General features: G+C 66.0%; 40 protein-coding genes and 2 pseudogenes. 27 read left to right on the top strand and 15 right to left on the bottom strand.

Annotation, left to right across the window (positions count from 1 at the left end):
• Window positions 1-191: pseudogene (locus VSO01S_RS26715) on the top strand (transketolase family protein); the annotation flags it as partial.
• Window positions 192-335: 144 nt separating this feature from the next.
• Here the strand turns inward: VSO01S_RS26715 and VSO01S_RS13000 are convergent.
• Both VSO01S_RS13000 and VSO01S_RS12995 read right to left on the bottom strand, forming a co-directional pair.
• The gene (locus VSO01S_RS13000) at window positions 336-956 is read right to left on the bottom strand and encodes a tyrosine-type recombinase/integrase (RefSeq protein WP_068643008.1); all 621 of its coding nucleotides are present in this window, start codon (window positions 954-956) and stop codon (window positions 336-338) included.
• A gap of 255 nt (window positions 957-1,211) precedes the next feature.
• On the bottom strand, window positions 1,212-2,498 hold the full coding sequence (locus tag VSO01S_RS12995; protein ID WP_068643006.1) for a LysR family transcriptional regulator: 1,287 nt from the start codon (window positions 2,496-2,498) through the stop codon (window positions 1,212-1,214).
• 153 nt (window positions 2,499-2,651) lie between these two features.
• Between VSO01S_RS12995 and VSO01S_RS12990 the strand changes: the two genes are divergently transcribed.
• Genes VSO01S_RS12990 through VSO01S_RS12950 form a run of 9 tightly spaced genes read left to right on the top strand, consistent with a single transcriptional unit; the run spans window position 2,652 to window position 11,204 of the window.
• A complete protein-coding gene (locus VSO01S_RS12990; RefSeq protein ID WP_068643004.1) occupies window positions 2,652-3,680 on the top strand; it encodes an amidohydrolase family protein in 1,029 nt (342 codons plus the stop codon).
• Window position 3,681: 1 nt separating this feature from the next.
• Complete coding sequence (ligK, locus tag VSO01S_RS12985) at window positions 3,682-4,377, top strand: 4-carboxy-4-hydroxy-2-oxoadipate aldolase/oxaloacetate decarboxylase (RefSeq protein ID WP_068643002.1); 696 nt, start codon at window positions 3,682-3,684, stop codon at window positions 4,375-4,377.
• 36 nt (window positions 4,378-4,413) lie between these two features.
• Window positions 4,414-5,394 (top strand): Bug family tripartite tricarboxylate transporter substrate binding protein, encoded by a 981-nt coding sequence (locus tag VSO01S_RS12980; RefSeq protein WP_068643000.1) that lies wholly within the window; start codon window positions 4,414-4,416, stop codon window positions 5,392-5,394.
• A gap of 15 nt (window positions 5,395-5,409) precedes the next feature.
• Window positions 5,410-6,711, top strand: a complete 1,302-nt coding sequence (locus VSO01S_RS12975; protein ID WP_068642997.1) for a gallate dioxygenase — start codon at window positions 5,410-5,412, stop codon at window positions 6,709-6,711.
• A gap of 32 nt (window positions 6,712-6,743) precedes the next feature.
• A complete protein-coding gene (locus tag VSO01S_RS12970; protein ID WP_068642995.1) occupies window positions 6,744-7,724 on the top strand; it encodes a tripartite tricarboxylate transporter substrate binding protein in 981 nt (326 codons plus the stop codon).
• A gap of 11 nt (window positions 7,725-7,735) precedes the next feature.
• Complete coding sequence (locus VSO01S_RS12965) at window positions 7,736-8,734, top strand: Bug family tripartite tricarboxylate transporter substrate binding protein (protein WP_068642993.1); 999 nt, start codon at window positions 7,736-7,738, stop codon at window positions 8,732-8,734.
• Between the two features lie 37 nt (window positions 8,735-8,771).
• The gene (locus VSO01S_RS12960; protein ID WP_068642992.1) at window positions 8,772-9,620 is read left to right on the top strand and encodes a metal-dependent hydrolase; all 849 of its coding nucleotides are present in this window, start codon (window positions 8,772-8,774) and stop codon (window positions 9,618-9,620) included.
• Window positions 9,621-9,630: 10 nt separating this feature from the next.
• On the top strand, window positions 9,631-10,518 hold the full coding sequence (locus tag VSO01S_RS12955; protein WP_068642990.1) for a DUF1932 domain-containing protein: 888 nt from the start codon (window positions 9,631-9,633) through the stop codon (window positions 10,516-10,518).
• Window positions 10,515-11,204 (top strand): substrate-binding domain-containing protein, encoded by a 690-nt coding sequence (locus VSO01S_RS12950; protein WP_174544729.1) that lies wholly within the window; start codon window positions 10,515-10,517, stop codon window positions 11,202-11,204. The genes VSO01S_RS12955 and VSO01S_RS12950 overlap by 4 nt, the downstream gene beginning before the upstream one ends.
• Before the next feature lie 251 nt (window positions 11,205-11,455).
• On the opposite strand, the gene VSO01S_RS12945 is transcribed toward VSO01S_RS12950, so the two are convergent.
• Window positions 11,456-12,421 carry a hypothetical protein gene (locus VSO01S_RS12945; RefSeq protein ID WP_153305255.1) on the bottom strand — a complete coding sequence of 322 codons (966 nt, stop codon included), beginning with the start codon at window positions 12,419-12,421 and terminating at the stop codon, window positions 11,456-11,458.
• A complete protein-coding gene (locus VSO01S_RS12940) occupies window positions 12,418-13,110 on the bottom strand; it encodes a response regulator (RefSeq protein WP_068642988.1) in 693 nt (230 codons plus the stop codon). The genes VSO01S_RS12945 and VSO01S_RS12940 overlap by 4 nt, the downstream gene beginning before the upstream one ends.
• 107 nt (window positions 13,111-13,217) lie before the next feature.
• Between VSO01S_RS12940 and VSO01S_RS12935 the strand changes: the two genes are divergently transcribed.
• Window positions 13,218-14,879 carry a histidine kinase gene (locus VSO01S_RS12935; protein ID WP_153305254.1) on the top strand — a complete coding sequence of 554 codons (1,662 nt, stop codon included), beginning with the start codon at window positions 13,218-13,220 and terminating at the stop codon, window positions 14,877-14,879.
• Between the two features lie 34 nt (window positions 14,880-14,913).
• On the opposite strand, the gene VSO01S_RS28235 is transcribed toward VSO01S_RS12935, so the two are convergent.
• Window positions 14,914-17,325 (bottom strand): DUF1254 domain-containing protein, encoded by a 2,412-nt coding sequence (locus VSO01S_RS28235; RefSeq protein WP_068642984.1) that lies wholly within the window; start codon window positions 17,323-17,325, stop codon window positions 14,914-14,916.
• Between the two features lie 56 nt (window positions 17,326-17,381).
• Window positions 17,382-18,086: a hypothetical protein gene (locus VSO01S_RS12925; RefSeq protein WP_218002348.1), complete on the bottom strand. Its 705-nt coding sequence runs from the start codon at window positions 18,084-18,086 to the stop codon at window positions 17,382-17,384.
• A 260-nt stretch (window positions 18,087-18,346) separates the two neighbouring features.
• Here VSO01S_RS12925 and VSO01S_RS12920 point away from each other — a divergent pair, with 260 nt between their 5' ends.
• The 6 genes and pseudogenes from VSO01S_RS12920 (at window position 18,347) to VSO01S_RS28265 (ending at window position 26,928) form a co-directional block, all read left to right on the top strand.
• Complete coding sequence (locus tag VSO01S_RS12920) at window positions 18,347-19,294, top strand: SphA family protein (protein WP_218002347.1); 948 nt, start codon at window positions 18,347-18,349, stop codon at window positions 19,292-19,294.
• Window positions 19,295-19,866: 572 nt separating this feature from the next.
• The gene (locus VSO01S_RS12915; RefSeq protein ID WP_153305253.1) at window positions 19,867-21,081 is read left to right on the top strand and encodes an ABC-three component system protein; all 1,215 of its coding nucleotides are present in this window, start codon (window positions 19,867-19,869) and stop codon (window positions 21,079-21,081) included.
• Window positions 21,078-21,593 carry a three component ABC system middle component gene (locus VSO01S_RS12910; protein ID WP_068642975.1) on the top strand — a complete coding sequence of 172 codons (516 nt, stop codon included), beginning with the start codon at window positions 21,078-21,080 and terminating at the stop codon, window positions 21,591-21,593. Before VSO01S_RS12915 ends, VSO01S_RS12910 begins: the two co-directional genes overlap by 4 nt.
• Window positions 21,590-23,536: a DUF3732 domain-containing protein gene (locus VSO01S_RS12905; RefSeq protein WP_068642973.1), complete on the top strand. Its 1,947-nt coding sequence runs from the start codon at window positions 21,590-21,592 to the stop codon at window positions 23,534-23,536. The genes VSO01S_RS12910 and VSO01S_RS12905 overlap by 4 nt, the downstream gene beginning before the upstream one ends.
• 291 nt (window positions 23,537-23,827) lie before the next feature.
• Entirely contained in the window at window positions 23,828-26,068 is a 2,241-nt protein-coding gene (locus VSO01S_RS12900) for a tetratricopeptide repeat protein (protein ID WP_153305252.1), read from the top strand.
• Between the two features lie 430 nt (window positions 26,069-26,498).
• A pseudogene (locus VSO01S_RS28265) lies at window positions 26,499-26,928 on the top strand (helix-turn-helix domain-containing protein).
• Between the two features lie 626 nt (window positions 26,929-27,554).
• On the opposite strand, the gene glmS reads toward VSO01S_RS28265, so the two are convergent.
• Window positions 27,555-29,447: a glutamine--fructose-6-phosphate transaminase (isomerizing) gene (gene glmS / locus VSO01S_RS12890; RefSeq protein ID WP_068642968.1), complete on the bottom strand. Its 1,893-nt coding sequence runs from the start codon at window positions 29,445-29,447 to the stop codon at window positions 27,555-27,557.
• 145 nt (window positions 29,448-29,592) lie between these two features.
• Here glmS and VSO01S_RS12885 point away from each other — a divergent pair, with 145 nt between their 5' ends.
• Complete coding sequence (locus tag VSO01S_RS12885; RefSeq protein WP_068642966.1) at window positions 29,593-30,090, top strand: Lrp/AsnC family transcriptional regulator; 498 nt, start codon at window positions 29,593-29,595, stop codon at window positions 30,088-30,090.
• 11 nt (window positions 30,091-30,101) lie between these two features.
• On the opposite strand, the gene VSO01S_RS12880 is transcribed toward VSO01S_RS12885, so the two are convergent.
• Window positions 30,102-30,608: a nucleoside deaminase gene (locus VSO01S_RS12880; RefSeq protein ID WP_068642964.1), complete on the bottom strand. Its 507-nt coding sequence runs from the start codon at window positions 30,606-30,608 to the stop codon at window positions 30,102-30,104.
• A 38-nt stretch (window positions 30,609-30,646) separates the two neighbouring features.
• A complete protein-coding gene (locus tag VSO01S_RS12875; protein ID WP_068642963.1) occupies window positions 30,647-31,990 on the bottom strand; it encodes a nucleobase:cation symporter-2 family protein in 1,344 nt (447 codons plus the stop codon).
• A 128-nt stretch (window positions 31,991-32,118) separates the two neighbouring features.
• Between VSO01S_RS12875 and VSO01S_RS12870 the strand changes: the two genes are divergently transcribed.
• Complete coding sequence (locus VSO01S_RS12870) at window positions 32,119-33,033, top strand: LysR family transcriptional regulator (protein ID WP_068642961.1); 915 nt, start codon at window positions 32,119-32,121, stop codon at window positions 33,031-33,033.
• A 4-nt stretch (window positions 33,034-33,037) separates the two neighbouring features.
• Here VSO01S_RS12870 and glmU read toward each other — a convergent pair whose 3' ends face one another.
• Window positions 33,038-34,456, bottom strand: coding sequence for a bifunctional UDP-N-acetylglucosamine diphosphorylase/glucosamine-1-phosphate N-acetyltransferase GlmU (gene glmU, locus VSO01S_RS12865; protein ID WP_068642959.1), 1,419 nt, complete (start codon window positions 34,454-34,456; stop codon window positions 33,038-33,040).
• On the opposite strand from glmU, the gene VSO01S_RS12860 reads away from it, so the two are divergent.
• Window positions 34,455-35,375 carry a DUF6279 family lipoprotein gene (locus VSO01S_RS12860; RefSeq protein WP_245684196.1) on the top strand — a complete coding sequence of 307 codons (921 nt, stop codon included), beginning with the start codon at window positions 34,455-34,457 and terminating at the stop codon, window positions 35,373-35,375. The two genes, glmU and VSO01S_RS12860, sit on opposite strands and share 2 nt — an antisense overlap.
• 119 nt (window positions 35,376-35,494) lie before the next feature.
• A complete protein-coding gene (locus tag VSO01S_RS12855) occupies window positions 35,495-36,427 on the top strand; it encodes a hypothetical protein (RefSeq protein WP_068642957.1) in 933 nt (310 codons plus the stop codon).
• A 16-nt stretch (window positions 36,428-36,443) separates the two neighbouring features.
• Here the strand turns inward: VSO01S_RS12855 and VSO01S_RS12850 are convergent, their stop codons facing one another.
• The 3 genes from VSO01S_RS12850 to VSO01S_RS12840 form a co-directional block, all read right to left on the bottom strand.
• A complete protein-coding gene (locus VSO01S_RS12850) occupies window positions 36,444-37,535 on the bottom strand; it encodes a hypothetical protein (RefSeq protein ID WP_068642954.1) in 1,092 nt (363 codons plus the stop codon).
• A 65-nt stretch (window positions 37,536-37,600) separates the two neighbouring features.
• Window positions 37,601-38,875: a hypothetical protein gene (locus tag VSO01S_RS12845; RefSeq protein WP_068642952.1), complete on the bottom strand. Its 1,275-nt coding sequence runs from the start codon at window positions 38,873-38,875 to the stop codon at window positions 37,601-37,603.
• Window positions 38,876-39,053: 178 nt separating this feature from the next.
• Window positions 39,054-39,362 (bottom strand): DUF2917 domain-containing protein, encoded by a 309-nt coding sequence (locus VSO01S_RS12840; RefSeq protein ID WP_068642950.1) that lies wholly within the window; start codon window positions 39,360-39,362, stop codon window positions 39,054-39,056.
• A 160-nt stretch (window positions 39,363-39,522) separates the two neighbouring features.
• On the opposite strand from VSO01S_RS12840, the gene VSO01S_RS12835 reads away from it, so the two are divergent.
• Window positions 39,523-40,503: a LysR substrate-binding domain-containing protein gene (locus VSO01S_RS12835; protein ID WP_068642948.1), complete on the top strand. Its 981-nt coding sequence runs from the start codon at window positions 39,523-39,525 to the stop codon at window positions 40,501-40,503.
• Here VSO01S_RS12835 and VSO01S_RS12830 read toward each other — a convergent pair whose 3' ends face one another.
• Window positions 40,504-41,121 (bottom strand): 5-formyltetrahydrofolate cyclo-ligase, encoded by a 618-nt coding sequence (locus tag VSO01S_RS12830; RefSeq protein ID WP_068642947.1) that lies wholly within the window; start codon window positions 41,119-41,121, stop codon window positions 40,504-40,506.
• 9 nt (window positions 41,122-41,130) lie between these two features.
• Here VSO01S_RS12830 and VSO01S_RS12825 point away from each other — a divergent pair, with 9 nt between their 5' ends.
• From VSO01S_RS12825 to VSO01S_RS12805, 5 genes are all read left to right on the top strand, one after another.
• Window positions 41,131-43,122 (top strand): lytic transglycosylase domain-containing protein, encoded by a 1,992-nt coding sequence (locus VSO01S_RS12825; RefSeq protein ID WP_068642945.1) that lies wholly within the window; start codon window positions 41,131-41,133, stop codon window positions 43,120-43,122.
• A 27-nt stretch (window positions 43,123-43,149) separates the two neighbouring features.
• A complete protein-coding gene (locus VSO01S_RS12820; protein ID WP_068642943.1) occupies window positions 43,150-43,692 on the top strand; it encodes an MgtC/SapB family protein in 543 nt (180 codons plus the stop codon).
• A gap of 129 nt (window positions 43,693-43,821) precedes the next feature.
• Window positions 43,822-44,526, top strand: coding sequence for a glutathione S-transferase family protein (locus VSO01S_RS12815; protein WP_068642941.1), 705 nt, complete (start codon window positions 43,822-43,824; stop codon window positions 44,524-44,526).
• Between the two features lie 117 nt (window positions 44,527-44,643).
• Window positions 44,644-45,114 carry a carboxymuconolactone decarboxylase family protein gene (locus VSO01S_RS12810; RefSeq protein WP_068642939.1) on the top strand — a complete coding sequence of 157 codons (471 nt, stop codon included), beginning with the start codon at window positions 44,644-44,646 and terminating at the stop codon, window positions 45,112-45,114.
• A complete protein-coding gene (locus VSO01S_RS12805; protein ID WP_068643010.1) occupies window positions 45,114-45,974 on the top strand; it encodes a sigma-70 family RNA polymerase sigma factor in 861 nt (286 codons plus the stop codon). Before VSO01S_RS12810 ends, VSO01S_RS12805 begins: the two co-directional genes overlap by 1 nt.
• Window positions 45,975-46,014: 40 nt before the next feature.
• Here the strand turns inward: VSO01S_RS12805 and VSO01S_RS12800 are convergent.
• The coding region (locus tag VSO01S_RS12800) for an amidohydrolase family protein (RefSeq protein WP_153305251.1) at window positions 46,015-46,375 on the bottom strand (361 nt) is incomplete at its 5' end.

Here is a 46,375-nt window from a genome sequence, read left to right as displayed (position 1 = left end):
ACTCAGTGGTCGGAGGACTGGGAGAAGCGGTGGCCAGCGCGCTGCTGCGCCACAAGGTACAGCCTGCAGGCTTCCAGCTTGCCGGCCTGCCGGATGCGTTCCTCGACGCTGGTGCGCTGCCCACATTGCACGATCGGTACGGCATCAGTCGCGAGGCGCTGGGCTCGCGCATCAAGGGCTGGCTCGACTGAGCGGGCCGGCGGCGACGCACCGGCCGCGCTTCCAACAGCGCGGCCCACCCGGTCCGACTCGCAGCCAAAGTCGTTCTGCAAGTTTGAGCGGCCGGTAAGCACCCGCAAGCGGCGCTTCGTACGCCGCCTGCCCGTCAGAATGCCTCAGACGTCGATCTGCTCTGCAATTTCCAGGGCGTCATCTACCTCAATACCCAGGTACCTGACGGTGCTTTCCAACTTGCTGTGGCCCAGCAGGATCTGGACCGCCCGCAGGTTCTTCGTCTTCTTGTAGATGAGCGACGCCTTGGAACGCCGCATAGAGTGAGTCCCGTACTCGACTGTGTCCAGTCCAATGTCCTCCACCCACCCATGAACGATCCTGGCGTACTGACGTGTGCCGAGATGGGCCGCCCCCGTGACCCGGCTTGGGAAGAGGAAATCGTCGGAGCGCAGATGCCTGCGCTGAATCCAGGCTTCGACGCTTTCACGAGTCGTCTGCGTGATCTCGAACTGCACCGGACGCTGCGTCTTGCTCTGCGTGACCATGGCACGACTTGAGACCCGGTCGCCATGGCAGATGTCCCGGACTCGCAGACCGACCAGGTCGCATCCTCGCAGCTTGCTGTCGAAGCCCAGATTGAACAGCGCCAGGTCTCGAACACGCTTGCTCATTTGCAGGTGAGTCCGAATGGCCCAGATCTCCTTGGCTTTCAATGGCGCCTTCTGTCCAACCAGCTTTCCCTTGTTCCACGGGCAATGGTTTGAAGTGACATGCGCTTCCATGATGCGCTCCTTCCTTGACGGACGGCGTTGGCCATCCCTCCGTCATGGCCGCGGCCACCCACGGCTGCACGCTGGAGCCTTCAACCACTTCAATCGTAAATGCCGGGAGCGAACGTCTGTGCGGCCTGGCAGCGAAAGCCGTCTCTAGCCACAGTAGGTATGAATGCCTGCAACCTACCGCAAAGCAGCCACTTGGAGGAACGGCCGACGAGACAGGCATGAACCGAATGCCACATCGGCAACAAACACGCCGTCTCAACCGTTGCGCGGGTCGAGCGCCTGGAAGTCCGGCGATACCTGCACCACCTGCCCGATCTGCGCCATCAGTGCTCGCGCCCCAGGTGAGGCGAACGCGCCCTGCCGCAGAGTGAGGCCGATCCGCCGGCGCGTGGCATCGAGCGGAAAGTCCAGCACCACCAGGCTGCCGTCCCGGATCTCGTAGCGCAGCTGGTGCGGCGAGATGGCGGTAAGCATGTCGCTCTCCAGCAGCAGGCCGCGCAGCACGGCCAGGTCGCCGGTCTCCACGGCCGGCACCAGCGGCGCCTGTCGGGCCTGTGCGAAGAAGCGCTCCAGCAGTTCGCGCGCCGGCGCGCCCTTGCGCGACAGGGCCCACGCCGACTGGCGCAGCGCATCCAAGTCGATGCGGCGGCCCGCCCGCGCGAGCGGATGGCCGGCGCGGGCGATGACGGCGATGCGATCCTCGAACAGGGGCTGCTGCTGCAGGTCAGGGACATCCTGCGGAACGCGCAGGGCGCCGAGGATGAAGTCGATGTCGCCACTGCGCAACATTGCGGCCAGCGCCTCGTACGGGCTTTCCACCGTCGCCACGTGCAGGCCGGGATGCTGCGCCAGCAGCCGGGCGATGGCCATGGGCAGGATCTGCGTGCGGCCCAGCGGCAGCGCGCCCACCATCACGCTGCCCTGCAGGCGCCCCTCGCTGGCGGCGATGTCGGGGCCGATGTGGCGCAGCTCCGCCAGCACGCGCTTGAAGTGGAACGCCACGATCTCGCCGGTCGGCGTGGGCGAGAGCCCGCGGGCCTTGCGCTCGAACAGCGGCACGCCCAGGCCCTGCTCCAGGTCCTTCAACGCGCCGCTGATCGCCGGCTGGCTGATGCCGAACTCCTGCGCCACCGCGGGCATGCTGCGCTTGTCGGCGAGGCTGGCGATGACGGCGAGCCGCCGGCCGTTGAGGATGGCGCCGAAGAGCGAGCGCACGTCGGCCGAGGCGCCCACACCACGCGCGGCGAGTTGCGCGCGCGCGTCCTCGAACTCCCGCTCGATGCGCTGCGCGCGCACCAGCACCAGCTCGCCGTAGGCATTGAGCGCCATGCCGCGCGCGCGCCGCTCGAACAGCGGTCGGCACAGTGCCGTCTCCAGTTCCGAGATGGCGCGGGTCACGCCCGAGGCCACGCGGTACAGCGCCTCGGCGGCACCGGCCACGCTGCCTGCCGCGGCCACCGCGCTGAAGGCGCGCAGGTGCCGCAGGTTGATGCCCAGGGCACCGGCTTCGATAACTTTGTCTTGGCGCTGATGGGCATTCATGGCCGGCGTGTTCTCTCTTGTCCGCCCCACGGCGGCGACGGGTCCATGACCGTATCAGATCAGAAAGTTTGAGGTCAGAACAAGTCGAATTCACCCCAGGTCGGACCGACCCCGGTCAGACTCGCCGAGGAGACAACTCCCCAGGGACCGACCTTGATCATCGACTGCCACGGTCACTACACCACCGCGCCCAAGGCGCTCGAAACTTGGCGCGACCGCCAGATCGCGAGCCTGGGCAATCCCGCCGAGACCCCCTCCCCTTCTTCGCTCAGGATCAGCGACGACGAGCTGCGCGAATCCATCGAGACCAACCAGCTGGCCAAGATGCGCGAGCGCGGCAGCGACCTCACCATCTTCTCGCCGCGCGCCAGCTTCATGGCGCACCACATCGGCCACTTCGAGACCAGCAGCGCCTGGGCGGCCATCTGCAACGAGCTGTGCCACCGCGTGGCGCAACTGTTCCCGGACAACTTCGCGGGCGCGGCCATGCTGCCGCAGTCGCCCGGCGTCGATCCGCGCACCTGCATCCCGGAGCTGGAGCGCTGCGTGAACGAATACGGCTTCGTCGGCATCAACCTCAACCCCGATCCTTCCGGCGGCCACTGGACCTCGCCGCCGCTGTCGGACCGGCACTGGTACCCCATCTACGAAAAGATGGTGGAGCTGGACATCCCGGCCATGGTCCACGTGAGCACGAGCTGCAACGCCTGCTTCCACACCACGGGCGCGCACTACCTGAACGCGGACACCACGGCCTTCATGCAGTGCCTCACGTCCGACATGTTCAAGGACTTCCCGACGCTGCGCTTCGTGATCCCGCACGGCGGCGGCGCGGTGCCCTTCCACTGGGGGCGCTTCCGCGGCCTGGCGCAGGAGATGAAGAAGCCGCTGCTCAAGGACCACCTGCTGAACAACATCTTCTTCGACACCTGCGTCTACCACCAGCCAGGCATCGACCTGCTGACCGGCGTGATCCCGGTAGACAACATCCTGTTCGCCAGCGAAATGATCGGCGCCGTGCGCGGCATCGACCCGGAGACGGGCTTTCACTACGACGACACGCGCCGCTACATCGACGCCACGCCCCGGCTCACCGACGCCCACCGCAAGAAGGTGTACGAGGACAACGCGCGGCGCGTCTACCCGCGCCTGGACCAGCAACTCAAGGCAAAGGGACTCTGACATGGCCAACGCATTCCAGGAACTGGGCGTGGTGTATCGCAACGTCGCGCGCGCCGACGCGGGGGCGGTCGAGAAGCTCGCGCGATTTAGCGTATCCACGGTGCACGAGGCCATGGGGCGACTGGGCCTCATGCAGCCGTACATCCGCCCCATCTACCCGCAGGCGCGATTCGCGGGCACGGCGGTCACGGTGCTGCTGCAGCCGGGCGACAACTGGATGATGCACGTGGCCGCCGAGCAGATCCAACCCGGCGACGTGGTGGTGGCCGCCTGCACCACCGAGAACGCCGACGGCTTCTTCGGCGACTTGCTGGCCACGTCGTTCAAGGCGCGTGGCTGTGCAGGCCTGGTGATCGATGGCGGCGTGCGCGACGTGCGCGACCTCACGGAGATGGACTTTCCGGTGTTCAGCCGCGCCATCCATGCCAAGGGCACGATCAAGGCGACGCTGGGCTCGGTGAACGTGCCGGTGGTCTGCGCCGGCGCCCTGGTGAACCCTGGCGACGTGATCTTGGCCGACATCGACGGCGTGGTGGTGGTGCCCGCCGCACGCGCACAGCAGGTGGCTGACGCGGCCCAGGCGCGCGAGGCCAACGAAGGTGCCAAGCGCCAGCGCTTCGCAGCAGGCGAGTTGGGCCTGGACATGTACGGCATGCGCGAGCCGCTGGCAAAGGCAGGCTTGCGCTACATCGACTGAAGCCCCCGCACGAGACATCACACGAGACAAGACACCATGAACAAGCGAAGCCTTCTCGCCGCCGCAGTGGCGGCCACCTTCCTCGCAGCCGCAGCCGCACCCGCCGCCGCGCAGGACTTCCCCACCAAGCCGGTGCGCATCGTCACGCCCTTCCCCGTGGGCAGCGGCCCCGATGGCGTGGTGCGCCTGCTGGCCGACAAGCTCAGCCGCGCCTGGAGCCAGCCGGTGACGGTGGAGAACCGCCCGGGCGGCAACGGCTTCATCGCCATCGACGCCTTCAAGCGCGGCGCCAAGGACGGCTACGACCTGATCCAGCTCGACAACGTGCACCTGGTGGCCTACCCCTACCTGTTCAAGAAGCTGCCCTACGACCCGGTGAAGGACTTCGAGCAGATCGATCCGCTGTTCCGCAATTACTTCTTCGTATCGGTCTCCAACGAGAGCAAGTACAAGACCGTGGGCCAGATCATTGCCGACGCCAAGGCCAACCCGGGCAAGCTGAACTACGGCTCGTGGTCCATCGGCAACCCGGTGCACCTGGGCTCGGCCCTGCTGGAGAGCATGACCGGCACGAAGATGGAGCACATCGTCTACAAGGAGACGACACAGCTGTACTCCGGCGTGGCGACCAACGAGCTCTCCTTCGCGCTGGGCTCCATCGGCAGCACCCAGGCCATGCAGCGCTCGGGCAAGCTGCGCTACATCGCGGTGGCGGGCCCGAGGCGCAACGCTGCCTTCCCCGACGTGCCCACCGTGGCCGAGTCCGGCGGCCCGGCCGGCTACGAGGTGATCGGCTGGACCACGCTCGCCGCGCCGCCCGGCCTGCCCAAGGCCGTGACCGACAAGATCCGCCGCGACGTGGAGAAGGCCCTGGCCGACAACGACTTCAAGGCCAAGTTCGAAGCCTTCGGCTACGAGCCCTTCCCCACCACGCCGGAGAAGTTCGACCAGTTCATGCAGTCCGAAGCCAGGCGCATGTCGGACGTGATCAAGTCCGCCAAGGTCTCGCTGGATTGAGCGGGGAGAAGAATCATGGCTCTCATCATCGGCGCCATCGCCTGCTCGCACACGCCCACCATCGGCTTCGCCTTCGACAAGAAGAAGCAGGAAGACCCGGTGTGGAAGCCCATCTTCGAATCCTTCGCGCCGGTGCGCGGCTGGCTTCAGGAGAAGAAGCCGGACGTGCTCTTCGTGATCTACAACGACCACGTCAGCGCGTTCTTCTTCGACCACTACAGCGCCTTCGCACTGGGCGTGGGTGACAGGCATCCGGTGGCGGACGAAGGCGGCGGCGTACGCGACTTGCCCGCCCTGGCCGGCCATCCGCAGCTGGCGCAGCACATCGGCCGCTCGCTGGTGGCCGACGAGTTCGACATGTCCTTCTTCCAGGACAAGGCACTGGACCACGGGGTGTACTCGCCCATGTCCATGCTCTGCCCGCACGAGCCCGCGTGGCCGGTGCCCGTCATCCCGCTGCAGGTGGGCGTGCTGCAGTCGCCGGTGCCGTCGGCGCGCCGCTGCTATCGCCTGGGGCAGGCGCTGCGCCGTGCGATCGAGAGCTATCCGGAAGACCTGAAAGTGGCCATCGTCGCCACCGGCGGGTTGTCGCACCAGGTGCACGGCGAGCGTGCGGGCTTCAACAACACGGCGTGGGACGCGCAGTTCCTGCAGCTCATCGAGAACGACCCGGTGCGCATCACGGAGATGACGCAGGCCGAGCTGGCCACGCTGGGCGGCTTCGAAGGCGCCGAGGTGATCATGTGGCTGGTGATGCGCGGCGCGCTGTCGTCCAACATCCGCAAGACCCACGAGAGCTACTACCTGCCCTCGATGACCGGCATCGCCACCGCCATCTATGAGAACCTGGCCAGCGAGCCCATTGCCGGCGAGGTCGAGCGGCACCGCCGCCACATGGACGAGCAGGTGGCCGGCGTCGAGCAGCTGGCCGGCACCTACCCCTTCACGCTGGAGACCAGCGTGCGCGCCTACCGCCTGAACAAGTTCCTGCACGACATGGTGCTGCCCGCGCATCGCGAGCGCTTCCTGGCGGACGCGGAGGCGCTGTTCGTGGAAGCGGGGCTGAGCCAGGCCGAGCGCGACATGGTGCGCAACCGCGACTGGCGCGCGCTCATCCAGTACGGCGTGATCTTCTTCATGCTGGAGAAGCTCGGCGCCGTGGTGGGCGTGTCGAACCTGCACATCTACGCCGCCATGCGGGGGCAGACGCTGGAGGAATTCCAGAAGACCCGCAACGCGCCGGGCGCGCTGTACTCGGTGGCCGGCAAGGACGCCGCGCCCCAGGCCTGGGATGCGAAGGCACCCGCGGCCCGCTGAAAACGCTGTTCGAGAACACAAGGAGACACGACATGACATCGCTTGCGCGCAAGCTGGCCGCCGCCTGCCTCGGCGCGGGACTGCTGGCTGCCACCCTCGCCGCCTCGGCCGCCGATGCCTGGCCTTCCAAGCCCATCCGCCTCGTCGTGGGCTACAGCGCCGGCGGCGCGGTCGACCTGATCGCCCGCTCGGTGGGCCAGCAACTCGCCACGCAGCTGGGCCAGCCCGTGATCGTCGACAACAAGCCGGGCGCCGGCACCAACATCGCGGTGAAGTCGGTCATCGCCAGCCCGCCCGACGGCTACACGCTGATGCTGTCGGCCAATGCGCTGGCGGTGAACCCCTCGCTCTTCAAGCCCGCGCCCTTCGACCTGGCCAAGGACATCACGCCGGTGGCGCTGGTGGGCCGCGTGCCGGTGGTGTTCGCCACGCGCGAGGACGGCGAGCTCAAGTCGCTGGCCCAGCTGGTCAGTGCTGCGAAGGCCAAGCCCAACAGCATCAGCCTGGGCACGCCGGGCAACGGCTCGACGCCGCACCTGGCGATGGAGCTGTTCGCGCACACGGCCGGCATCCAGCTGCGGCACGTGCCCTACAAGGGCGGCTCGCAGGCGCTCACCGACACCATCGGCGGCCACACCGAGATCGTGGCGGTCAATGCGCTGGAAGCCGCGCCGCTCGCCAAGGCCGGCAAGCTGCGCGTGCTGGCGGTGATGAGCCCCGAGCGCAGCAGCGTGCTGCCCAACGTGCCCACCGTGGCCGAGTCGGGCTACCCCGGCTTCGAAGCCAGCGTCTGGTACGGCTTCATCGGCCCCGCGGGCCTGCCGCAGCCCATCGTCGCGAAGCTGCACGACGCGGTGCAGAAGGCCATCGGGGCGCGCGAGGTGCGGGAGCAGCTGGCCGCCGCAGGCGGCATCCCGCTGCCTGGACCCACCGCGCAGTTCGATCGGCTGATCCAGAGCGAGGCGGCGCGCTATGGCCAGCTGATCCGCGAAGCCGGCATCCAGCCCGACTGAGACCCCATCGCATGACATCGCATTTCGTGAACCGCCGCCAGGCACTTATCGCAACGGCCGCAGGCGTACTCGCGCTGGGCGGCCGCAGTGCTTTTGCGCAGAACTATCCCGCCAGGGCGGTGCACCTGGTGGTTCCCTTCACGCCCGGCGGTTCGAGCGACGTGCTGGGCCGCGCGATCGCGCTGGAGCTGGGCCGGGCCTTCAACCAACCGGTGGTGGTCGACAACGTCCCCGGCGCCGGCGGCTCGGTCGGCGCCGAGAAGGTCGCGCGCTCGCCGGCCGATGGCTACACGCTGCTGATGGGCCACACCGGCACGCTGGCGGTGAACCCTGCGCTCTATCCCAAGCTGGGCTACAAGCCCACGACCAGCTTCACGCCGGTGGCCTGGGTGGCGCGCGTGCCCAACGTGCTGGTGGTGCACGAGTCGGTGCCGGCGAAGAACCTGGCCGAGTTGCTGGCGCTCGCCAAGGCCAAGCCTGGGCAACTGGCCTACGGCTCGGGCGGCAACGGCAGCGCGGCGCACGTGACCATGGAGTACCTCAAGCTGCAGACGGGCACATCGTTCCTGCACGTGCCCTATCGCGGCACCGCGCCCTCGGTGACCGACCTGCTCGCGGGCCAGGTACAGGTGCTCTTCACCGGCGCACCGGCGCTGCTGCCGCACATCCAGGCCGGCAAGATCCGCGCGCTGGCCGTCTCCAGTCCGAAGCGCATCGCGCTGCTGCCCGACGTGCCCACGGTGGCGGAAAGCGGCCTGCCGGGCACGAAGGACTTCGAGGCCGACCAGTGGTACGGCATCGTCGCCCCCGCCGGCACGCCGGCGGAGATCGTCAACGCGCTCAACCAGCAGATCAACAAGTCGCTGAACTCGCAGGAGGTGAAGTCGCGCCTGGCCGCCGAAGGTGCCGAAGCCACGCCAGCCACGCCGCAGGCCTTCGGGCAGCTCATCGCCAAGGAAATTCCGCGCTGGGAGCGCGTGGTGAAGGCCGCGCGCATCAGCGTCGACTGATTCCATTCCAACCACCCCAACGAAGGAAAGAAGAAGAATGAAGAGACAAGCCGTTCGACTGCTGGGCGCCCTCACCTGTGTCGTGGCGCTGCTCCAGGGCTGCGCGCAGCCGACGCCGCCCGCTGCGGCCACGCCGCAAGCGAAGACCGAGGTGCTGTGGCTGGGCCAGTCGGCCTTCCGCATCACGACGCCGGGCGGCAAGGTCATCGTGACCGACCCGTGGCTGCGCCAGAACCCGCTCACGCCGGCGCAGTACAAGAACCTGGAAGCGCTGGGCAAGGTCGACCTGCTGCTGGTCACGCACGGCCATGCCGACCACTTCGCCGACGCGCCCGACCTGGCCCGCATCAACAACGTGCCCATGTACGCGCCCGGCGACATGAACCAGACCGTGGGCCTGCTGGGCATCCTGCCGGCCAACCTCGTTCCCCGCTTCAACAAGAGCGGCACCATCACCCCGGTGCCGGGCATCAAGGTGACGGCGGTGCGCGCCGAGCACTCCTCGGTCATCGCGTGGAAGAACCCCGCGAGCGGCAAGGACGAGGCGCACCCCGGCGGCGAGCCGGTGGGCTACATCATCGAGCTGGAGAACGGCTTCAGGATCTACCACATGGGCGACACGGGCCTGTTCCCGGACATGAAGTTCATCGCCGACTACTACAAGCCCGACCTGGTGTTGATGCCCATTGGCGGCCACTTCACCATGGACCCGAAGGATGCGGCGTATGCAACGCGCGAGTGGATGCGCCCACGCTTCGTGATTCCGATGCACTATGGCGCCAACCCGCTGGGCAAGGGCACGCCGGCCGAGTTCGTACAGGCGCTGGGCAGCGCTGGCGGCACGCAGGTGCTGGCCCTCAAGCCGGGCGAGAAGGCGAGCTTCTGAAGGAGACACCATGGGCATCACCCTGGGCCTGATCGGGTATGGCGAGGTCGGCGGCATCTTCGGCCGGGGCCTCCTGGGCAAGGAAGGCATCGATGCCGTCTGGGCCTGGGACCTGCGCTTCGCCGACCACGCGGCCGCACGCACCGCGGCCGAGGCCGATGGAATCCGCGTGGCTAGCGGCATGGCGGCCTTGTGCGCAAAGGTCGATCTCGTCATCTCGGCAGTGACCGCCGCCAACACGCTCGAAGTGGCACAGGAGTCGGCGCCGCATGTGCGCACTGGCACCCGCTTCCTCGACCTGAACTCCGCCTCTCCGGGAACCAAGCAGGCCGCAGCCGCCGCGCTGGAGGCCGCCGGCGCCCAGTACGTCGAGGCAGGCGTGATGACCTCCGTGCCACCCTACGGCATCCGCGTGCCGATGCTGTTGGGAGGAGCGCAGGCCTCGTCGCTGGCCAAGACCCTGGGCGCCTGGGGCATGGATGCGCGCGCGGTGAGCGACAGGCTGGGCGTGGCCTCGGCCATCAAGATGAGCCGCAGCATCATGATCAAGGGGCTCGAAGCGCTGGTGATCGAGGCCTACACCAACGCCCGCCGCTACGGCGTGGAGGCGCATGTGCTGCCCACGCTCAAGGAGACCTTCCCGCAGATCGACTGGGAGCGCCAGGGCGCCTACTTCTTCAGCCGCGTGGTGCAGCACGGCAAGCGCCGCGCCGAGGAAATGCGCGAGGCCGCGCGCACCGTGCAGGAAGGCGGCTTCGAGCCGACCCTGACCGATGCGATCGCCCGCAAGCAGGACTGGGTCGCGCGGCAGGCGCGCGCCGGCCTGTTCGACGGCCTCGACGGCAGCAGCCCGTGGGAGGCCTACGCCGACCGCCTGATCGGAGGGCAAGACCCATGACCAACGGGATCCACGGCATCTGTTCCATGGCCACGCGCGGCCTGCTGGCCGAACTCGGGGCCGAGTACGCGCAGCGCACCGGCGTTCCAGTGCGCATCGAGGCAGTGGGCGGCGTCGACGCGCTGCGCCGCGTGATGGCGGACGAGGCCTTCGACCTGGTCTTCCTGGCCGCAGATGCGCTCGACAAGCTGGCGGAAGCCGGCAAGGTGGATGCGGCACGCCAGGTGGCGCTGGTGAACTCGGGCGTGGCCGCAGCAGTGCCCGCCGGTGCGCCGCGACCCGACATCTCCAGCGAAGCCGCGCTGCGCGAGGCCGTGCTGGCCGCGCGGCGCATCGCCTACTCCACCGGGCCCAGCGGTGTCGCGCTGCTTGAGATGTTCCGCGCATGGGGCATCGGCGAACAACTGCGCAACCGCCTGCTGCAGGCCCCGCCCGGCGTGCCGGTGGGCAGCCTGCTGGCGCGCGGCGAAGCGACGCTGGGCTTCCAGCAGCTAAGCGAGCTGATCGCGCTGCCGGGCATCGAGCTGCTGGGGACGCTGCCCGAGCCAGTTGGGATCAACACGGTCTTCAGCGGCGCGCCCTGCACTGCCGGCACGCAACCCGATGCCGCCCGAGCCCTGCTGCACTACCTCGTCTCGCCCAGCTGCGACGAGGCCAAGCGGCGGCACGGTATGGCGCGTTCCTAAGCCGCGTAGGGCGGGCGCCGCTCGTCGGCCCGCCCCGATGCGCGCGTTCACGTCCGCGTTAAAGGTCGCGGATGCACGGCGACCCGCCTTGGGAGGGATACGCGCCTACCGGAAGCGTTGCCACGCAGGTTCGCAGCGAGAGCCGACATAGTGCATCTCCGTCCGCGAATGCCGCTTCACACCCAGGAGCCGACATTGCCAATGCACCAGCCAGCGGCGCTCGAGGAGCCGCGCTTCGCTTCTCTCGAGGCCTAAAAACTCGCCGCAAGCCCCAACGACACGCCCGACACGTTGTTCCCGAACATGTAGCGCAACACTGCGCGTAGCCGCGTCACGTAGAGTGGGCTGCTCTTGCTCGTGTCCAACTCCAGCCCCGTACCGAGGGAGCTCAAGTAGTCAAAGCCGAGGATGCCCGATTGACTCCCCAGATAGCGGGAGTGCGAAAACTCCAGCACGTAGCGCAAGGGCCGGTCGAGCATGTAGGCTCCGGTGGGCGCCCTGTAGCGCGCCCAGATGTTCGCCGTGCGTGCCGATGCGTTGCCGCTCACAGCCTCAAACGTGTTGCCGAAGGTCTGAAGGCGGATGTCGGTGTAGCGCAGCTCGACATCGATCGAGTAGCTCTCCCGCACGTGCTCCCAGTCCAGCATCACCGCGCCCCCGAGCCCGTAGGCGTTCATCGACCCGCCGTCGAGAAATTCAATGTTCCGGTCCAGTGCGCGCCCGAGCAAATACTGGGCGACTTTCAGGTCACTCGCCACCTTCCCGAGCGAGACGTCAACGATCGGACGGAAGACCAGCTCCGAGGTGATCGGAAAGTCCCAGCCCACACCAATCGTGCCTGTGACGGTGTTCCACCGAGCCGGCAACTGGCGAGACTCGCCCCCTTCGCTGGCAACAAAGGTCGGATCATAGCGGCTATAAGCCACCGCGCCCTCCAGGTACAGCGGCACGCTCTTGCTGAGCGTGAAGCCGCCGCCCAGCTGGGCCATCTGCACTGAGGGATTTTCAGTAGACGCGTCCTTGATCGACAGGTTGCTGGACGCCAGGTCAGGAACAACAGAGTAGGCCATCAACGACATGACGGCATCTGCGCGCTGCTTTAGCCGTGTCCTCCCGAGGTCGAGAAGGACCTGCGCGACGGCACTTGTGCAAGTCAATCCGCTTGCGAACATCAAAGCCAGACCAAGCAATCGATTCTTCAGCCTCCTTCTTCTCATGGTTCAATCATCTTGTTTCGAATGGCATAGCGAACCAGCGCTGCAGTTGAGTTGATGCCGAGCTTGGCCATCGCGGAGGCGCGATGCGCGTCCACGGTCTTGGTGCTGATGTGCAGGAGTTCCCCGACAGCACGGTTGGTATTGCCTTCAGCGATCAGCTGAACGATCTCCTTTTCGCGTGGGCTCAAGGGATCCGCGGGCTCGCTTGCCGCGTTCGACGGGGCAAGGTAGTGGGACAGCAACGCCTCGTTGACCTGGCCGGTGAAGAAGGGCTTGCCCTGGGCCAGCGCGTCCAGCGCCGCGAAAAGCAGCTTTTCGCTGTCTGCCTTGACCAGAAAACCGCGGGCGCCCGCGGCCAGCACCTCGCGAATCACCGATTCGCTCTCATGCATGGTGAAGACCAGCACTTGTGCCTTGGGCGCCTGCGCGCGAATCCTGCGCGTGAGCTGGGCCCCGTTCATCAGCGGAATGCTGTAGTCCACGATGGCGATGTCCGGCTGCTCGACATGGGCCTGGCGCAGCGCTTCCAGGCCGTCGGCGGCTTCCGCTACCACCTGCCAACCGGGCCGACTTTCGATAAACCCACGAAGACCGCGCCGCACGACGTCGTGATCGTCCGCAATCAGAACGCGCCGAACATCGGGGCCGTGGCTGTCATGGACTTTGGTTGCACTTGATGGGACAGCCATGCCGATCCTCACTCCTCGAAATGGCATTTCAGTATAGTTTTGGGGTCATGCGGGACCGTGCGCGGCGCCGCGCTTCCAATCCAGCTCCTGCATAACCGAGCGCCAAGTTGCAGACAACTTCCAGCGATCTTCCCAATGGGCGGCAGCGCCCCGCCGAAGGACTCAAGCCCCGACTGCGACGTCGTCTGGCCCTCTTGATTGCCTGCTCGCTCGCCTTTGTCTTCGCACTCTCCGCGGCATATGTCATCGCGAACGTGCTTCGAGCCCGCAGCGATGAGATCGAACGACTGCGCGCGGCATCCAGCTTGCTGTCGCAGGCGCTGGACCGCGAAGTGGCGCGCTCGCATGCCTTGCTCATCGGCCTGGAGCATTCGCCTGCCTTGCAAGCGCACGACATCCGCGCATTCCAGCAGCAGATGGCCTCGACAAAGGTTCCCGACGGCGCTTGGCTGACCCTCAGCGATCGGGAGAAGCTCGTCGCGCACTCGCTGCGACCGTTTGGCTCGCCTCTGCCCACGCTGGCAGATTTCAAGCCGCAGCCTGCCTTTTTCGAACGGATCGACCAGTTGGATGTCAGCCTGACCGGCCGCGTTCTCGGCGTGACGCTTGATAAGACGGCCGTCGCTGTCAACATGAAAGTGCGCGATGCGGATGGCAGTTGGACCTACTTCCTGACGACCGTGCTCTCGGACCAGCGATTTGCCAGCATCCTCAAGGATCAGCGCATGCCGGCCAAGGTTACGGCCGGAATCTACGATCACAACCTCCATGGCGTGGTTGCCATGCGCGGCAAGGAGGTCTTCATTGCGCCGGTCATGGCGCCGGCCGCGTTGTCTGCTTTGCGTGCCGAGTCTGCAGCAGCCGGGCTGATCAGTGCCGCCGATGCCGAAGGGCATCGCAGCCTGCTTGCCTATGCGCGCTCCGATGCCACCCAGTGGGTGTCGATGGTTGCAACCAGGCAAGACGACCTCGATGCCCCTGTGCACCGTGCCCTGAAGATGCTGGCGCTGGCCGGGGTACTGGTGGGCCTTGCAGGTTTCGCCGCGTGGCGCTATCTGCGGCGGGAGATCGAACCACCCATCGATCAGCTCGAAAGGAACATCGCTACCGCCGACGCCGCCGTCAAACATCTCACGGGACGCCTGCTGCAGGCGCAGGAGGACGAGCACCAGCGAATTGCACGGGAGTTGCATGACTCCACGGCGCAGCACCTGGTGGGCGCGATGCTGGGCGTCGTACATCTCGAACGCACCCTGCGCACCGACGACTCGACCCGATCCGTGCTCAAGGACGTCAAGACGACTGTCGAGTCGGCGCTGAACGAACTTCGCACCTTCACCCTCCTCCTGCACCCGCGCGACCTCGGCGAAAGCGGCCTCGCGCATGCGCTGACGGATTTCGTGCAAGGCTTCCTGCGACGCGCCGGGTTGCGCGGCACGGTGTCGGTGGACGAAGCGGCGGATTCGCTGCCCTTCGAGTTGCAGCGTTCGCTGCTTCGCATCGCGCAGGCGGCCTTGGCCAATGTGTACCGGCACGCCAAGGCGACGCAGGTGCGAGTCAGCCTTGAAATCAATGCCCAACACATTGTGCTGAGCGTTGACGACGATGGCCCCGGCGGTGGTCGCCAGTCCGGCAGCGATCAAGGGCACGGCGTGGGCATCCCGAGCATGCAGGGTCGGCTGATCCCCTTTGGCGGCGAACTCAAGCTCGAAATCACGGCCAGCGGCACTTCGGTTCGGGCCATCGTGCCGCGGCCAGTCGCTGGCTGACTCGTCTTTGCCGGCCATCGTGTAGTCCGGCTCTCTATTGAAGGGGTTGGGCCGCAGGAAACTTCCATTGCCCATTCAGGATTTGGCCCTTGGGCCTGTAGAGGCGGACCATGTAGTTCCAACCCGGCACGGTGGGCAGGCAATTGGCGACCTTGCCGTCGCAGCCGCCGAACTGAACGGTGACGGAACCATCCTCTGCCTTTTTCGCGGTGATGTTGTTCAAGGTGTAGGCGTTGAGCCGATTCTTCTCGTAGTAGCCGTCGGCGTTGTAGACACTGATCGACCAGAATCCGTCGACCGGCACTTCGCGAGCAGCAAGCCTGTAGATCGTCTTGCCGTCGTTGCGCGCCGGCACGATGTTGAGGTAGACGGCATCCTTGTCCGGGTTGCCGCCCCAGCCGGAGGCGGCACCCAGCAAGAAGCGAACCGGGTCAACCTCCTCCTTGGTGCCGAACATGCGGTTCTTGTCGGGCAGCGTATCGGACAGCAGTACCAGTGAATCGCGGACCTTCTTCTGGCTGACGGCGTCCCAGTTCGGAATGTCAAACTGCCCGGCGGACTTCTGCTCGACCTTGATAGCGTCCTGCATAGCATGCACCTTGGCCAGGTCTTGCGCATCGCCCGGGTCAGCCAGGAGCCGGATCGCTGCCAGGAAGTAGCGTGTGCCCATGCTGGCGCGATCGAAGGTGTACGCACCAGCCTTGTATTGAACGCCGTGCGTGTATTGGTCCTGGTCGATGACCTGCATGGACATGAAGCGCTGGCCGGCTTCAGGCAGCGTGATGGTCACGGGCCCGGCATCAAGGTCGAACACGCCCGCCGAATAGAGCGTGTCGCGGTTCAACCGAACGACATTCTGCTTATCCACCGGCGCGACATTGCGATTGTGGTCGAACTTGCCGAAGCCGCCGTTCTTCACGATGCCGCCGAAGTACATGTCCGTCTCGGCGCGGGCAAAGTTCTCCACGGTCACCGGCACCTTGCTGCCCGCCGGCAGCACGACGGCGTCCTGAGCCACCACGCGCTCCAGCGCGGGCTGCTTCCAGCGCCCGTCCAGTGCCTGCGGCTTGGGCCAGTACAGGCGCATGGCTGTCCAGAAAGGGCCCTTGGGCGCGGGCAGCCAGTTGGCCTCCTTTTCCTTGCCGGGGGACTCGTGCTGCAAATACAGCGTGATGCCACCGTCGGTGTCGCGCTTCAGGCCGGGCAACATCGCAGAGTTGATCAGGTAGCGATTGAGCGGGTTTTCGACCAGCAGGCTCTCGGGCAGGCCGTACATCGTCAACGACCAGAAGGAATGGACAGGCGGCAGCGCATTCGGCGCAAATCGCAGCACATAGCGATTGCGGGCGCCGTCGAGTTGCTGCCCATTCGAATCGACGAAGTAGGCCGGATACAAGGCCTCCTCCTTCGAATTGCCGTAGATGCCGAATGCCGCCGAGCTCATGCGCGCCAGGTAGTCGTTTTTCAAGAACTTGCGCGTGCCGAAGCCATCAGCCGAAGATCGCCGGCCGGTATCGACCTGGTCCTTCTTGAAGGTCGCCAGCGCCTGCCATGCATCGGTCATGCCCTGTTGCACGGCCTCGTGTTGCTGTGGCGTCAGACTGTCGGGCTCGAAGGGCTTGCCCGGCACGATGCCCAGGCGCGCAAACTTCGCGCGCAGCGCCGTCTCGCTCGGATGGGCCGGTGCGAATTGCAGGAGGAAGTTCAGCTCGTCAAAGAAACGCAGCGAACTGCGCTGTTCCTGTGCGGATAGTGGCTTGAAGTAATCCACCACGGGCACCGCTGCGGGTGCGGGCTTGCCCAGGAAGGCGGACAGAGGCTGCACGCTGTAGCCGGCTTGGATCTTCTTGACGTTGTCGATGTCCGCAGGGCCCTTGAGCTGGGTACGGTACAGCACGAAGGCCAGGTCTGTCTCCGAGCGGATGACTTGCTTGATGCCAGCGGGCGCCTTGCCCTTCCAGCCGGGGCCAGCCAGCAGGTACCTGCCTGCCTCCGTTCCCGTGGCACGGCTGCCGACATAGGCAAAGTTGAAGGTATAGAGGTCGATGAACTGCAGCGAGTAGTAGCGGTCTTTCGGCACCGCCGGCACCGAGATGACCAGTGGCTCGGCTCTCAGGTCTGCCCCGAGTTGCGAATACGGTGTATCGGAGTTGGGCGTCTGGATGGCTTTGTCCTGCGGCGTGTAGACCCGCTCGACGTTGTGCAGCGTGTTCCATGGCGCCTTGAACTCAGGGCCGGTGCGGTCCACGAAATATGAGTGCATGACACGGTAGTTGTCCACCAGCGGGAAGCCATAGATCGTCGCTTCCTTGGCGATGGCGCGTGCCTCGGCCGGCGTGACCTGCTGCCGAACGTCGGCAGCGCCGACAGTGCCCGTCCAAAGGGTCTGCAGCGCCGTCAAGCTGGCAACCAGGAAGATTCGGAGAAAGCCCAAAGGAAGGGTCATGTTGAGAAGACTTTCGGGTTCAAAGGTTTGCAAGGGCGATCGGGGGCCGGCGACTTTCAGATCGGGAACTGCATGTTCAGTCCCATGAAGACCTGGAACTTGGGTTGCCCGTCGCCCTGGTGCGATGCCGTCCACTGCGGCTCGGCAAACAGGTTGTAGGTGGTGCTGCCTGCCTTCCACACCTTTCCGAGGCCTGCACCGACGGGAATCGAGTAGTCGCCGCTTCTGAGGTTGAAGTTCCAGGTGGCCGAACTGCGGAAGTACCAGCCCTGCGGGAAGTTGTAGATGAAGAACGGTTGCAGCGAGGCCGTGTCGACCTGCGGCCGGTCGTCATCTCCGGCGAAGGACTTCTGCCACGTGAGCAAGCCGCCCACCAACCCCCACTTCTGGGGTGCCATGGCGACCGCGGCCAAGCCACCCTGCCACTTGCCGGCGCCGGTCTGGTCGCGGCTGGCGGTTGGCATGGTCAGTTGCGGACCCACGCCCAGCTGAAAACCGTTGGCATTGAACAGAAAAATGTCGAACAGGTTCAGGTCCCCTGCGCCAGTAAAGCGCTCGCTGAAGTGCGGCGCATCGGGCGTGGTGACCACCGGCATGGTCACGCGCAGGATCTGGGGCATGCCGAAGAGCTTGTGCGGCAGAGTGCCGCGCAGCAGCAGCGCATTGCCATCTGCGTCCCCCAGGCCGTAATAGCGACCCGTGTACTGGTCCTGGATGTTGGCGCCGATGGTGGGAGTGAGAGGGTTGTTGGCCGCATTCATGTCTTCGCTCGATTGCGCAAATGCGGCACCGCCGACGCCACAAAGGAGCGCCGCTGCGAAGACTGAAACGCTTGCTGGAACTGTCAAGGGATGGCTTCCATGTTGTTGCACCGCACGATAGTGAATGCAGCCCCACACGACGTATTGGGAGAAGGACCTAATTTGCGCGGGAAATGCACCTATTTGCCGCACCGCGCGTTGACGCTGGAAGGGCCAGAACGCAAGACTTCATCGGTCATGTGGAAAGAAGGAAGACGATGATGAATCCGAGGCTGCGCCGCGTACTCTGGGCGGTGCCTGCGCTAGTGCCGATGTGGTCCTATGCAACAGAGGGAGGCGTCGGCCGGCCGATCACCGGCCAGCAGATCTTTTCCAACGCCGGAATCGTTCCACCAACGCCGGGGCTTGCACTGACTTTGACCAGCATCTACTTCGACGGCGGCATGGGAGCCGCTCGCCAGATTCCCGTCGGCCGAACCATCGGTGCCAGCCTGGACCAAAGGGTGAGCTACAACCTGGCAAATCTGACCTATATCTGGAACACGGGGCCCGGGCGGTGGAACTTCGCATCGGCCATCGGCATTCCGGTTCAGTACACCAGCGTCACGGTACGACTCTCGAGCAACCAGCGCCCGGGCCTGTCAAACGCCGATCACGGCACGCAGTTTGCCGACATGCTCATCAACCCAGTCGTGGCGAGCTATCACGTCAGTGAGGCTGATCACTTCGCACTGTCGATGCCCTTCTATGCGCCGACCGGAGCCTACAACCCAGATCGTCTCGCAAATGCTGGGCAGAACACCTGGACGTTCTCGCCGACGGTTGCCTACACGAAGCTCCTGAAATCCGGCGGTGAGTTCAGCGCACTGGCTGCAATCGATTTCTATACGCGCAACAGCGACATCGACTACAAGAATGGCGCAGTCTTCCGCCTTGACGCGATGTGGACGGCCGCCATCGCGCCGCAGTGGCGCCTTGGAGTGGTCGGTGGCTGGATCGAACAGTTGCAGGACGACACGGGGCCGCTTGCGGACCGACTCAATGGATTCAAAGGTCATTCAGTCGGTTTTGGTCCCATCGTCACCTGGGGAGGAAAGATTGGAAACCTTCCGGCAGCCCTTACTGCGCGATGGGTGCATGACATTGACACCAAAAACAGGCCGAAAGGCAATGGCGTCTCGTTTAGCCTGACGTTGCCCATCATGTAGCCCCAAAACACCGAGGTAGCGCCAGATGCGAGCTTCGCTGAATGCGCTGCCCCAGTTGCGTCGCGGACGCATTCATGAACCGCATCGCGAGCAGGCCTCTGCACCTCCGAATCTTGGCCTTAAAGCTAACTCGTGTCTGGCTCGAGCCGGCAACGCAGCGAAAGCGGTCTTCCGTGCGGAGGTCAAGGGCTGACGGCAACTGACCAGTCTGCCGTCACTCATCCCCTCACTTCCCCGTGAGTAAAAAACCAGGTTGGTTCCGCGCTTCAAAACCCGAGGAATGCGGAAAAAGTCGCAGACGCGTCGCGGGCTCCCCAAACTTGGGGAGCTGAGGCCCGCAGGTTCTCGACTAAATTCCGACCCGAATCTAGCAGCAGCCCGGTACGGGGGTCACCGAGCACGCCGAAGGTGTCGTTGTCACCGCAATTCCGTGCTTTAGCTTCGGTCCTGGTGCGTTAAGCACGGGTGATCTTCCATGGGTTGCCCGGGCGCGGCCGACACACTGCTCTGCGCTCTTTGCGTCCGTCGGCGTGCAAACACTTTCGGTCGCTTAACCTTCGAAGTCGATGCTCATGAGTCCTTCCAGTCTCTCCGCCTTCGGCGCGGCCGGCCCAATGGTGGGTTATCTATACCAAGTCCGGACCGCACTGCTATGGGCCATCCGCCGCAGTCGCGTGGGCGATTTCACCGTTAGCATCGAGACGCTAGACGATGTGACCTTCGAGGTGTCCGGCCAGCCCGATGCCGTGCTGCAGACCAAGCACTCGCTCAACGTCATGGCCAATCTGACCGACCTGAGCCCCGAGGTGTGGAAGACCTTGCGAATCTGGCTCGTTGGGCTGGCAAGCGGCGAGATTCCGCCAGAGACGGCACGGTTTCTAATCGCCACAGCCGGCGCGCCCGCTGGCAGCGCCTGCGCCTGCCTAGGGATCGAAGGGCGGGGCCGCAATGTGCCCGACGCAGCCAAGCGGCTCAAGCATGCTGCCACTACTTCAACCAACGATGAGCTCAAGGACGCCTTCGCAGCCTACCTGGCGCTAGACGAGGCAGAGCGGGAGTCCATGCTGGCGCGCGTCTACGTCATTCCGTCACAGCCCGATGCGGCCGCCATAGAGGCGCAGCTCCAGTCCGAGCTCTACCATGTCTCGTTGCACCACCAAGCGCTCTCGGTGCAGATGCTGGAAGGTTGGTGGTTCAAGCGCGTGCTCCACGAGTTAGTCCACCCCGACGGTGGCATCCCGCGCGCGGAGATCGATGCCCAGATCACGGAGATCCAGGAATCGCTGAAGCCCCATTCGCTGCCGATCGACGGCGATTTGGACGAGTTGATGGTGGCGCTGGAGCAGTTGCCGGAATTCGCCAATCGGCCCTTTTATAAGCAAGTGGAGTTGGTCGGCGGCAGCCAACTGCGCATCCGCAATGCGATCACAAGCTACCTGCAGGCATTCCGTCAACGCTCGGCCTGGACCCGTGACGATCTGCTATTCGACGCCGACCTGCAGAAGTACGACCAACGCCTTCGTACGGAATGGGAGTTGCAGTTTGCTCAGGCCTGCGACGAGCTCGGTGCCGGTCCGTCGGAGGAGGCTATGGCCCAGGCGGGACGCGCCATCCTGAAATGGGCCGAGGACGCGCACGTGCCAATCCGCTCAGGTGTCAGCGTTCCCTGGGTCTGCCGCGGTTCGCTGCACATGCTGGCCGAAGACCTGCGCCTTGGCTGGCACCCAGACTTCCAGACTCGGCTGCAGGCAATCTTTGGCGCGCCTGGGCAGAGTAGCGCGGCATGAGCTCCTGGCAGGAACGCACCATAGAGCAGCGCAACCTGCTCAACCCAGCCTTCTGTGCGCTAGCCATATGGCATCTCGCGCACGGCTATCGCAACGAGGCTACGGCGCTCGGCAGCGACGCGGACGGCTTGCCGCTCGCGCTGGCGTTCGTAGGCGCTAGCCTAGTGTTGCGCGGGCAGACGCGTGATCAACTGCCGCGCACTATCGCCTCGTCGCTCGCAACCTGGGTTAACGACCACCCGCTCGAGCGTTCGGCCGTCGCGAAGGGCGTCGTCGTGCTGCGCGAGACGGTGCGCGAGGCACTCCTGTTCGGCGCCCAGCACGGGTTGTTGTCGCTGGACGGCCACCGGCTCCAGGCTGGAAAAGCCGCCGCGAGAAAGATCAATGCCTATCTCCGCACGTCGAGCGACGAGGTGCGAGACTGCATGCGCCAGGCGACGTTCGTCGGCCGTTGGCTGTGTAAAGCGGGTGCGCCCCCGACCGTGTTGGCGCTGTTGGGAGTGCAAGCGTGATCCAGATTCGCGCCATCGTGATCTACAGCTACGATGGTAGACACCGCGTGGTGTCCTTCGAGCCAGGCCGCGTCAATATCATCTCGGGCGACTCGCGCACCGGCAAGTCGGCAATCCTAGGCATCATCGACTATTGCCTGGGCAGCAAGGAGATCGACGTGCCGGAAGGCAAGGTGCGACGCAACGTCTCTTGGTTCGGCCTTTTGCTGGCAACGGCCCGTGGCCAAGCTTTTGTGGCGCGCCAGTTGCCTGCGGGCGAAGGCAAGTCCAGCGAGGCTATCTACGTGCAGACAGACAGCGTGGTGCCTATTCCCGCTGCCGCGGTTCTGCGCACGACCACCAACCGCGACGGCCTGCGCGCGCTCTTGGCGTCCTGGGTCGGCATGTCCGACTACCTGTACGAGCCACCGCCGGGCCAGACGCGAGACCCGCTGGCAGCCTCGATCAGCCATGCCCTGACCTTCTGCTTCCAGTCGCAGACAGAGATAGCGCAACGCAAGCACTTGTTCCACGGCTCGAGCGATCGTTTCGTGGCCCAGGCCATCAAAGACACCTTGCCCTACTTCCTAGGCGCCGTAACCGATGACTACGTGGCGCAGCAGCAGGAGCTCAAGCGTGTGCGAGCCGAGATTCGCCAGATCGAGCGCAAGCTCGCCGAAGCCGCGAACATCCGCGGCGACGGCGTGGGCCGCGCCGACACGCTGCTGGCCGAGGCGAAAGCGATCGGGTTAACTACGCTCGACGAGAGCACCCCCTGGCAGGAAAAGATAGACGCACTCCGCACGATTCAGAACACGCCGGTGCCGTCGGCCGCTTCGGAAGCCGGCGAAGACGTCGAGTTTCACCGCCTTTCCGATGTGCGCAGCGAACTCGTACGCGAGCAGCGCACTCCTCAGTCGACGCTGGAACGTGCCCGTAGTTTCGAGGGCAATTCCAGGGGCTATGCTGCCGAGGCCCGTGAACATGCAGCCCGGCTCCGAGCGGTGACAGTCTTCGAGCACGATACGCCCGGACACGCTTGCCCGCTGTGCCTGCAGAATCTGCCCGAAGCCTCGCAGGTGCCCTCGATCGGCGATCTGCGCGCCGCACAAGACTACATTGGAGATCGGAGTGGCGCGATGGACTCCGCCACGCCGCGCATCGCTACGGCAATACAGGACGTCGAAGCCAAGCTTGCAGAAGTACGGCGTCGCCTCGACGACAACCGCACACTGCTTACGGCTATCAAGCGCGGTAACCAGCGTCTACAGTTGGCCACAGACACCGAAGCGCGTCGTGCCATGGTTCTGGGGCGCATCAGTCTGTACATGGAAAACATTCCGCAGATGCCGGACGTCAGCGAGCAGCAGGCGCGGCTGGCAATCTTGCGGGAGCAGGAAACCCAACTCGACGAGGCGGTTAGCACTGACGCCATCCAAGCGAGGATGGAGTCCTGTCTCTCCAACGTCAACAAGAACCTGTCCAACTACGCCCGGCAGATCGACCTGGAGTATTCCGATTCGCCGCTCCGCCTTGATCCACGCAACCTGACCATCGTGGCCGACACGCTCGAGCGGCCGGTGTCCATGCGCGAGATTGGCAGCGGCGAGAACCACGTGGGCTACCACATAGTTGCGCACTTGGCCCTGCACACATGGTTCGCCGGCCGCGGCCGGCCAGTGCCCTCGTTCCTGCTGCTAGATCAGCTGTCCCAGGCGCATTTCTCGCCCGACACCGCGCCGGGCAATGGCGTGACTCAGGAGAAGATCGACGCGGACCGCCGGGCCGTCAAGCGCCTGTTTAGCTTGATCTTCGATGTGGCTGAGCGATTGGAGGGCAAGCTCCAGGTGATCATTACCGACCACCCGGACTTCAGCGACGACGCTCGGTTCCAGGCTGCGCTGCGCGAGCGCTGGCGCGATGGACTAAAACTCGTCCCCGAGGACTGGCCGCGCGCGGTCTGAGTACGCCGCTGGTTGTTCCCCTGCCGAGCGGTGATCGCCGAAGTCGTTATCCGACGCACGACTTATAGTGAGGACGGGACTTGGTCGAAATTTATAGAGAGGCGCATGCAAGGAATACTAGAAACGCGAGTTCGCGGTGCTGAACAGCTAAAAACCGCTGAGAACGTTCGGGCCGCAGTGCTGGGGCTCATGAGAATCACCTTGCAGCATGCATGCGTCGTTCTAGGCGAGTGGATCGCGAACACCCTCCGAGCGGATCCATCGAAGCTTCAACAGTTCACTGGGGTTGACTTGAAGGACTTCGTCGCTCCTGCGGACGGCGAACTCATTGGGTTGCTCTCCGAACTTCTTGTGGCCGCCGAGAACATAGGATGGAAGTCTGCCGGCCGCCAGTATTGGGAGGCGGCTGCCTTGTCCGAGCCTCTCAAGCGCATCGTTGGAAAGTCGAAGGCGAACATAGAGACGGTCCTGTTGGCGTTTGTGCGTGAGCGCAATGATGGTGTCGAAGGGCACGGCCTGCCCGGCGGGTACGATCCCGAGGCTGACGTGGCCGTCATTCGCAGCCTCGTCGCGAGAGCTTCGGCGTTCCTCCCAACGGTTGCCGATGATGGCGAAACGCTTCTGATTCCTTCGCTGGGAGGCCGCGAAGGCACGCCACTCAAGACTTTGAAACTCTATGGTGGTGACCCTGTTTGCTATCGACGCTTGATCGCAACTTCCGCCGGCAAGATCAGGGTCGAGGCCCAGATCTCGCGCGCGCTGCTCAAACGAGAGCCTGTTACTTTCGAGGTTCCGAACTTGCTTCTGGAACTGCCAGCGAGATCGTCGCCCGAGTACTCCATTTCCGAGCCTAGCTGGGCGCCCGATTGGCGGCCGTTCGTGCTCATCCCTGACCGATTGGCAAGTATTCAAGAATTCACCGGTCGCTTGACGGAGTTGGCGTCGCTCGAAGAGTGGGCAGACGACATGGACTCACGTCGGTGCATGGTTTACGGTGACGGGGGCATGGGAAAGACGACCTTAGTCATTGAGTTTTTGCACCGCCTTCTAGAGGGTGAGACACAGGTAAAGTGGCGGCCCGAACTGATCACGTTCTACACCGCGAAGAAGACGCGGTGGGGGCTTCAAGGCTTAGAGCACATCTCAGCACAGGACGTGGGTGTCGCGGACGTTGCCGTCGAGATCGCACGTCTTCATTCCACAAAACCCCTGGATCGATCTTGGTACGACAAGAGTCCGAAGGAGGTCGTTCAAAAGCTCGCGGGCCTGCAGGCACAGATGCGCGTAAGGAGGGACGACCATCTGGTCATCCTCGACAACACCGAGACAATGGCCAAGAGCGATGCTGACATTCGCGCGCTCGGCTCGCAAATCAACGAACTGAGCAAGCATGTCGGCCGCGTTATCCTGACCTCTCGACGTCGCGAGCAGATCGAGGCGTTTCCCATCCAGACAGAGAGCTGGTCGCCAGAGGAGGGGCTTGAGTTTCTGAGAAAGCGCGGACGAACGCTCAAGTGTCAGTCGATCACCATGGCCGGCCCGTCAACCTTGAAGGGCTACTCCAAGGCGCTAAACAACAAGCCGATCGCGTTGGAAGTTTTTGCCCAGGCCGCTTCCGCTCCAGGGGAGAGTCTGGAGCGCTCCTTCGAACGCGTCCAGCGGATGCAGCGTCAGGACCTTGGGCAATTCTTGTACGACGATGCATGGAATCGGCTGGCACCCGAGATGCGGCATGTGATGTTGCTGATGAGTCGCATCGGGGATGTGATCGATCAATACATCATTCAGCTCTGTTGCCGCGTGGCGAATGTTAATGTGGCAGCCGCGAGCGAGGCTATCGAGGAGAGCAAGGGCATTGGGACGGTGACGAAGATCCAGGGCATCCTGCAAGTTGCCTTTAACCCTGAGTTCTCGAACTACTGCGCCGAACGCACTGAGCTGCTGGAAGGCAAGACCGTTCCTTTGCCGGAGGACGTAAGCTGGGTTCAGAAGCGGTACCGAGAGTTCGTCGCTGACGCGTCTGCGCAGGTGCGGGACCGAAACACTCGTGCATTCGTGGTTCCGTCCGCGCGTGCGGCCTGGAAGAGCTTCCATGACGGCAACGTCGATCAAGCGTTTGAGCACTACGAAGCGGCTTGCTCTGAAGACCCGGACAATGGTTACCTTTACGACAGGTTCGCCTATGCACTGTTCAGTCAGCGTCGGTACGCGGCTGCCCTCGAGAAAGCAAAGCGAGCGACAGTGCTGCTCCCGGACGAGCCAGAGCCATGGTTCACAAAGGGTATGGTTGAAGCGCGCCTGGGGCACGCCGGCAATGCTGTCAAAGATCTGGATCGCGCGGAATCACTTGGGAAACCGAAGCACCTCTGTGAGTTGCAGCAAGCCTACGCGCACGTCTACTCCGATCCGAAGAACATTGAACGTGCCCGCCAGTGCGTCGACCGCGCTCTCAGACTTGCGCCGAAAGACAGGTTCCTCGACAGGTTCGCCTCAGAGGCAACGGCCTTCAAGAACCGCTGGTTTCGCGATTGAGAATCCGGACTCCATCTTGCGCGCAAACCACCATCTCGGGCTACTCCACGATCGCTAACTCTGCGCTGCCGGTCTTTATTCCAATCGAATCCCTTTCGGGCTGATCGAGGTCGGCGACGCATGGCGTTGGCGTTGATGCGGTGAGTTACCACCACCCTGGGCACCGACGCGGCAGGGTCTTTGCCTCCGGCCAGCACTGGCGCTCGCTCACACTGCACCCGTGCTTGCTCGCTGGCCACTCGCCTTCCATCGTGCCTACGGTAGTTGAACCTACGACCCTCTTCGGCAAGTAGGGGTGTTCCTGTGCCGCCCGACTCATATCTGGCCAAAAGCCGCCATAGAAACTGGCCATGCCGAAGTACTGCAACCAGTCTGAGGGGGACATTCTCCGGAAAGCCGTCCACCACGAACTGCGTGGAGAATGCGCCGCATGACCGACATCGCATCCGTCCTCAAGTCTGAGATCGCACGCATCGCCCGCAAAGAGGTGCGCGCGGAGATCGAAAGCCTAAAGGAAGGCAAGCGCTCAGTACCGGAGCGCTATCGCCGAGTTGCGGCGCCAAGTGTCCGAGTTGCAGAAGCAACTGAAGCAGACGGATCGCCGAACAAAGGTGGCGTCTAAGGTGATGGCTACAGACAACGCTGGCACGCCTCGTCGCTTCAGCGCAAGTCGTCTGGCAGCACATCGTGCCAAGCTCGGTTTGTCTGCAGCTGCGTACGGGAAGCTTGCCGGCATGAGCGGGTCGACCATCTACGTCTGGGAACAGGGAAAGGCACGCCCCAATGAAGAACAGCTACGGCGCCTGGCTGCGATTCGAGCGCTCAGTAAACGCGCGGCACTCGAGAAGGCAAGCGAGTAGTCCAAGGGTCTGCGCGGCACGGCCGCGCAGACTCTGATTGAGTTCAAGCCACGTAGCGTGGCCTAATCCCTCCTCGATGCATCGAAGGGGAACGGTATGCCCATCTGGCGCACTCCCCCGGTGACGGAGCAAGCCGGGCTGACCCTGCGGAACTGGCGAGTTATTCAGCTCGCTGATGGCACCCAACACCTCGCCGGCTACTGCATTGAGAATCGCGAAGGCCGGGTGAGTTCGGTCGTGCGGGAGATCGACTACGAGAAGTTGATCGCAAAACTGAGACTGGTCGGGTGTACGTCCTGCAGGGGAGGCCCGGTGCCGATTCAGATGCAAAGTACGTCTGGGGGCGGTGGGCTGCTCTGAACACAGTTGGGTTCTGGGAAGACGTTTCTCGCTCAGTTTGGTCAAGGCATAAAGGAGGGGCGTAGAAGTGCACTGCCACGAGGCGAAGTGCTCTGCGCCATCTGCAAGGACCTTTCAGGAAACGTGGGAGGCATCGAGGGGAATGCGCGAGAAATATTGCAATGAATTCCCGCAACCCCGAGATGAATGCAAATCGCCTCGCTTCCCTAGGGAGAATTGCCGCAACCAATGCAAATTCAGGCTGCTGCCTTGAAGCCGGCCGCCCCTCACTCCACCGTCACACTCTTCGCCAGATTCCGAGGCTTGTCCACATCCGTCCCCCGCGCGCACGCCGTGTGATAGGCCAGCAGCTGCAGCGGCACCACGTGCAGCAGCGGGCTCAGCGCGCCGTAGTGCTCGGGCATGCGGATCACGTGGATGCCGTCGCTGCTCTCGATGTGGGTGTCCGCGTCGGCCAGCACGTACAGCACGCCGCCGCGGGCGCGCACTTCCTGCATATTGCTCTTGAGCTTTTCCACCAGGGCATCGTTGGGCGCGACGGTGACCACCGGCATCTCGCTGGTCACAAGCGCCAGCGGGCCGTGCTTGAGTTCGCCGGCGGCATAGGCCTCGGCGTGGATGTAGGTCACTTCCTTGAGCTTGAGCGCGCCTTCCAGCGCGATCGGGTAGTGCAGGCCGCGGCCCAGGAACAAGGCGTTTTCCTTGCGCGCGAAGTCCTCGGCCCAGCTGATGATCTGCGGCTCCAGCGCCAGCACCGATTGCAGCGCCACCGGCAGGTGGCGCATCTGCTTCAGGTACGCCGCTTCTTCTTCCGCCGAGAGGCGCCCCTTGGCCTGGGCGAGCGCCAGCGTCAGCAGGAACAGGCCCGCCAGCTGCGTGGTGAAGGCCTTGGTCGAGGCCACGCCGATCTCCACGCCGGCGCGCGTGATGTAGGCCAGCTTGCATTCGCGCACCATGGCGCTGGTGGCCACGTTGCAGATGGTGAGCGTCTCCTCCATGCCCAGGCTGCGCGCATGCTTCAGCGCGGCCAGCGTGTCGGCCGTCTCGCCCGACTGCGAGATGGTCACCACCAGCGTCTTCGGATCGGGCACCGATTCGCGGTAGCGGTATTCGCTGGCGATCTCCACCTGCGTGGGAATCCTGGCGATGCCTTCGAGCCAGTACTTGGCGGTGCAGCCGCTGTAGTAGCTGGTGCCGCAGGCCAGGATGAGCACCTTGTCGATCTGCTGGAACACGCGGTGCGCGCTGGCGCCGCTGCTCTTCTGGCCGTCCTGCGGCAGGCCGTCGAACAGCTCGGGCACCACGCCCTGCACGCCTTCCAGCGTGTCGGCAATGGCGCGCGGCTGCTCGAAGATTTCCTTTTGCATGTAGTGGCGATAGGGCCCCAGCTCGGCCGCGCCGCTGTGCGCCACCACCTGGCGCACCGGGCGCGTCACGCTCTTGTGCGCGCGGTCGACGATCCAGTACTTGCCGGGCTGCAGGTCGACCACGTCGCCTTCTTCCAGATAAATGATCTGGTCGGTCACGCCGGCCAGCGCCATGGCGTCGCTGGCCAGGAAGTTTTCGCCTTCCCCACCCTGGCCCACGCCCAGGATGAGCGGCGAGCCCGCGCGCGCGCCCACCACGCGGTGCGGCTCGTCGCGGCAGATGGCGGCAATGGCGTAGGCGCCCTGCAGTTGCTTGACGGTGGCCTTCACGGCTTCGAAGAGGTCGCCGTCGTAGTGGCTGTCGATGAGGTGCGCGATGACCTCGGTGTCGGTCTGGCTGGCGAAGACATAGCCGCGGGCCTCGAGCGATTCGCGCAGCGCCTCGTGGTTCTCGATGATGCCGTTGTGCACCAGCGCCACGCGCGCGGGCCGCGTGCTGTCCGGCCCTTCGTTCGGGCCGCGGCTGAAATGCGGATGGGCGTTGTGCACGGCCGGCGCGCCGTGCGTGGCCCAGCGCGTGTGGGCAATGCCGGTCAGGCCCTCGACCTTGTCCTCCTGCACCTGCGCCAGCAGGTCGGCCACGCGCGAGGTGGTGCGGGTGCGGCTGAGGCTGCCGCCCGCATGCACCGCCACGCCGCAGGAGTCATAGCCCCGGTATTCCAGGCGCTGCAGGCCCTGGACCAGGACCGGAACGATGTTGCGATGGGAAGCCGCTCCGACGATGCCGCACATGGGTGTCTCTTTCTGGTGGGTGGTGGTAGGAAGGCGCTGATCCTAGGACGATGAGAATGAAGATTGGTTTCTTATTTCGTTTTTCGATGGAATAATCTTCCACTAGCATTTCGACTATTTCTTTTCTTCCATTTTTTATCTCTTAATGGAATCTTTGGTCATCGATTCTGTAGACCTTCGACTGCTGCAGGCCCTGCAGGACGATGCCTCGCGCACCAACCAGCAACTCGCGGCGCTGGTCCACGTCTCGCCCCCCACCTGCCTGCGCCGCGTACAGCGCCTGCGGCAGGCCGGCGTGATCGAGCGCGAGGTGGCGCTGCTGTCGCCCGACAAGCTCGCGCCCTTGCTGGGGCACGGCCTGCAGGCGGTGGTGGAGGTGTCGCTGGACCGGCAGAGCGCCGAGGCGCTCGATGAATTCGAGGCCCGCGTCACCCCGGACGAGGCCGTGCAGCAGTGCTGGCGCGTCTCGCCCGGGCCCGACTTCGTCCTCATCGTCGGCGCGCGCGACATGCCCGGCTACCTGGCGCTGGCGCAGCGCCTGTTCACCGCCGATGCCAACGTGCGCAACGTCAAGGCCTTCTTCAGCGTGAAGCGCGCCAAGTTCGAGCCGCGGCTGGCGCTGCCTGCGCAGCTCGAGAGCTAGAAAGAAAACGCTTAGCGCTGCCAGAAGCCGCGATGCGGCTCGGCCGCCTCGGCCTCGATCAGCGGCCCCACCACCTGCACCTTGCGCTGGCCGCGCGCGAACACCTCGCGGCAGGGCAGCGAGAAGGTGGGGTTCTCCGGATGGTCGCCCGTCAGGCCCAGCAGCGTGTGCTCCGACAGCGCATAGACCACGCGGCCGATGCCCGTCCAGTACACCGCGCCGGAGCACATGCAGCAGGGCTCGGCGCTGGTGTAGAGCGTGCAGCGCGCCAGTTGCTCGGGGCTGAGCTTGCGCGCCGCCAGCGCGGCCGCCACCAGCTCGGCATGCTGCGTGGGGTCGCCCTCTGGCGGCATGGAGTTGTTGCCGGCCTGCGAGACGATGTGGCCGTGCTCGTCGGCCACCAGCGCGGCAAAGGGGTGGCGCCCGCGCGCCTTCGATTCTTCGGACAGGGCAATGGTCTGGCGCAGCAGCGCGAGTTCGTGCGGGGCCAGGTCGGGGATGGTGTCGTTGTTGCTCATGGTTCGTTTTTATGTAATGTGTGAAGAGGGAGGGATGTTCAATGCGTCGCAGTCGCGCCTTCGGGCACGGCCTGCTCGCGCTCGCTGCGGTTGAGGATGAGATTGAGCAGCACCGCGGTGATGGCGCCCAGGAAGATGCCGCTTTCCAGCACCAGCTTGAGCGGGCCGCTGGCATGCGCGAACAGCGCCGGAAAGGACATGGGCAGCACGCCCACGCTCACCGACACGGCCACCACCAGCGCATTGCGCGTGCCCTCGAACTTCACGCGCGCCAGCTCCTGGATGCCGGCCACCGTGGTCATGCCGAACATCACCACCGCGCAGCCGCCCAGCACCGGCCGCGGCACCGAGGCGATCAGCGCACCCAGCTTGGGGAAGAGGCCCATCAGGATCATGATCACGCCCGCACTGGCCACCACGTAGCGGCTCTTGATGCCCGACAGGGCGATCAGCCCCGTGTTCTGCGTGAAGGCGTTGTACGGAAAGCTGTTGAACACGCCGCCGATCATGGTGGACAGGCCGTCGGCGCGGAAGGCGTTGCCCAGGGTCGCCTGCGTGGCGGGCCGCCCGACGATCTGGCCGATGGCCAGGCAGTTGCCCGTGGTCTCGGCCATGATGACCAGCATGGCCAGCGCCATGATCAGCGCAGGCGCCAGGCCGAACTGCGGCGCTCCGAAGGCGAAGGGCGCGCTCAGCTCGAACCATGCGGCCGCGCCCACCTGCGAGAAGTCGGTCAGGCCGAAGGCAGTGGCCACCGCCGTGCCCGCCGCCAGGCCCACCAACACCGCCAGGTTGCCCAAGAAGCCCGAGAAGCGCGCGTACACCACCAGCGTCACCGCAATGGTGAAAAGGCCCAGCGCCAGGTTCGGCCATGCGCCGAAGTCCTTGGCGTCCGGGTTGCCGCCGCCCAGCCAGATGGCGGCGGCGGGCATCAGCGTGATGCCGATGATGGTGATCAGGCTGCCGATCACCACCGGCGGAAAAAAGCGCAGCAGCCGGCTGGTGACCGGCGCCAGCGCGACGGTGATGGCGCCGCCGGCGATCACCGCGCCGAACACGTGCTGCACGCCGTATTCCTTGCCGATCATGATCATGGGCGCCAGCGCGATAAAGGAACAGGCCTGCACCAGCGGCAGCCGCGCGCCGAACTTCCAGAAGCCCAGCGTCTGGATCAGCGTGGCCACGCCCGAAGTCAGCAGGTTGGCATTGATGAGCAGCACCACCTGCGCGGCCGAGAGGCCCAGCGCGCCGCCCAAAATCAGCGGCACCGCCACCGCCCCGGCGTAGAGCACCAGCACATGCTGCAGGCCATAGGTGGCCATCTGCTGCGGCGGCAGGATCTGGTCGACCGGATGCGGTGCCGGTGCGGATGTGTCGTGCATGGGAATCAGTCTCCGATCGTTGTGTTGAACCCCGCCGCTAGTCGGGGGCTGGGGTGGCGCGATGTTCCATCTGCCGCAACGCCGCACAAAGTTGGTTTCCATCGCAAAAATCGATGGAAGATCGGCGGATGCGCTACTCACTCGACCAACTGGAAATCTTCTCGGCCGTTGTCGAGGCCGGCTCCTTCTCGGCCGCGGCACGCCGCCAGCAGCGCACGCAGTCGTCGGTGAGCGCCGCCATCGCCAACCTGGAGGCAGACCTGGGCGTGCTGCTGTTCGACCGCGCCACCAAGACGCCCAGCCTGACCGAGCCGGGCCGGCGCCTGCTGCGCGAGGTGTCCGAGGTGCTGGACCGCTGCCTGGAGCTGGAGCGCCATGCGCAGAGCCTGGCCGAGGCGATCGAGCCGGGCATGACGCTGGCCATCGAAGTGCCCTACCGCACGCTCACGCCGACGCTGGCCGCCTTCGCGCGGCAGTTTCCCTTTGTCGACCTGCACATCCGCAACGCGCTGGAAGGCGACGTCAGCGCGCTGGTGCAGGAAGGCGCGGCCCAGCTGGGCGTGGCCTTCTCGCAGCCCAACTACGCGCGCGAGCTGGGCTTCGTGCAGATGGGCAAGCTGGTGATGTCGCACGTGGTGGCGCGCGGCCACCCGCTGGCGCAGGCCGGGCAGGTCGACTTCGCCGAACTGCACCGGCACCGCCGCCTGGCCTTCAGCGCCCACAGCGAGCGCCTGCCCAGCAGCGAATACCTCGGCGCCACCCGGCTATGGCGCGCCGAGAGCCATGCCGCGCTGGTGGAACTGACGCGCGCCGGCCTGGGCTGGGCCACGCTGCCGCGGCAACTGGTGCTGGCCGAACTCGCCTCGGGCGAGCTGGTGGAGCTGCGGCTGGCGGCCTACCCGCACACCGACTGGCTGGTGGGCGTGGACCTGCTGTGGAACAAGTCGCGCCCGCTGGGCCCCGCTGCCGAATGGCTGCGCGGGCAACTGGCGCGCTTCAAGATCAGCGAGCAGGACAGCGCGGGCCATCCCACCACGTTCTGAGTTTCTAAGCCTTCTTCTTCACCGGCCGCTGCCAGTTGGGGTAGCTCACCTGCCGCGCCCGCGCCACCGTCAGGCCGCCGGGCTCGGTGCTCTTGCTCACCGTGGAGCCGCCGCCCACCGTGCCGCCGGCGCCGATGGTGACCGGCGCCACCAGCACGCAGTTGCTGCCGATGTGCACGTCGTCGCCGATGACGGTGCGGTGCTTGTTGGCGCCGTCGTAGTTGGCCGTGATGCTGCCCGCGCCGTAGTTCACGCGCGCGCCTACCGAGGCATCGCCGATGTAGGCCAGGTGGTTGGCCTTGGCGCCGGGCGCCAGCGTGCTGTTCTTGATCTCGACGAAGTTGCCGATGTGCACCTCCGCGCCCAGGCGCGCGCCCGGGCGCAGGCGGGCGAACGGGCCGATGAGCGCCGCCGGCCCCACTGTCACGCCGGCCTTCTCGCCGTCGATGTGGGTGTACGGATGGATCACCGCGCCGTTCTCGATGCGGGCATTGGCGATCACGCAGTTGGCGCCGATGCGCACGCCCGCGCCCAGCGACACCGCGCCCTCGAAGACGCAGTTGACGTCGATCTCCACGTCGGCCTCGCAGGCCAGCGTGCCGCGCAGGTCGAAGCGCGCCGGATCGGCCATGCGCACGCCCTGCCGCATGAGGGCCTGCGCCTGGCGCAGCTGGTAGGCGCGCTCGAGCTGGGCCAGCTGCAGCGGGTCGTTCACGCCGGCCACCTGCAGCGCATCGTCGGTGCGGTGCGCCACCACGGCCACGCCGTCCACGGTGGCCAGGCGCACGATGTCGGTCAGGTAGTACTCGCCCTGCGCGTTCTTGTTGTCCAGCCGCGCCAGCCAGGGCTTGAGCAGGCGCGTGGGCACCGCCATCACGCCGCTGTACACCTCGCGGATCTGGCGCTGCTCGGGCGTGGCGTCCTTGTGCTCGACGATGGCCTGCACCCCGTCGTCGCCGTCGCGCACGATGCGGCCGTAGCCGGTGGGGTCGGCGAAGTCGATGGTGAGCAGCGCCAGCCGCCGGCTGGCGCTGGCGGCCACCAGGGCCTGCAGGGTCTGCGCGCCGATGAGCGGCACGTCGCCCGACAGCACGACCGTGGTGCCGTCCTCGTCCAGCAGCGATTGCGCCTGCTGCACCGCGTGGCCCGTGCCCAGCTGCGGCACCTGGCGCGCGAATTCGAGGGGCGCATCCGCGAAGGCGGCGGCCAGGGCGGTCTCGACCTCCGGCGCGCCGTGGCCGGTCACGACCACCACCTTGCGCGCCTGGATGCCCAGCGCCGTGTCCACCACATGCGAGACCAGCGCACGCCCCGCCAATCGATGCAACACTTTGGGCAGGCTGCTCTTCATGCGGGTGCCTTTGCCGGCCGCCATGATGACGACGTCCACCGGGCCGAAATCGTGTTGCTGAATCTGTGCCATGCCTACCTTCTTCTCTGAAATCTGCATTCGTCTGAAATGTGCCTGCCGGATTATCGCGGCGCCCCTGGCGGCGGCGCTGCTCGCCTCGCTGCTGGCCGGCTGCAGCACGGTCAAGCTGGCCTACAACAACGCGCCCGAACTGGCCTATTGGTGGCTGGACGGCTACCTGGACTTCGACGCCAGCCAGACGCCGCGCGTTCGCGGCGAACTCGACTGGCTGCTGGCCTGGCACCGGCAGAACGAGCTCCCGCAATGGATCGCATTGCTGCAGAAGGCCCAGGCGATGGCGCCGAACGACAGCACGCCGGCCCAGGCCTGCGAACTGGCGCAGGCCATGCGGCTTCGCCTGCTGGCGCTGGCCGAGCAGGCCGAGCCGGCCGGCGCCGTGCTCGCCTTGACCTTGACACGTGCGCAGCTGGACCACCTGCAGAAGAAGTATGCGCAGGTCAACGACGACTACCGCGCGGACTGGATCGACAAGAGCCGCGAGGCGCAGCAGGACAGGCGCTATGAGCAATGGCTGAACCGCAGCGAAGACTTCTACGGCAACCTGGACGAGCGCCAGAAGAAGGCCTTGCGCCAGATGGTGGCCGATTCGGTCTTCAACCCGGTGCTCTTCGACGCCGAACGCAAGCGCCGCCAGACCGTGGCCCTGCGGACCCTGCGCACGCTCGGCGCCCTGGGCGCCGAACCCGGCGTGTCGGCCAGCGAGGCGCAGCAGGTGCTGCACGCCTACATCCGCACGGTGGCCGAGCCGCCGCCGGGCCGCTGGCGTGATCAGCAGGAAGCGCTCTGGCAGGAAAGCTGCCGCAACGTCGCCGCCCTGCACAACATGACCACGCCGGCCCAGCGCGAGCAGGCCGTGCGCCGCCTGCGCAGCTACGAGACGCAGCTCCGGGAGCTGGCGGCCGCCTCATAGGTCTTCCCCAATAGGGGAAGATCCACCCCGGCCAAATGGCACATCGACCATGTGACCGGTTGTTACTTGTAGTTCCTTCTGATTACACTGTGGCTCGCGCGCGCGCCCAGCCATCCGGAATGAAGAACACCACCCTCTGCACCCTGTTCGAAGGCCACTACCACTACGGCGTGGCCGCCTTGGCGAATTCGCTTCTGGCCAATGGATACAAGGGAGACCTGTGGGTGGGCTTTCGGGGCGAGCTGGCAGGCTGGGTCACCGGCCACACCGGCTACGACAAGTCCACGGGCGAACTGCGTGTGAACGAACAGTTCAGCCTGCGCTTCATCCGGCTCGACACTCAGCTCTTCTTCGCCTACTACAAGCCCACCTTCATGCGCGAAGTGCTCGACAAGCACGCGCCGCAGGCGGATGCGGTGGTCTACATCGATCCGGACATCGTCCTGAAATGCCCCTGGTCGAACCTGGGCGCCTGGTTCGAGGGCGGCATCGCCCTGATCGAGGACGTGAACTGGAACCTGCCCTCGCGCCACCCGAAGCGCCTGATGTGGCGCGAATGGTTCGCGCCGCACGGGGTCGAGCCGCGGCGCAGCGTGGAGCGCTACTACAACTCGGGCTTCATCGGCGTGCCGCGCGAACACGCGGACTTCCTGACCCTGTGGTCCTGGCTGTGCGACCTGGTGAACACCTTCAACGACGGCGTGAACGACATCAAGGCCGGCGACGCGTCCGACCTCTTCCATTCGACCGACCAGGACGCGCTCAATTTCGCGCTGATGGTGCACGAGGCCCCGCTCAACACCTCCGGCGCCGAGGCCATGGATTTTCTCTCGGGCGGGTATTACTTCTCGCACGCCATCGGCTCGCCCAAACCCTGGGTTCGCAAGCATCTTCGCTCGGCGCTCATGGGCATGCCGCCTTCGCCGGCCATCAAGGCCTACTACAGGTCGGCCAACCACCCCCTTCGCCCGTTCGCGCCCTGGCGCCTGGCCCAGCAGCGCCTGAACCTGCAGATCGCCTCGGTCATCGGGCGCTTCTATCGCAAGATCTAGGAGCGAGAACAGGCCCTCAGTTCGAGGGACGCGGCTCGATCCGCCGCACGCGGCCGGATGTTGCGGAGTCGATCGCCAGGCAAAGCGCTTCCAGCACGCGCTCGTCGCTGCGGTAGGCACGCCATGCATCGAACCTGGCCTGCAAGTCCGCGGCGTGCAGCACCTCGTCCACGGCCCGTTCGAGCTGAAGCGGAAGCTCGTCCAGGCTCTTGCAAGCCGATCCGCAGCGCACCGGCGTGGACATCTGCGCGGCAATCACCGGAAAGTCGGGTGCCAGCACGTAGCAGCCCCCTGCGATGGCATCGTGCACGATGCCGCTGGGGCGGAAATAGAAGGAATCCCGCTCGAACCATGCGACGACGATGTCCAGCGAATGCAGGACGGCGTTGTATTGCTCCGGGGCATCGGTGTCGCGGTAGACGATGCCGCGCACCTTCAGCTTCTCCAGCAGCGATTCGGGCACCTGCCAGCGCGGGGAGCCAAAAACAAGTTCCACACCCGCATGGCCTTGCGCGTGGTTGGCCAGAATGTCCAGCAACGGCTCCACGGGCTTGTCGGCCCGCAGGATGCCGAGGATGCCGATGCGCACCACCCCGCCAACGCTTGGCGAAGCCCGCGGGGCGCGCAGTTGGGGCTCGCGCGGCATCGGGTGCGGCATGACGATGGACTTGGTGAAGCGGGGCACGCCCGCGACGTTGCGGTCGCTCACTTCCAGATGCACCGGCCAGAAGTCGGCATGGCGCTCGATCAGGCGCAGCACGCGCAGGCCCATGCGATGGAAGAGGCTCTGGCCGTGGGTCTGCTGGATGCCGTGAACGATGAAGAGCACGGTCTGCCGCCGCGCCAGGCACACCGCATAGACCGGATACGCGTACCACGGCTTGTGCTCGAAGATGAAGACGACTTGGCAATCGCGGGCGCGCCACGCTTCCTGGGTCATTTCCCAGACCGTCTGCAACTGGAATGCAATCTGCTGCAATCGCCGCGTGGGGATCCAGCTGTAGTCGCGCCCGCGGTTGCCCGTTTCTTCGGAGATGAAGGCAATCCTCCGACTCAGTCGCTCACCGAGTGTCAGAAGCAGATCGAAGTTGCGGTGGGCGGATCGCATGGCGGCTTGCCCAGTCTAGCAATAGATTAGAACTTTTTATTACGCCAAATGGCCGACCGGGCCGATTACCTGGCCGTTCGCCATTCGGGGATCCGCAGCAGCACCAGCCCGTACTGGAACGCGAAATGGGTGAAGCTGGTGGCCAGATTGAACGCCAGGACCTGCGGCAGCGAGCCCACGCCCACCCCCGCGACGAAAGCAACCTGAACGGCGATCACCAGCGGAATCGTGATCCATTGCCGGGTCGTGGCGCCGCGCCCGGCCAGGGTGCGGAAGGCGAAGCCCGACGCACTGGTGAGCACGTAGGCGCCGATGGCCATCCAGAGATAGGGCTCCTGGGCCTTGTACTGCGGGCCCAGCAGCAGCATCCAGTAGTGCGGCAGGGCCAGCGAGGACAGAAAGATCAGCAGCATCGCGCCCAGGTACGCCGCATTCACCAGCAGCAGCTTGCGCAGGAAGCTCGGCCCGCCCGGCGAACGGGCAATGGCCGGAAACAGCAGCATGTTGGTGACCCGGTCCAGCACCACCAGGATCATGGCCAGGCGTCCCAGTGCACCCACCTCGGCCATCATGTCGGTGGTGCCGAAGACCGACACGATGAGGACGGTGATCACGCCCTGGATCTGGAAGAAGACGGCCGACGGCACCAGCGGGAGCGCGATGCGCAGCGTTTCCCGGTGAACGACCTTGCGTTCCTGGGCATCCAGCCGCCATGCAGCGATCCCATTGGCCTTGACGGCGCGCTGCTGGAGCCAGATGTCCACCGCCTGCGAAGCCGCAGTGGCAAGAAGCAGCCCCATGCTTGCCCAGGCGTCCAGGGGGGCGAGCAGGACCAGGGCCACCAGCGCAAAGCGGCTGCAATGCATGGCCAGGCTGGCACGGTTGAGGGCCGAGATGTGGCGCAGCAACATCAGGATGGCGTACGAATAGCTCGCCCGCAAGGTCAGCAGCGCGACGACCACCGCGGCGGCGCTGGCCGCCAGGTATTCGGGCGAAAGCCAGCCATGCTTGACCGACGCATTGAGCCAGTACGGCACGACGATGACCATGCCGAAGGCCAGAAGAATCCAGCGCCAGCGGAATATCTCGTGGCACACGCCCACCACCCAGCGCGGCTCTCCCGCGCGCCGGCCGACCACCGGCAGCACGCAATGGCTCAGGCCCAGCTCGCCGATGCCCGACATCAGCGCCATGCACGCCAGCAGGAAGGTATAGGCGGCGTACTGCTCCTTGGGCAGAAAGTTGACGATGAGCAGGCCGGCGATGCCACCCAGCGCGGTCCCGAACGACTCCATGCCTCCCACGACGATGGCTTGGCGGATCCGTTGGAAAAGGCTCATGGGAGAGGGCGGCCGTTAAATATTGTTTCAGCCGCCGACGATACGCGAACATTCCGGGTCTGCGCTCCGGCCAATCGGCAGAGGCCGGGGCCGGATCGGCAAGAAAAAAGCGGCGAAGCCCCGAAGGGCTCGCCGCTTGGCTACCGAAGACCGGGTCGGTGCGCGCTGGCCGGGCCGCTCAGGCGGCGTCCCAGGTGTAGGTGGCGCCAAAGCCGTCCCACGGCTCCATCACCAGGCGCTCGCCCTTGGCCAGGCGCAGGCTTTCGCCAGGGCCGAGCACGAGGTCTTCGCTGCCCCATTGGGCCGTGGCGTCGCGGGTGACCCAGACGCGGCCCTGGCGGACCTTGAGCACGCTGTCGGACTGGGCGCGCAGGGACATGGCCTGGCCGGCTGCCAGTTGCCAGGCACCGCGGCGCACGGCCGGCGGCACCGAGGCGGGCCGGCGCAGGCTGGGAATCGACGACGAAGAAAGTACGGTGGCGGTCATGATGGGCTCCTGGTCACCACTGCTGCAAAAGGGGCAGATGGCGCGTTTCGGGAATGAATGATCTCGCCGCCCCGCTTTTCGGTCCAATGAAAACGCGCTAGCCTACTGATTCCCTTTTCGCATTAATCGCCAACCCGCCCCCAAGCCCCGAGCCGAAGCCGTGCAGCACTCCCAGACCCACCTGCGTTCGCGTCCCATCTCCGCCGGCCACCTGCGGGCCTTCGAGGCGGTGGCGCGGCACCTGAACTTCCGCGCCGCCTCGGAAGAAATGGCGCTCACCCAGTCGGCCGTGAGCCGGCAGATCCAGTCGCTGGAAGAAGAAGTGGGGGTGGCCCTGTTCCTGCGCCACACGCGCGCGGTCGAGCTCACCAGCGCCGGCTCTCAGCTGCTGCTGGCGGTGCAGCAGTCGCTGCCGCGCATCGACGGCGCGGTGCGGCAGATCCGCCAGAGCGCCGGGCGCAAGAGCGTGGCCGTGACCACCTTCGCCTCGTTCGCGTCGATGTGGCTCATCCCCAGGCTGGAAGCCTTCCAGCGCGACAACCCCGACATCGACATCCGCATCGACGCCAGCGACATGGCGGTGGACCTGGACGTGGCGGACGTGGACCTGGCCCTGCGCTACGGCCCGGCCGGCAGCATGCCGCCGGGCGCGATCCGCATGTTCGGCGAGACGCTCACGCCGGTGGCCAGCCCCTGGCTGCTCAAGAGCAACCCTTCCCTGGCCAAGCCGGCCGACATTGCCAACTTCACCCTGATCGAAGCGGGCGACGCGCACCGCACCCACCTCGAATGGCTCACCTGGCGCCGCTGGTTCGAGCTGCACGGCCTGGCGCGGCTGCAGCCCAAGCGCTGGCTCTATTTCAACTACGCCTACCAGATGGTGCAGGCGGCCCTCACCGGCCAGGGCGTGGTGCTGGCGCGCAGCTCGCTGGTCTCGGACAGCCTGGCCAGCGGCGACCTGGTGGAGGTGCTGCCCCAGCAGCGCATGGATTCGCCGATGTCCTACTGGCTTCTTGCCGGGCCGCGCAGCACGCTGCGGCCGGAGGTGCAGGCTTTTTCCGACTGGCTGCAGGAGCAGGCGGCCATCACGCGCCAGACCATCGGCGAGGGCAAGGATCCCGACCTGGAAGACCTGGACTGATCAACCTAATGGCCAAACCACGCCGTCCTCGTTCAGGATGGCGTCCAGCGGCACATCGTGCGCCTCGGGCTCGTGGCCGGCCAGCAGGCCGTTGGCAAAGCCCAGCCCCACGGTGAAGGGCTTGGGCTGCAGCGCCGCCAGGGTGCGGTCGTAGAAGCCGCCGCCATAGCCGAGGCGGTAGCCGCCGTCGCTGTAGCCCACGCACGGCACGAACAGCAGCGTGGGCACGATCAGCTCGGTGTCCTTGGGCTTGGGGATGCCGTAGGCGTCTTCCTCCATCGGGCAGCCCGGGTACCAGGCATGGAAGGTGAGCGTCTTGTGCACCTTGTTGATCACCGGCAGGCCGATGCGCCGGCGCGTGGGCTCGCCCTGCAGCTCGCCGTCTTCCTTCCAGCGATGCAGGGCCGGCAAAGGATCGAACTCGCCCTTGATCGGCCAGTAGGCGCCGATCACCGTGTCGGGCCGCCCCACGAGCCAGATGCGCATCACGCGCTGGAGCAGGGCCGAGCGCGCCAGCCGGTCGGGCATGTTCAGGCGCTGTTCCACCAGCGCGGCGCGCAGCTGATTCTTGAGAAAACTTGCCGTATCCGACGACTTTGCGTCACGTGAGTTGTCCATAATCCCCCGATGCGTTGGCTAAGCATTTTGGCACCGCGGCGTGCCCGCGTTTTTTCTCTCGTTCTGCTTGCCGCAATGAGCCAGGCCGCATCGGCCCAGGGCAGCGGCGACGACGTCCTCCTGCAGATGAAGCAAGCCTTACAGCGTGGCGACAAGGCCCGGCTGTCGGCGCTGCTGCCCATGGCGCGCGGCCATGCGCTGGAGCCCTGGGCCGCCTACTGGGAGCTCAAGGCGCGCCTGCAGGAGGCCAGCCCGCTCGAGGTGCAGGACTTCTTCGCCCGCTATCCCGGCACCTACCAGGAAGACCGGCTGCGCAACGACTGGCTGCTCCTTCTGGGCAAGCAGCGCGACTGGGACAACTTCAACGCGCTGCACCCGGCCTACCGCATGGGCGACGACCGCGAAGTGCGCTGCTATGCGGTGCTGGCCGGCGCGCAGCGCAATGGCGTCACCAAGGAGCAGGCGCGGGGGGTGCGCCGCGACTGGCTCGCCCAGCGCGACGCCGACGACGGCTGCCTGGCCGCGGCCGAGCGCCTCATTGCCGCCGACCTGATGTCCGCCAACGACGCCTGGCGCAAGGCGCGGCTGTCCATGGAAGCCAACCGCGCCACGGCCGCGCGCAACGCGGTCAACCTGGTGGCGCCCGACGACATCCAGCTGTTCGACCAGATGAACGCCAGCCCGATCAAGTACCTGACCGGGCGGGCCGTGGTCGCCGCCAAGGCCAAGAAGGAAATCGTGGTGCTGGCGCTGGTGAAGATCGCCATGTCCGACCCCGACGCCGCTGCCGTGCAGCTGGACGGCAAGTGGGGACCCATGCTCAGCGCCGAAGAGCGCAACTGGCTCTGGGGCCTGATCGGCAAGCAGTCGGCCATGAAGCTCTCGCCCATGGCCAGCGGCTATTTCGCCAACGTCTCGCGCGTCAAGGACCTGAGCGACGACATGCTGGCCTGGAAGGTGCGCGCCGCGCTGCGCATGGGCCAGTGGAAGGAGGTGGCGCCCGCCATCGACGCCATGAGCGAAGACGCGCAGGACGACCCCACCTGGACCTATTGGAAGGCGCGCGCGCTGGCCCAGCGCGGCGGCGACGAGCGCCGCGCCGAGGCCCGCGCCCTGTACGAGAGCATTGCCGGTACGCGCGGCTTCTACGAGCTGCTGGCGCTGGAAGAGCTGGGCCAGCAGGCCAGCGTGCCCACCCGCCCCGCCCCGCTCACGGCCGAAGAGAAGGCCGCCGCGCGCAGCAACGCCTCGCTGCAGCGGGCGCTGCTGGCCATCGGCATCGGCCTGCGTTCCGAAGGCGTGCGTGAATGGAACTACGCCACCAACCTGCACGACAAGGGCGGCATGGGCGACCGCGAGCTGCTGGCCGCTGCCGACCTGGCCTGCCAGCGCGAGGTGTGGGACCGCTGCATCAACACCAGCGAACGCACCAAGGGCGTGATCGACGTGGAGCAGCGCTTTCCGATGCCCTTTCACGACACGGTCATCCGCAAGAGCAACGAGATCGGGCTGGAGCCGGCCTATGTGTACGGCCTCATCCGGCAGGAAAGCCGCTTCATCATGGATGCCCGCTCGGGCGTCGGCGCCTCGGGCCTGATGCAGGTCATGCCGGCCACCGCGCGCTGGACGGCGCGCAAGATCGGCCTGGGCGGCTTCACCCCCGACCAGATCTACGACCGCGAGACCAACATCACCATCGGCACCAATTACCTCAAGCTGGCGCTGGACGATTTCGACGGCTCCATGCCGCTGGCCGCCGCCGCGTACAACGCCGGCCCGGGACGGCCGCGCGTCTGGCGCAACGGCCCGGTGATCGAGGCGGCCATCTGGGCCGAGAACGTGCCCTTCAACGAGACGCGCGACTACGTGAAGAAGGTGCTGGCCAACACCACCAACTACGCGGCCATCATCAGCGGCAGGCCGCAGTCGATCAAGGCGCGCCTGGGCACCGTGGGCCCGCGCGACGAGAGCATTCCGGAACCCAACAAGGACCTGCCATGAGCCAGGGCCCAGCCGCTGAGGGGCAAGGTGGCTGAGGTCTGGCGCCAGGTCCTGGACACGGTTGCCGCGGAGTTCGCAGACGCGGACGACGTGGCGCACGTCACCCGCGTGGCCGTGCGCCTTCTGCTGGCCGGCGCGCTGGGCTTCGCCCTGGGGTTCGAGCGCGAGGCCAAGGGCAAGGCCGCCGGCGCGCGCACCCACATGCTGGTGGCCATGGGCTCTGCGCTCTTCGTGCTCGCTCCGCAGCTGAGCGGCACCGCGCTGGCCGACATGAGCCGGGTGATCCAGGGCCTGGTGGCCGGCGTCGGCTTCCTGTGCGCCGGCGCCATCCTCAAGTCCAACGAGGAGCACGCGGTCAAGGGCCTGACCACGGCGGCCGGCATGTGGATGACCGCCGCCATCGGCATGGCCTGCGGGCTGGGCCGCGAGGTCACGGCCATCTTGAGCACCGTGCTGGCGCTGGTGGTGCTGGCGCTGGTCCCGCACTTCTCGCGCGGCCTGCAGGGCATGATGGGCGGCAGCCGGAACCAGGGGCCCGACCCCTCCGGCAAGGACGAATCACAGCGCTGAACGGCGCCCTGACAGCTGCCGGTGCGCCGCGCGCATCAATGCCGGCGCACTTTGGCATCAACGGCCACGGCATCCGCCGATAGCATGCGCGGTTCCATTGGAAAAACACCTCACCAGGAGAAAAACGATATGCCCAAGCTCTACGTCGCCAACAAGAACTATTCGTCATGGTCCATGCGGCCCTGGGTGCTCATGAAGCAGGCCGGCATCGACTTCGAGGAAGTGACGGTGCGCTTCGGCGAGTCTCCGTTCAGCGAAGGCTCGGAATTCAAGAAGACCATGGGCGCGCTGTCGCCCACGGCGCTGGTGCCGCTGCTGGTGGACGGCGACATCAAGGTGTGGGATTCGCTGTCCATCGTGGAGTACCTGGCCGAGACCTTCCCCGACAGGAAGCTGTGGCCCGAGGCTGCAGGCCAGCGTGCGCACGCGCGCAGCATCTGCGCGGAGATGCATGGGGGCTTCCGGTCGCTGCGCGGCGCCTGCGCCATGAACATCGAGGCCGACCTGTCGGTGCAGGGCGCCATCATCTGGCGCGACAACGCGGGCGTGCGCGCCGACGTGCAGCGCATCGTCGGCATGTGGAGCGAACTGCTCGCGGCCAATGCCGCCAGCCACCCCGACGGCATGCTGTTCGGCCGCTTCAGCGCCGCCGACGCCTACTACGCGCCGGTGGTGATGCGCTTCGCCCGCTATGCGCTGCCGGTGCCCGAGGCCATCGGCGCCTACATGCAGCGTGTGCAGGCGCTGCCCGGCGTCAAGGCCTGGATCGACGGTGCGCTGCAGGAAAAGGACTTCGTCGTCATGGACGAGCCCTACCGCCTCTCGCGCGACTGAAGGCCTGCAGGGGCCGGCAAGGGCGGTCGGAAAAAATTTTCACCGCCCATGTCACACATCAAGGGGCTGTCTCGTCATGTCGTCGTATCCCTCAACGAACCCGAAAGGAAACCGACCATGACCGCCAAGTTCGACCCCTTTGCCGCCGCCCCCGCCCAGATGAAGTCCTGGATGGGCACCTCCCTCGCCGTGGCAGGCAGCCTGGAGCCCAGCCTCGTGGCGCTGGTGGAAGTGCGCGCCTCGCAGATCAACGCCTGCGCCAACTGCATCAACATGCACACGGCGGATGCCCGCCAGAAGGGCGAGACCGAGCAGCGCCTGTACCTGCTGTCCGCCTGGCGCGAGGCGCCGTGCTATACCGAGCGCGAACGCGCGGCGCTGGCCTGGACCGAGGCGCTGACGCGAATTTCCGAAGGCCATGCCGAGCTGGAGCGCGCGCGCTCGGCGCTCCATGACCATTTCTCGAAGGAAGAGCAGGTGAAGCTCACGCTCATGATCAACGTCATCAACGGCTGGAACCGGCTCGCGGTCGGCTTCGGCCTGTGGGTGGAGCCGGCGGCGGCCAAGGCCATGCAGGCCGCCGCCTGATGGACGCCGCGGCCAACCTCACGGACGCCGCGGCGAGCTTCGAGCCGCTGCGGCGCACGCTGGTGCGCGTGGCCTACCGCATGCTCGGCTCGGTGGCCGACGCGGAGGACGTCGTGCAGGAGGCGTACATCCGCTGGGTGAACGCCGAGCGAGCGCAGGTGCGCGTGGCCGAGGCCTTCCTGCGGCGCATGGTCATGCGCATGTGCCTGGACCAGATCAAGTCCGCCCGCCACCAGCGCGAGACCTACATCGGCCCGTGGCTGCCCGACCCGGTGGTCGAAGACGAACAGCAGGAAGACGTCACGCTGCCGCTCATGCTGGCGCTCGAACGCCTGTCGCCATTGGAGCGCGCGGCGTTCCTGCTGCACGACGTGTTCGGGCTGGAATTCGACGAGATCGCCACGACCATCCAGCGCGAGCCGGCCGCCTGCCGCCAGCTGGCGACGCGGGCACGCACGCATGTGCGCGAATCGCGCCCGCGCTTCCAGGTCGAGAAGGAACGCGGCCTGGCGATTGCCCAGGCGTTCTTCGACGCATCACGCACCGGCGACATGAGCGCGCTGGGCGCCATGCTGGCCGCCGACGTGAGCCTGCATGCGGATGGCGGCGGCAAGCGGCCGGCCCTGGGGCGCCCGGTGCTGGGCTTCGACGCGGTGATGAAGCTGCACACCAACCTCGCGAACATGTTCCGCAAGCTCGGATCGACCTTCGTGCGCACGGCTTTCATCAATGGACTGCCCGGCTTCGTCACGCTGGAGGCGGATGGCGAGCTGCAGACCACGGCGCTGGAGATCGAAGACGGCAAGGTGGCGGCCATCTACATCATGCGCAACCCGGACAAGCTGCGGCACCTGCACTGACGCGGGCCGCGCGCCGGCAAGTGCCCGTCACAGATGGGGCTCAAGCCTCAACCAGCCCCTTCAGCAGGCTGCCCTGGCGCGCCACGACGCGCCCGCCCGACACCACCAGGCGGCGCACCGGCCGCTCCACCACGGCATGCGCCACCGTCTGCGCATCCACCAGCACCAGGTCGGCGCGGCAGCCCGGCGCCAGGCCGTAGCCGGCAAAGCCGCAGGCACGGGCACCGGCCTCGGTGACGCAATCCAGCGCCAGGGCCAGTTCGTCGTCGCGCCGCAGGTTGTAGCGCAGGCCGATGAGCATGGCGCGCTCGAGCATGTCGGGCTTGCCGTACGGCGACCAGGTGTCGCGGATGCCGTCGTTGCCGCCCGCCAGCACCACGCCGGCCGCGCGGCAGGCCGCC

The organism is Variovorax soli NBRC 106424, from assembly GCF_001591385.1.
GTDB classification, from domain to species: Bacteria; Pseudomonadota; Gammaproteobacteria; order Burkholderiales; family Burkholderiaceae_C; genus Variovorax; species Variovorax soli.
Note: the sequence above shows the minus strand (reverse complement) of the source record. Positions and strands in the feature narration are given on the sequence as shown.

Excerpts from the sequence above, each read along its gene's own strand:
- VSO01S_RS12805 (WP_068643010.1), top strand. The coding sequence starts at position 45,114 with ATGGACGCCGCGGCCAACCTCACGGACGCCGCGGCGAGCTTCGAGCCG.
- VSO01S_RS12830 (WP_068642947.1), bottom strand. The coding sequence starts at position 41,121 with ATGGACAACTCACGTGACGCAAAGTCGTCGGATACGGCAAGTTTTCTC.
- glmU (WP_068642959.1), bottom strand. The coding sequence starts at position 34,456 with ATGGCACAGATTCAGCAACACGATTTCGGCCCGGTGGACGTCGTCATC.
- VSO01S_RS12940 (WP_068642988.1), bottom strand. The coding sequence starts at position 13,110 with ATGGCTGTCCCATCAAGTGCAACCAAAGTCCATGACAGCCACGGCCCC.
- VSO01S_RS12955 (WP_068642990.1), top strand. The coding sequence starts at position 9,631 with ATGGGCATCACCCTGGGCCTGATCGGGTATGGCGAGGTCGGCGGCATC.
- VSO01S_RS12980 (WP_068643000.1), top strand. The coding sequence starts at position 4,414 with ATGAACAAGCGAAGCCTTCTCGCCGCCGCAGTGGCGGCCACCTTCCTC.
- VSO01S_RS12965 (WP_068642993.1), top strand. The coding sequence starts at position 7,736 with ATGACATCGCATTTCGTGAACCGCCGCCAGGCACTTATCGCAACGGCC.
- VSO01S_RS28235 (WP_068642984.1), bottom strand. The coding sequence starts at position 17,325 with ATGACCCTTCCTTTGGGCTTTCTCCGAATCTTCCTGGTTGCCAGCTTG.
- VSO01S_RS12845 (WP_068642952.1), bottom strand. The coding sequence starts at position 38,875 with ATGAGCCTTTTCCAACGGATCCGCCAAGCCATCGTCGTGGGAGGCATG.
- VSO01S_RS12920 (WP_218002347.1), top strand. The coding sequence starts at position 18,347 with ATGAATCCGAGGCTGCGCCGCGTACTCTGGGCGGTGCCTGCGCTAGTG.
- VSO01S_RS12925 (WP_218002348.1), bottom strand. The coding sequence starts at position 18,086 with ATGAATGCGGCCAACAACCCTCTCACTCCCACCATCGGCGCCAACATC.
- ligK (WP_068643002.1), top strand. The coding sequence starts at position 3,682 with ATGGCCAACGCATTCCAGGAACTGGGCGTGGTGTATCGCAACGTCGCG.
- VSO01S_RS12970 (WP_068642995.1), top strand. The coding sequence starts at position 6,744 with ATGACATCGCTTGCGCGCAAGCTGGCCGCCGCCTGCCTCGGCGCGGGA.
- VSO01S_RS12880 (WP_068642964.1), bottom strand. The coding sequence starts at position 30,608 with ATGAGCAACAACGACACCATCCCCGACCTGGCCCCGCACGAACTCGCG.
- VSO01S_RS12825 (WP_068642945.1), top strand. The coding sequence starts at position 41,131 with ATGCGTTGGCTAAGCATTTTGGCACCGCGGCGTGCCCGCGTTTTTTCT.
- VSO01S_RS12850 (WP_068642954.1), bottom strand. The coding sequence starts at position 37,535 with ATGCGATCCGCCCACCGCAACTTCGATCTGCTTCTGACACTCGGTGAG.
- VSO01S_RS12815 (WP_068642941.1), top strand. The coding sequence starts at position 43,822 with ATGCCCAAGCTCTACGTCGCCAACAAGAACTATTCGTCATGGTCCATG.
- glmS (WP_068642968.1), bottom strand. The coding sequence starts at position 29,447 with ATGTGCGGCATCGTCGGAGCGGCTTCCCATCGCAACATCGTTCCGGTC.
- VSO01S_RS12870 (WP_068642961.1), top strand. The coding sequence starts at position 32,119 with ATGCGCTACTCACTCGACCAACTGGAAATCTTCTCGGCCGTTGTCGAG.
- VSO01S_RS12875 (WP_068642963.1), bottom strand. The coding sequence starts at position 31,990 with ATGCACGACACATCCGCACCGGCACCGCATCCGGTCGACCAGATCCTG.
- VSO01S_RS13000 (WP_068643008.1), bottom strand. The coding sequence starts at position 956 with ATGGAAGCGCATGTCACTTCAAACCATTGCCCGTGGAACAAGGGAAAG.
- VSO01S_RS12855 (WP_068642957.1), top strand. The coding sequence starts at position 35,495 with ATGAAGAACACCACCCTCTGCACCCTGTTCGAAGGCCACTACCACTAC.
- VSO01S_RS12810 (WP_068642939.1), top strand. The coding sequence starts at position 44,644 with ATGACCGCCAAGTTCGACCCCTTTGCCGCCGCCCCCGCCCAGATGAAG.
- VSO01S_RS12910 (WP_068642975.1), top strand. The coding sequence starts at position 21,078 with ATGAGCTCCTGGCAGGAACGCACCATAGAGCAGCGCAACCTGCTCAAC.
- VSO01S_RS12960 (WP_068642992.1), top strand. The coding sequence starts at position 8,772 with ATGAAGAGACAAGCCGTTCGACTGCTGGGCGCCCTCACCTGTGTCGTG.
- VSO01S_RS12915 (WP_153305253.1), top strand. The coding sequence starts at position 19,867 with ATGAGTCCTTCCAGTCTCTCCGCCTTCGGCGCGGCCGGCCCAATGGTG.
- VSO01S_RS12975 (WP_068642997.1), top strand. The coding sequence starts at position 5,410 with ATGGCTCTCATCATCGGCGCCATCGCCTGCTCGCACACGCCCACCATC.
- VSO01S_RS12945 (WP_153305255.1), bottom strand. The coding sequence starts at position 12,421 with ATGAGAAGAAGGAGGCTGAAGAATCGATTGCTTGGTCTGGCTTTGATG.
- VSO01S_RS12885 (WP_068642966.1), top strand. The coding sequence starts at position 29,593 with ATGGAATCTTTGGTCATCGATTCTGTAGACCTTCGACTGCTGCAGGCC.
- VSO01S_RS12950 (WP_174544729.1), top strand. The coding sequence starts at position 10,515 with ATGACCAACGGGATCCACGGCATCTGTTCCATGGCCACGCGCGGCCTG.
- VSO01S_RS12860 (WP_245684196.1), top strand. The coding sequence starts at position 34,455 with ATGCCTACCTTCTTCTCTGAAATCTGCATTCGTCTGAAATGTGCCTGC.
- VSO01S_RS12995 (WP_068643006.1), bottom strand. The coding sequence starts at position 2,498 with ATGAATGCCCATCAGCGCCAAGACAAAGTTATCGAAGCCGGTGCCCTG.
- VSO01S_RS12840 (WP_068642950.1), bottom strand. The coding sequence starts at position 39,362 with ATGACCGCCACCGTACTTTCTTCGTCGTCGATTCCCAGCCTGCGCCGG.